The organism is Bariatricus sp. HCP28S3_F11, from assembly GCF_052065395.1.
GTDB lineage: Bacteria > Bacillota > Clostridia > Lachnospirales > Lachnospiraceae > Allocoprococcus.
Window position 1 is genome coordinate 1 of record NZ_JBQHUC010000016.1, and the last position, 57,671, is coordinate 57,671.

Consider the following 57,671-nt stretch of genomic DNA (forward strand, 5'->3'; position numbering starts at 1 on the left):
GCAATTTCACTTCCTGACATGGAAAGCGCATAACGTTTGATAATGATGTTTTTGTAGTCCAGCATACATCATCCTCCTAAGAAATATATTTTCATCTGATAGATGAATGAATATATTATCCTAGAGATTTCTGTATCAATCAAAGCCTAACGGCTGTTCAGCTTCGCATTTCGGCCGTTTTGCTCCGCAAAACCGGCCGTTGGGACGCGCCATATGCATCAACTACGCATGCATAAAACGAACTTTTTTGTAATATATTGATTATTATTTGAACTACTTGAAACAATGCAACAAATATATTTGCTACCATGATACTTTTCATATAATCCTCATATTTACTATTTTCTAGAGCCCAAACTATTACACATATAATTGCTTCTATAATAATTACTATTTTACAAATATATTTTTTTTCATTTGTATCTATCCTTTTATTCGGTGAATCAAGAGGACTAGACATTAAAATAATTAATACAGAAATAAAGAAAGCAATTCTCAAACCTAATCCTGGCACTATCATTCTTACAGATTCAACCCCCGCAAAAATCGATAAAAGGGAAAAGAAAGTACACCGTAATTCTGTTTTAGCATGATAACCTCCACTGAATTTTCGTACTATAGCAAATATAAAAACGAAAGAGGCTGTAATCCTCCATTCCTGTAGTATCCATCCCATAAATACTGCGTAGAAAACTGGCATGATTAGTAGCTTCAAGCTTTGAATTGCATATTCATAAAGTTCCCTTTCTTTTTCGTCTATGCTCCCACTATCAATCATCCAAGTCACGATTCTTTTTCTCATTTTTATATCTTCTCTGTCCTTTAAATTTCTTCAATTGTTCCGGTTCTTTAGGTTGAAAAATATATGCACATGACGAGGTATTTGCCTCAATTTGTAACACTTGATCCAAACACTCTTTTATCCTCTGTGAAATTCTCTCATTCAAATTATTTTGTCTCATAATTACCAACTCCTCGTTTTGAATTCTGACTTTATCCTATCAGATTTTATTCTTAAAATGTTGACTTTTGACTCTAAAGCAAGTTTTTCTATTTTTTTGGTCAAAATATAACAAACAGTCTAAAAAAATAATATTCAACAGAATTTTATATGCTATTTAGTAATTTTATATTTCATTTATTTATGTATTGCAGATTTATTCTGTAATACATTCTTCGATTTCGTCTTTAAAATTGTTAGAATAAATCAAGGATGTGATATTATGGATGTGCAATATAAATCTATCGGGAAAAGAATTAAACTAAGAAGGAAAGAACTAAATATTAAGCAAAATGAACTTGCAGAAAAACTAAATATTTCCAATAATCATTTGTCATCTGTCGAGAATGGAAGAGAAAAACCCAGTCTGGAGCTTCTCTTAAATATATGCGAATTATTAAATGTAACCCCTGATTATCTATTATTAGGAAATATGCATACAAATGATATTTCCCAGGACATTCTTGCAAGTTTAAGACTCTGCACCGAGGAAGATGTCCTCTTAGCTCGTAATATTATAGAACTTTTGATCAAAAGGAATCGCAAAAACTGGAATAACCGACATGTATTATAAAACTAAGCGTAGATAAAATGACTCTTCATTGGTCTACGCTTTTTGATTGCTATTTTGAAAAAATTTATGTAAAATAAATCTATATGATACAGAAAGGTTTGGATATTATGAATATTTTTATATGCGACGATGACGAAAATATCATCAGCCAGCTTTCTACCTATATTCAGGAATATTTCAAAAAAAACAAATTAAAATGTCCTACCCTTATTCCCTGCTGCTCAGGTGAAACTCTTCTGTCAAGTCAGCAGCATCCTGACATTGTGTTTCTCGATATTGAAATGCCGGGGATGAGTGGAATTACCACCGCTGCCAAATTAAAAGAATTAAATCCGCATGTTATTATTTTTATCGTTACTTCTTTTATGGAATATCTCGACAGTGCAATGGAAATTCATGTGTTCCGGTACTTAAATAAACCCATAGACAAGTTACGTCTTTTTCGCAACTTAAAAGATGCTCTTCGCATTTATAATGCTCAAACTCTCCAGATAGCAATTGAAACAAAATCTGAAGTTTATACTGTTTATACCCATGATATTATTTTTGTTGAAGCTCGTGACCGCAAGATAACTGTTTATACAACTAATGGCTCTTACAGGTCTATTCATTCTATGAATTACTGGGTGAATAAATTAGATGGATTATCTTTTTTCCAAACACATAAAAGTTATCTCATCAATCTTAAATATGTGTGTCACTTTACTCACGACACAGTTTATTTATACGATAACCGCTTTCAAGCTTACTTAACCCGAAGAAAATATACATTATTTAAAAACACTTATTTATTATATCTAGATAGCACTAAATAAAGGACCTAAACTACTATGTTGATTTCTCTATTCTATTTTCTCATTTACTGTATAGAAGCTTGCATTTTGAAGCAATATTGTAACTCATTATTTGTGCCAAGGCGCTCGGCAGCAAAGCAATGGAGTGTTCTTTTCTTGCTTTATATGATTTTATTTCTACTCTCCTTTGCAAGAAATGTTCTCCTTAATGTTTTTGCCTTTTGCTTAATTAATTGGATTTATATTTTATTTTCTTATAATCTACGATGGTACTATACCCTTTTTCATGCAGTTATGGTAACTACCATTATGGGATTAAGTGAATTCATGGTCTCAAATGCTTTTCATCAGCTTGCACTGCACCTCTATACTTCCAATGACAGCCTGCAAAATGTCATACTTTTAGGTGTTGTAAGTAAACAATTATATTTCTTGGTATTATATGGCCTGTCCCGTATATATAAACCGAAGCCTTCTAATATCCCGCCTAATATTTCTATCGCATTTATTTTAATTTCTTTTTTATGCTTTGGAATTACTTCTACATTATTAGTTATCGGATATTATGTTGAATTACCTTCTCATTTTGGATACTTAATGGCATTTAGCAGCCTTTTGCTTTTGATAGTCAATATCTTCATCTACTTCCTCTTCTCCTACACCCAGCGAAAAAATGAGGAGTTTACACAAATGCATCTACAAATACAAAAGGAATCCGATCTGGTCCATTTTTATCAGATGCTGGCTGAACAAACAGATGCCCAGAAGCTTGTGATTCACGATATCAAGAAGCACCTTTATGCAATTTCTTTATTAAATAATGAACATGAAAATCAAAAAATCAGCGACTACATAGAAAAACTTACTCATTCTTCTCAACTCAAGGTTTCTATGCGTGTTTGCGAGAATGACTTCCTGAACGCTGTTTTCAACCGTTATTTGCAAAAATGTGATCATCTTCATATTACATTGGATATCGATATCCGAAAGCAGGCCTTGTCGTTTATGGATGAATACGACATGATTTCCCTTTTCTGTAACCTGCTTGATAATGCAGTAGAAGCCGCTACTGGCTGTCCGGACTCTTTTATCGAAGTATATGCTGGTTTTTCAAAGTCTCATAATCTACTTCTGCTGTCTGTGAAAAACTCGTGTATGCAGAAACCAGCCATAGATACAAAAGGCCGTTTAAAAACGCAAAAATCTCCAAATGGCATTCACGGTACTGGACTAAAAAGTGTTCTCCGTGTAGTGAAAAAATATGAAGGAAACTACGAATTTTCCTACGATGAGCAAAATCATATTTTTTCTACCGTTATTACACTGACAAATTCAAAGGAAGAAAAGTAAAAAATCCCGGAGAGTTTCACACCCTCCGGGTCTTTTTCCGATCCATCATCTTACAGAATATAATCGCCGTTACTGTGCTGATCGTCGTCGCCACAATCCCTGCTCCCACGATTGCCGTGGGCTCCACACTTCCGTACTGGCTGCGGAAGGCGATCACATTGACCGGGATCAGTTGAAGGGACGAGATATTCAGAATGAGGAAGTTACACATAGCGTTGCTGGCCGATGTACTTCCATGATTCAGTTTTCCAAGCTCCTCCATAGCTTTCAGGCCTGCGGGGGTCGCGGCCCATCCGAGGCCGAGGACATTGGCAATGATGTTACTTGTTATATGTTCTTCCGCGGGATGTCCTTCGGGTAATTCTGGGAACAGAAACCGTATGAGTGGTCTCATTTTCTTCGCTGCAGCTTCCATGATCCCACCTTTTTTCGCGATTTCCATGATGCCTACCCAGAACGACATCACTCCCATCATCGTGATACACAGGGTGACTGCCTCTTTAGAGGAATCCAGTGCGGCATTTGTGACATCTGCCATTTTCCCGGTAAATGCGGCAAATATGATTCCCATAATAATCATGCCCGCCCATAAATAGTTCAGCATTTATTTCACCTGAAAAAGCTTCTCTCTAATAGATATGCGGAACCTTTTCAATATTTCACTTATAGTTCTTCTTCAAATACCCAGATTGTTTCTTCTTAATCTTCCGCATGCTCCGCTTCAAAGATCTCCTGCATTTTCTGAACTTCTTCCTCCGAATATTCCTCCACAGTCTGCGCCGTCACATTTTTGATCTTCTGTTTCTTAAGCTTGAGATACACAATTTCCCGGAATAATGTATAGATAACCGAAACAATCGGGATAAAGATCAACATTCCGACAACCCCCATCAGATTTCCACCGATGCTGACTGCTGCCAGCACCCAAATCGACGGAAGTCCCACAGAATTTCCAACAACGTGCGGGTAGATCAGATTTCCTTCTATCTGCTGAAGCACCAGGAACATAATAACAAAAACAACCGCTTGCCTTGGATTTACCATAAAAATCATAAAAGCTCCCAGGGCACATCCGATAAATGCACCAAAAATCGGGATCAGTGCGGTGAAGGCAATAATAATTCCGATCAGAAGTGCATACGGCATTCTAAGAATCGTCATCGTCACCACAAACATGCATCCCAGAATGATCGCTTCCAGACATTGCCCTGTCAGAAAATTGGAAAAGATCTTATAGGTCAGTGAGCATATCTCCAGTGCCGCCTCCGCTTTCCTTTTGGGAATAAATGCAAAAAATACCTTTCTGACCTGTACATGCAGTTTTTCCTTCTGAAAGAGAACATAACAGGCAAATGAAAACGCAATAAAGAATTTGGCCACGCCACCGACAAGATTACTCACCGCATTAAATGTCGTATTCATCACATTTCCGGCTCCGTTTCCAAGCATTCCCATTAGCCAGCTGATCATCTTATCCGGATTAAATTCAATCTGATCCACCCATTTCATCACATCCGGATTGTTATTCGTAAAATTCCCGACCCATTCCTGCAGTTTCGGAATGAACGCTGCAATGCTGCTTCCCAGGCTGGAAAATGTATCCCCCAACTGCGGTACAAGAACAAACATCACAAGTACGATCAGACCGACAACAATCGCAATTGTTAATACGAGACTGACCGGCCTTGCCAGCTTCTTCGCCGCTTTTCCTCTGTCTTCCTTATTTTTTCCGAACATTTTCGCTTCGATGAAGCTCATCGGGACATTGATGATAAATGCAATTGCACCTCCAAGTACAAACGGAAACACAAGTCCCCATATCACTCCCACAATCTCTAAAACTTTATCGAAATTCCAGAGTCCAACCATAATCAAAATCGTAAATACAATCAATCCTCTTATTTTTCGAAGTGTTTCCTGACTCCAATCCATTTACGCCACGCTCCTCCTGCATTTCTTTCTGTAATTCTTCCTATTATTTCTGCTTTCTCCAACCTTTTCTCACTGCCCTCAGCACCTGAATCACCGGAAGATTCAGGATCGCCAGTCCACAGACGGTCAGGAACTGCCCGCCATCCAGCGTCACCACCTTGAACACATTGTGAAGTCCCGGTATCATCAGGACTGCTGTAATGAAAACAAAACCGATTCCGAATGCACCAATCAGATATTTATTATTAAACAGCTTTTTGCTGAACAAAATCATATCATCTGATTTACAGTTGAATCCGTGAACGAGCCTTGACAGGCACAATGTTCCAAATGCGAACGTGCTTCCGAGTGCAGCTCCGCCCTGACGGTATCCCAACAGAAAACCGATGGTTGTCATCACTCCGATCACCAGGCCTTCCAGACCTATCTTGCCCAAAAATGCTTTTGTCAGAATGGATTCATTCATCGGGCGAGGCTTTTCTTCCATCACATCTCTGCTGTGCGGTTCCAGTCCCAATGCGATTGCCGGAAGGCTGTCAGTCAGCAGGTTGATAAAGAGAAGATGAACCGGTTCAAACGGCACCGGAAGTGCTGCCAGCGAAGCAAAAAGTACGGTAAGAATCGCGCCAAAATTGCCGGACAGGAGGAACTGAATCGAATTCTTAATGTTTCGATAGACATTCCGTCCGTTTTCCACCGCTTTTACAATGGTTGCAAAATTATCATCTGTCAGCACCATCGCCGCCGCATCTTTGGCCACTTCGGTTCCGGTTATTCCCATCGCAACACCGATATCCGCCTGTTTCAGAGCCGGTGCGTCATTGACTCCGTCACCGGTCATGGCAACAATATTGCCTCGCTCCTGCCATGCGCGGACAATCCTTATCTTGTGCTCCGGTGAAACGCGGGCGTAAACCGAAATCTGCGGAACAAATTCTCTCAGTTCTTCATCCGTCATTCCATCAATCACTGCACCCTCACATGCCTCTGAAAAATCCTTTAAAATGCCGATGCGTTTTGCGATTGCCGCTGCAGTAATCTTATGATCCCCAGTAATCATGACTGGTCGGATCCCTGCTTTGATACATTCTGCGACTGCTTCCATGGATTCTTCTCTCGGCGGATCCATCATCGCGATCATTCCCTGAAATACCAGATCCTGCTCATCTTCCATTTGTAATACCGGAGCCTGTTTATTCGCAAGGCTTTCGCCCAACTTGCCGCCATCTTCTAACGGAATGTCCCGGTATGCAAATCCCAGAACACGGAGTCCCTCTCCGGAGAAATCCCGATTCTGTTTTTCAATCTTTTCTATGTCCTTGGCATTAATTTCCCGGACACCGTCTGCCGTCTGGATCCGGCTGGCACGGTCAAGGATCACGTCCACCGCACCTTTCACAGCCATGCGGTACACTTGCTCTCCCTGCTGATTTTCCATCAAATGCAACGTAGACATCAATTTTCTGTCACTGTCAAACGGAATTTCAGAAAGTCTCGGATACTGTGCCCTCTCTTTGGCTGCCTCGATTCCCAGTGCACTTCCTATATTAATGAGCGCTGTCTCTGTGGGATCGCCAATCTCAATTCCGTCTTCATTCGTTGAATCATTACAAAGGATACTATACCGCAAAAGCTGTCTCTGCAGTGTATCATTCAGATCCACCTCTGCAGCGCGGATTCTTCTGGCATCCACATAATAATCTTCCACGGTCATTTTATTCTGTGTCAAGGTTCCTGTTTTATCAGAACAGATCACGGACACACTGCCCAATCCTTCAACTGCCTGAAGTTTACGGATGATTGCATGCTCTTTAGCCATTTTCTGTGTTCCAAAGGAAAGCACAATCGTTACAATAGAACTGAGCGCTTCGGGAATAGCGGCAACCGCGAGTGCAACGGCAAAGAGAAATGCATTTCCGATATTCTCTCCCCGCAAAACACTGATTCCGAATAAAATGGCACAGAACACTAAAATAATAATGGATAGCTTCTGCCCAAACTGATCCAGATTCACTTGAAGCGGTGTCTTTTTCTCGGAAGCATTTTTCAGCAAACCGGCGATTTTCCCGACCTCGGTCTGCATTCCCACATCCGTCACGACAAAGCTTCCACGCCCGTATGTGACATAGCTTCCCGAAAACACCATGTTGGTCCGATCTCCCAGAGGAACTTCGTTTTCAATGACATCTTCCTGCTTCTCCACTCCAAGGCTCTCCCCTGTGAGCGCACTTTCATCGATCTTGAGGCTTGCATTTTCCAGAATTCTTCCGTCCGCCGGGACATAGTCCCCTGCCTCCAGCATCACGAGATCTCCCACGACAAGTTCCCGGACCGGGATCGGGGCGACCGCGCCGTCACGCATGACTTTCGCCTCCGGACCCGAAAGTTTCTTCAAGCTTTGCAGGGACTGTTCCGCTTTCAGCGTCTGTACCGTTCCGAGGATCGCATTGATCGTAATGACCACCAGAATTACAATCGCACTCTCCATATCTCCTAAAATTCCGGATATAATCGCAGATATGATCAATATAAATACAAGGAAATCTTTGTATTGCTCCAGAAAAATCTGCAGTACACTCTTCCTCTTCCCTTCCGTCAGTTCGTTCCATCCTGATCTCTCACGACTTTGTTCTACTTCCGTTTTGGATAGTCCGTCCGGATGGCTGTTCACTCTCTCCTGCACCTCAGCAGCTGTTAGCTGGTAAATTTCTTTCATCGTGTTTTCCTCCTACTTCCAAGTATTTACAATTCAGAAGACACTATGCAAAAAGATAAAAAGAAAAGACTTTCATTGCATACTTCTTCCTGCAATAAAAGTCTCACCGTTTTCTCACGATACCGGATGGGTTCCATCGTATTGACGATATCGTAAACGCATTCATGACAAACGTAGGTTACTCCCTTTTACTTATTAGTTATAATAATCAGATTCTATTATTTTGTCAATCATTTTCGGAAATTTGAAAGATTAAAAAAATTCCACCGGATCTGTTTGGCGTACACATGGCAAAAAACAAGAGACATATCTAAAATGGGATATGTCTCTTGCGGATTACACATTCTTAGTTTGTGATTGTCTTTTCTGTTTCTTTATCGAATACATGAATCTTGTCTGCATCCAAAGCAAATTTAACAGTATCGCCTGTTCTTGCTGTTGTTCTAGGATCAACTCTTGCAGTCATGCTTGCTCCTTCGTAATCGAAGTGTAAGTAAACTTCTGCACCAAGCATTTCGTATACACGGATTGTAGCTTCAATCAGAGTACCCTGAGATTTTGCGATAAATTCTGGTTCGTCATGTACATCTTCCGGACGGATTCCGAGAACAACTGTCTTTCCATCATATCCGCCATCGATAAGCTTTTTAGCTTTTGCAGCCGGAAGTTCGATATCAGAAGGACCAGCCTGAAGGTATACTTTGTCGCCTTTTACTTTACATACAGCATCTACGAAGTTCATCTGCGGAGATCCGATGAATCCTGCTACGAACAGGTTGCACGGGGTATCGTATAATACCTGTGGAGTATCTACCTGCTGAACAACACCTGCGTTCATAACTACGATTCTGGTTCCCAGTGTCATAGCTTCTGTCTGGTCATGTGTTACGTAGATGATGGTTGTACCTAATCTCTGATGTAATTTAGAGATCTCAATACGCATCTGTCCACGAAGCTTAGCATCCAGGTTTGAAAGAGGCTCATCCATAAGGAATACTTTCGGGTTACGAACGATAGCACGTCCCATAGCAACACGCTGTCTCTGTCCACCTGATAATGCTTTCGGTTTACGATCAAGCAGGCTTTCCAGGTCAAGGATTCTTGCCGCTTCACGAACCATTTTATCAATTTCCGGTTTCGGAACTTTTCTTAATTTAAGACCAAATGCCATGTTATCATATACAGTCATATGTGGATACAGAGCGTAGTTCTGGAATACCATTGCGATATCTCTGTCTTTTGGTTCTACATCGTTCACTACTTTATCACCAATCTTTAATTCACCGCTTGAGATGTCTTCCAGACCTGCGATCATACGAAGTGTTGTGGATTTTCCACATCCTGACGGTCCTACAAAGATGATAAATTCTTTATCTTCGATTTCAAGGTTGAAATCTTTAACTGCCTCAAATCCGTTTGGATAAGTTTTGTTGATATGTTTTAATGATAAACTTGCCATTGGTTCTTTCCTCCTAAAATGTTTTGATTACTTTTTATTACGGCTCAGCCGTTTTCTCTATCTGTCATTTAGTATAGTAAAAAAATCGTTTCTGGTCTATGTTCGGGTTGAACAAAGTTTTATAAACAAGGTGTACAAATTGACGAAACTACAAAAGTGCCTTATATACGTCACGTTTGCCGATCCCTCTGTCCTTTGCGACGCATTTCATAGCCTCTTTCTTCTCCATTCCCTGGTTCAGATAATACTCCATATGCTCCGGAATGCTCATCTGCTCCCATTTCCCTTGTTCTTCACGTCGTATCATTTCACGGCTTTTTCCCTCTGCAACCAGCACGCATTCTCCCTTTGGCTCATTTTCTTCATAATAAGAGACTGCTTCGGCAAATGTTGTGGTAAATGCTGTTTCGTGCTTCTTCGTAAGTTCTCTGCATACAGTCAGCCGGCGGTCTTCTCCCAGAACCTGCCCCAGTTCCTTCAAGGTCTTCACCAGGCGGTGCGGTGCCTCGTAAATGATCATGGTTCTGGTTTCTTCTGCCAGTTCCGCCAGAACTTCCTGACGCTCTTTTTTATCGGATGGCAGAAATGCCTCAAAAGCAAATCTTCTGGTTGACAATCCGGATATCGTGAGCGCAGTAATACATGCGGCCGCACCCGGAAGTGAAGTCACTGTAATCCCGGCTTCATAGCACATCTTCACCAGTTCTTCTCCCGGATCCGAGATTCCCGGCGTACCTGCATCTGTAATCAATGCTATGTTCTGTCCTTCCAGCAGTTTATCCACCAGCTTTTGTCCCTTTTCGATTTTATTGTATTCATGGTAACTGGTCATCGGTGTCTTAATCTCAAAATGATTCAGCAGCTTGATGCTGTTCCTCGTATCTTCTGCTGCGATCAGATCTACTTCCTTCAATGTCCGGATCACCCGGAACGTCATATCTTCCAGATTGCCGATGGGTGTCGCACACAAATATAATGTTCCCGCCATACGCTCTCCTTTCCGTTACCTGCCGTTATTTCCCAAGCCGTCCATTCCATAGTGTTCCAGTACTTCCTGTGTATATGTTCCATCTTTTTTGTAAACGATCAGCGGCGGTTCGATCGTCATTCTGGGCTTCGCACCCCGGATTCCTTCAATCAAAACCATATTTGGTTCCTTATCTATGTATGGATATACCAGGCGCATCCTTTTGGGCTCCAATCCCGTTTCTGTCATTTTGGACAGAATCTCAGCAAGCCGAAACGGCCTGTGAACCATGTAAAATCGTCCGCCCGGTTTCAATACTTTTGTACTTTCCCGGATAATGTCATCCAGTGTACACAGTACCTCGTGGCGTGCGATCGCTTTCTCGCTTTTCGGATTTGCCAGTCCGTGTCCGCCGATCATATACGGTGGATTTGTACTCACCACATCCATCGATGACGGCCCGAAGATCATCGATGCTTCCTTAATATCACCGGTTACGATTTCCACCCGTTCTTCCAGGTGATTGTGCTGTACGCTTCTTCTCGCCATATCCGCACTCTCCTCCTGGATCTCCAGCCCGGTAAAATGCCTGCCTTCTGTCTTTGCAGCGAAAAGAATCGGGAGAATTCCCGTTCCTGTCCCAAGATCAAGAACACATTCTCCCGCTTTTATCTTTGCAAATGCACTGAGAAGAACCGCATCCATCCCAAAGCAGAACCTTCCCGGATGCTGTATGATCTCATATCCTTTTATCTGTAAATCGTCGAGCCGTTCCCCCTGTTTCAGATTAGTTGTCATCTAATTTTGACGCTCCTTCACCCTTTTCCAGAGCCGCAAGCTCTTTCATCTCCTGTTTCGTCAGCTTCACATCATTCTTACGCTTTCTCGGCCGGAACTTCAGTTCGCTGACCTTATAATCCCGGATCTCCTTCTCGTCGTTATCCAGGTTTACAATCACCTTTACCTGCTGTCTTAAGACACTCAATGAGTGTACCTCTCCCCGCAGTCCGTCACTGGTCGTCACGGTATCTCCCACTGCCGGGAGGCGGCTGTTCAGTTCTTCGTAGGTCTCTTCCTCGTTCGTCAGACAGCACATCAGCCTGCCGCATACGCCTGAGATCTTTGATGGATTCAGCGACAGATTCTGTTCCTTCGCCATCTTAATCGATACCGGTGCAAATTCAGACAGGTAAGTGTGGCAGCAAAGCTCACGCCCGCAGATTCCGATTCCTCCGCGGATCTTCGTCTCGTCACGTACCCCGATCTGTCTTAATTCGATCCTCGTACGGAACACCGCCGCCAGATCCTTGACCAGTTCACGGAAGTCGATTCTTCCGTCAGCTGTAAAATAAAACAGAACTTTATTATTGTCAAATGTGTATTCCGCATCGATCAGCTTCATTTCCAGTCCATGCTTCTGAATCTTCTCAAGACAGATGTTGAATGCTTCTTTTTCTTTTTTCCGGTTCTTCTCTTCGGTTCTCCGGTCTTCGTCTGTTGCAACGCGGATCACCGTCTTGAGCGGCTGGGTGATCTCCTCATCGGGGATTTCCTTCGGTCCCATCACGACATTTCCAAATTCCACTCCCCGTGCCGTCTCCACGATTACCTGATCCCCGCGCTGAATCTGCAGCTTGCCCGGAGCAAAAAAATAAATTTTCCCTGCAGCCCTGAAACGGACTCCTATTACTTTTGTCATCGGCTAATTCTCCTTTATCGTCAATAACAGAAGCTCCATTACCAGGTCAAAGTTCACATTCGCTTTCAGACGTGTTTTCGCCTTCTCCAGCGCATTCAAAATCGTTTCTATCCCTTCATAGGAGCTTTTCTTCGCGCGTTCCTTGATATAATCAAGCTGTTCGCTAAAAATCACTCTGTCAATATTCTTCGTTGCTTTGTAGATCAATACATCCCGATACCAGATCATCAGGATATCCAGATAGTCATTGATCTCGATCTTATACGCGGTAATCCGCTTAACCGCCTCGACCAGGTCGCTGACTTCCATCGTATCAATGTTCTTCAAAAGCTGGATTGCTTCTTCCTTGATCTCATTAAAATGCTCTGAGTTTGCCAGCATAATGGCCCTTCCCACATTGCCCTGTGCAAATGCCGTGCAGACATCCGCTTTGTAATCCGGAATCTCCAGCGTCTCCATCAGATACTTTTTCACCAGTTTATCCTTGATATTGCGAAGCTTCAGCATAACACATCTGGAACAGATCGTCGGGAGCAGGCTGTCTGCATTCTCCGTAAGCAGGAAGATCACCGCATAAGACGGCGGTTCCTCGATCGTCTTTAACAATGCATTCTGTGCCTGTACCGTCATCAGATCTGCATCCGGTACGATATAAATCTTATATTTCCCGTTGTACGGCTTCACCTGAATATCTTCATTGATCTGTACACGGATCTCATCTACACTGATGGAATTCGGTTTTTCATGGGTCACACGGATAATATCCGGATGATTGCCACTCATGGCCTGACGACAGGAATGACATTTATTACACGGCTCATCCCCATTGTTCTCACACTGAAGTTCCTGGGCAAAAAGCTTCGCCAGCAGCTTCTTTCCTGACCCTTTCGGTCCATTTAAAATATAAGCGTGAGACACTTTATCCTGCTTCACTGCATTTTTCATATATTCAATAATCTCAGTATGTCCAACGACATCTTTAAAACCTGACATAGCTTCACCTTCTTTAATGTATAAATTCCCGTAACTACCTGTTATTGTATCATAATTTCAGCGGAATACCTAGCCTAATTCGCCTGTTTTCTGCTGAATTCTTTCTGAAATTTTTCTTACCGTTTCCTCAAGTTCCCGATTTTCAAACCGTTCGGTAATTCCCACCGCTTTCAGATTCTCTTCCGAGAAATCCTCGGTATCTGCAAGGAAGCGTCTGCACATTTCCGCATATTTCGGCTCTTTCTGCATTCTCTCTCTGGTAAGTGCACGCATCAGACGTTCCCCGTCCTCCACTTCGATATAGAGTGGCACTATTCTTTCTTCGCCAAAATATTCTCTCATCTTCTGATAGGATTCCAGTGTCCCGATCATAAGATAATCTGCCGTATCCTGATCAAACTGTCCGTCATCCACAGTAAAATAGTTCCAGGGACCATGAACGGTGTCATAGGTGCGCAGCTCAATCACTTTCCCATCATCCAGTAACTGCTGCAATTTCTCTTCATTTACGAAATAGTATTCTTTCCCGTTCTTCTCCCCCTCACGGATCGGGCGGGTCGTGTAAATCGTGACCGTTTTCAGTTCCGGATGCAATTCTTTGATTCTTTTGTAAATGGTATCCTTTCCGGATGAACTTTTTCCCATCAGATAATATATATTACTCATTTTTCAGCACCCTGATTCTTCCTTTTTCCTGAATTCCTTCTATCTGAAATTTCTGTTCTTCATAAAATGCAAGAAGCTCCACCGCCTCTCTGCTGATTCGCTCGCCCGGCACAATGACCGGACTTCCCGGCGGATAGAGATACGCATATTCCATAGAGACTCTTCCTTCACTCTGTCTCCAGGAAATACTTTCTCCCAGTCCCTGTTCGTTCTTTTCGGCAATTTCAAACGGTGTAAACACCTGCTCCTGCCGCGGAAGCTCACCGGAAATCTCTGCACAACACTTCGGCTCTTCCAATTCCCCGTCAATCTCTAATAGTGCCTTCACCAGACGGTCCAGGCCTTCCTTCGTATCGGCGACCGATGTCATGGCAATCAAATACGTCCCTGCCACCATTTCCATTTGCAAATGATAGTCACGCAAAAGTTTCTCATATAACTCATGGCTCGTCAGATTCGCTTTTGAAACCGAAATTACGATTTTGGACGGATCATAATGATCGGATTCCAGAAGTCTCAGAAAGCGCAAAGAGGCAAGTTTATTTCTGGTTTCCGCAAGGCGTTCGGCATAAATATGAAATGCCCTCGCACCTTCCTCCCCTGCCACAAAATCAATGCATGCATCCATACTCGCCATGAAGACATAAGAGGGGCTGCTGCTCTGCAGCATATCCAGATAACGCCGTATCCGTTCTCTGTTTGCAATCGGTCCGTTCATATGAAGAAGTGCCGTCTGGGTCAAGGATGGCAGCGTCTTATGAAGACTCTGGATCACCACATCGGCTCCCAGTCCATTTGACCGCTCCGGGAAATACGGGTGAAAGCCAAAATGTGCTCCGTGCGCCTCGTCCACAATCAGAGAAATTCCCTTTTCGTGCACGATCCGTGCAATCTCCCTGATGTCTGAAACCACCCCATCATAATTCGGAGAGACCACAACGACCGCCCGTATGTCCGGCTCTTCTTCGAGTGCTTTTCTGACATCTTCCGCGCGGATTTCTCCATTCCAGTGTTTTTCACCGTCAAAATCCGGATAGAGGTACCTCGGTCTCAATTCATTTAAATAGATAGCATGATGAACCGACTTGTGACAATGACGTGCCACCAGGATCTTATCGCCCTTCTTTGTACTTCCCAGAATTCCACTCAGAATTCCCACTGTACTTCCATTTACCAGAAAATGTGTCTCATCCGCCCCAAATACGGATGCCGCTCTTTCCTGCGCTTCCTTCAGAATCCCATCGGCATGATGCAGATCGTCGAACCCGTCTATCTCGGTAATGTCAATCGCATACGGCAGATCCACTCCCAGAATTTCTGTATTTCTTTTATGCCCGGGCATATGAAAGCCATAATAATCCTGCCGGGAGTATTCTTCTAATCTGTCATATAATCGTTTCATGCGTCCTCCATATTTCCTGCAGAACCACTTTTTTGTGTGTTCCGCCAACCTCTCATATCATAGCGCAACAAACCGCTATACCAAGTCCAGTTCTTAGTATAGCGGTTTTAAAATGGAATTACAACAAACGATATAAATTTCTATTCCGGGAGAATGGTCTTAATGCTATCGGAAAGAACCCGGTTTACCCGGATGGAACCGTCAAGCTGAACATAATAATATGAGCCGTCCTCATCTTCTTTCCCCACATAGAAGATCACCGTCTTCTCTTTTTCTCCGTCCTGCGAGTCTTTGTAAGTCACTTCCACCTTCGTTCTGGACGCCTCATCCAGACCATACCCGGCTTTTGTCTCATCTGTCACATGATAATCGACACAATCGGTAAAATACATTCCGGCAATTCCATTTGCAACTTTCTCAACCGGATTATTTTCTTCTGCATCATCCGACTGTTCTGTCTCATCTTCCGAATCTTCTGTTTCTTCCACTGCTTCATACACCGTTTGTGTTCCATCCGGTGCCGTAATCACCTCTTTGACAAAATGATCTGCAATAATCTGAATAAAACTGTCTTTCTCGGCAATATCAGCCAGGTTCCACAACATCTGGGAAGTCAGTTCTGAAGAAACTGTGTAGACATTTTCTCCGTTCTCCTCCATAAAATAAATCTGCTCCCCTGTTGTATTTCCAAACAGATACTCATGTTCCGTTCCATCTTCCTCTGTGACGGAAAGGCGGTATGTCACCGCATCGAACCCATAATCTGATAATTCATCGGGCGAGCTGATCTCTTTGATCGCCTGAATGTCCGAAAAAGCATTTTCCATATCCAGCATCACATCCTCCTGGAGCTCGATCACCGGATCTTCACTGAACTTCCAGACCCCTTCTTCCTTCTCGAATGCCATACTGTTTCCTTCTGCATCTGCATATGTCATCGCATTCAGACTGTCTGCCTTCAGAACCTGGATTTTTTCCTCCTCTTTTTTCTGCTCTTCCTTCTCTTCATTCGCATGATTTACATACTTCATTCCAAAGAATGCCAGTAACAGAATCACAATCACTCCTGTAAGAATTGCAAATGTTTTCTGCTTTTTCTTCATATACAGTCCTCCCTATGATTTTCTCCTGCGCATCCATGTCACAAATCCAATCACAAGAATCGCAATCGGAATCACAAATATGATGATCAGACTGATCATTCCTGCATGAACCGGTGTGTTCTGCTCCACACTCAGACTCTTCGCTTCAATTGCAACATTTTCCACATCATCAAAATTGTTCATGACAGAATTCACAAACAGTGTCAGGTTATCCAGTGTTGTGAGCTGATCGGTAATATCCGAACTGATCAGAGAATCCGAAGCGACGACTGTTAACCGGGAAACCTCCGATTCTTCTGTATCCCCGGAACCGGCATCCTCCTCATCTTCATTCGTATCTTCATCTCCGGTATCGCAGGTCTTCTTTGCAACTGCTCCCAGAATGTACTGTCCTTCCGTCTCTCCGTCTTCCCGCACCGCATAGCTTTGCGTTGATGTTTCCATAAATGTTGACACCGTCAGTGCGTCGTCTTCTGTATCCAGTTTTTCCAGTCCATGCGAATTCAAGAGCAGAACCATCTCATTTTTAATTCCCTGCCCCAGGTCACCGGTCAATGTAAGCTGCGGGAAGATCGCATAATAATTATTCTGATAGCATCTCTGCATATCCGCAATATAACCATCCGCACGTCCCAGCCCATAATCTGCCATAATCGCTTCCAGGTTCGGCAGATCCACTTCATCCGTACCCAGAATCAGATACACGTTGCCTCCATCCGCGAGATAATCCTCTATCAGCGTCTTTTCATCATCCGTAATATCAGAAGATGGCGCATAGAGGAACAAAAGATCACAGTCCTCCGGAATCTGCGCATTCATACTCAGATTGATCTCGGATGTCTCCAGATTATTCTTGGAAAACAATTCATTTACCGATGTAGAAAACGTCGCCTCACCGTGTCCGCTGGTGCGATAGATTTTCTTAGTCTCGGTACTGGTCACATATCCGATTGCGCTTGTAAGTTGTCCTTCTCCATCGAATTCCGTCTCACTAAGCTGTCCGGACATATAATATGTGTATTCATCATATTTGATAATATCGTCAAAGGCAATCTGCGTGCTCTTTCCTGTTTCTTCACACTCTACGTTGATGATGTCGCCCTCTGTATTATACTTCTGCAAAGCGGAAGGATGCTGTACACTATCGATCCATTCCAGGTCGATCTTCTTCGATAAAGCCGCATATTTCTTTACAAATGTCTCAATTCTTTGATCGACAGAATCCAGATCCGCCACGACCGTCAGCTTCACCTCTTTATCCAGTTCGTCCAGAATTTCTTCCGAGACCTCACTGATCTCGTAGATTCCGTTGTCACTGATGTCAATATTTCTCATACTTTCCGGAAGCTGACCGGCCACAAGATTGACCAGCACCGCAATCACCAGAACCAGTACGGTAAGGCCTACACTATACGCACCATTTTTGGAGGATACACTTTTGAACATTTTCTTAATCTTTTCCATGTCTCACCTCTCCTAACTCCAACGTCTTTTCTGAATGGACTGCATCGTAAAAAAAACAAACACTGCAATCACGGTCAGATACATCACAAGTCCACTTACATCAAACAGACGATTTACCGCTATATTCTCAAACACTTCCGTAATATATAATTTCTCCATCAGATTGACCAGAAGATTCTCAAACAGTTCCGCCTTTACAAAACTGAGAGCCACGACTATGGCTACGCCGATAACTTCTACAATACCGGAAATCATCCAGTTTTTCGTCATCTGATAAATAACTGCTGCCACGATCGTCAGAAGAATCACCATCCCGATCATACCACTGGTCTTGGATGTTGGAAGGAACTGAGTCAGTCCTCCCCAAAGATAAACCAGAAGCAGCGCGCCAAAGGTTGTGACAGCCGCGATAATCTGGCTCTCTGTGAGGGATGAAAGGAACATTCCGATTGATATGTATACACATCCCATCAGGAAAAACATTAAAATTGATAAATAATCCACTTTCAGATAGGCCGTCCCAAAGCTTTTGATAATCAACGGAAATGTGCAGAATATTACGCATGGTACTGCAAATACAGTAATCATCGCCAGATATTTCCCCAGTACTACTTCTGTCAGACTCACCGGTGCAGACAAAAGCATCTGATCTGTCCTGCTCTTTCTTTCCTCCGCAAAGGAACGCATAGTCAAAAGCGGTACGATAATAATCAATATATAATTAATACTCAGCAAAACATACGAAAAATACGGATACCCCGAATTCAGATTATACGCCATAAAATAAATCCCGGTAAACACGACCATGAATGCGGTAAGTACATATCCTGTCATGGATTGGAAATAGGATTTTAGTTCTCTTTTATAAATCGCCGTCATCGCCCGATTCCTCCTCTCCTTCATACAGTTCTTCTTCATCCCATAGTTCTTCTACATCGCTCTTTGTCCTGGCTTGTTCCACGGCGGCACTCTCTTTTTGAGTCAATTCAAGGAATACATCTTCCAGTGTTGTCCTGCTGTGATATAGCATCAGGAGCGGGCAATCCGCACCGGCAAATGCACGGAACACATTCTCACGGATATCCTGATTTTCTGTAGGAATCACACTTGCCTTTGTCGTTCCGCCTTCTTCCCCCGGTTTTACGTCTGCGCTTTTCACCTCAGGAATCGACTTCAGAATCATCCTTACCTTATCTTCCGTTCCTTTTGCAAGAATTTCAACCGACCGCTGTCCTTCAAGGAGTTTCTCCAGATTTTCCGGTGTATCACTCGCCACAAGCTTTCCTCCGGAGATGATCATGATATAATCACAGACCTCCTGAATCTCCGCCAGAATATGGGAACTTAATATAACGGTATGCTTCTTTGCCAACTCACGGATCAGTTCGCGAATTTCAATGATCTGCTTCGGATCCAGTCCGACCGTCGGTTCGTCCAGAATGATGATTTCCGGGAATCCCAGAATTGCCTGTGCCAGTCCGACTCTCTGCTTATATCCTTTTGACAGGTTCTTGATCAGACGATTCTCTACATCTGTAAGTTTCACCATCTTCATCGCCTGTTCCACTGCACTTTTCCGCTCTTTCTTCGGTATCTTCTTCAACTCCGCCGCAAAATCCATATACTCGCGGACCCGCATCTCCAGATAAAGAGGCGGCATTTCCGGCAAGTATCCGATGCATTTCTTCGCCTCTTCCGGTTCTTCCAGAATATTATGCCCGTTAATCAGGACTTCCCCTTCGGTTGCCCCCAGATATCCTGTCATAATGTTCATCGTGGTCGATTTCCCGGCGCCATTCGGTCCCAGAAATCCGTATATCTGCCCCTTCTCTACTGTAAAACTCAAATGGTCCACGGCCAGATGTGTCCCATATCTCTTTACAAGATTCCTTACTTCAATCAACACGTTCCCTCCTAGCTTTTTTCTATCTTTCTCAGCTTATGCTTCAAACTGCCCGGATACCACCGGATTTTTCTGATTGCATAAGAGCCAGTATAAGGAATAACTGTGAAAGTTTTGCATGAGAATTGTGATTTTTGTGTGTCTTCACATACCAGACGCTTTCGCCTATAATGATAGAAAATAAAATGCAAAGGAGATATGGCAATGGGAGATCAAAAGCAGCGCATTTATGATATGTTAAAAAAATTGAATATTAAGTATGAAGTTGTCGAACATGAACCCGTTTATACAATGGAAGATATGGACCGCCTTGGTCTTCCTGCAAAAGGGATCCTGTGCAAGAACCTGTTCCTCAGGGATTCCAAGGGCAAGCGGCATTCATCCTCTTGAAAATACGGCAACTGTTTTCCTGTCCTATAAAGATCTGGATAAGTTTTTATGGGAACTTGAAGTTGATGTTATGCAGATTCGGCTATAGTGCCGAATCTTTACGATACCTGAAATATCTTTGAGTTTACGCAAAGAGAGCTGATCGTTTTTTATGAACAATCAGCTCTTTTTCAATCTATTATTAAGCGAGGAATTCTTCCAGGATTTCCCGGATTCTCGCCTCCTTCTCCAACTCTCCTGTTTCATTTGTCACCGGTGCTTTCGCATACCCACGCTCCTGCTCCGGCATATATTCTCTCCTCATACTCTGCATTCCATACTGTTCGTAATCATACCTTGTATTTTGCGATTCCGGCTGTGGGTAGTTCTCCGCCGCGTACGCATTTCCTGAAGCCGCCACCGTCTCTGCTTTTTCCTTTTTCTTCTTTAATCCGTGCCCGAACGGTGCTTTCCCTTTCTTCCCCTTTTCTGCATTTTCTTCTGATGCATTCGGTGACTGCTGCCCGGTCATGGTATATGCCTGCGGCTCCGTCACCGGAACCTGCTGAGGCTGTGGCGTGACGTATGGAGCAGGCTGCGGATCAACTACGGGCACAGGCTGCGGACGCGGTTCACCTCCGGGTATCGGCTGCCGCGGCATCTGTCCGGGCATATTTCCCGGATCTGAAATCGGTTCTCTCTGCGGCGGAACATTTTCCCGTTCCTCCATTGCACGCTGTACGGTAACCTGAAATTCTTTCCGGGGACCTTTTGTATAACGATGAGCATATGTATTTTCCAGGAAATCTACCATATAAGTTTTTGCCACCTCGAGCTGATAGCGTTCATCTGAAGTGATATGGAGCAAGAATAACGCCAGCATACCGACAGAGCCAAGAATCATGTACTGATACATGATCGTATCAGGTCCTTTCACATAATATACCATACCTGCACCGGCAAGACTCAAAAGACCACAGAGCCAGATTGCTGTTCTCTCAAGCTGACGCCATGAATGCAGTCTGAGTCCTAGCACTTTGTACTCATATACATACTTGTCCACAAATGCCCGCACATTCTGCACTTTATCACTGATCATACATGCATGCTCAAATTTTGCTCTCACAAGCTTCATCAGTGCATGATTACTCTTTCCCATGTTACTTGCCGCCTTAACCAGACGTTTTAACGAAATGCCGGCGATAATCTTTGCAAGAACTCCAATAGCAATCACAGCGCCGACGAAGTAGAAAAACACTTGCTGTGTTACGATCCTCTCTAACATAAAAAGAGTCCTCCTTCTTTGATTTGCCACCATTATAGCGTAAATCTCAGGAATTGGACTCTATAATCGTTCTTCATATTCCGACATTCCTAAATGCCGAGATGTCAGAATCTGCCTCTTCATCTGTTAAACTTTACCCATCAAATTCCGCACAAGCCTTACCGTATGGGTGATCGCCTGCTTTTCAAATGCAGCATAATCCATCGTCGAACTGTTGTCAGCTTTGTCCGAAATAGCCCGAATAATGACACACGAAATTTTGTTGAGGTAAGCCGCCTGCGCAATCGCAGCTCCTTCCATCTCCGTACATTTTGCCTGAAACTGTGTCACAAGCCGTTCTTTAACAGCCCCGTCCGATACAAACTGATCTCCGCTCACTACTCTTCCGGTAAATGTATGAATATCCGGATTCGCCTCCTCATTCGCCTGAACAGCAAGCTGTACCAGTCTCTCATCGGCAGGGAATGCAAATGTATCCATACGCGGGATCTGTCCTACCGGATCTCCCAGTGCACTGACATCCATATCGTGCTGTACAGCATCTGTTGAAATTACAATATCTCCGATATCGATCGCCGCATCCAGAGATCCCGCAACTCCTGTATTGATGAGCGTATCTACTTCAAAAAGATCGGCCAGAATCTGCGCGCAGATTCCCGCATTTACTTTCCCGATTCCGCTGCGCACCACCACAACATCCTTTCCGTCCAGCTTTCCCTTAACAAAGGTCATTGCTGCACGCTCTACTGTTTTCTCCACCTGCATTGCCTCTTTTAAATGGGCAACTTCTTCTTCCATTGCACCGATAATGCCTATCATGTTCTATTTCCTCCAAATTCTGTTGTTATACCTTCTGATTTTATGACATGGTTGTATTATAGCAAATTTCCGAATATAAACCTAGCTTTTTTTTCTTCCTTCTGCTATAATCCACTCAGAGAAAGATTATCAGGAGGTCTATGACATGGATTACAAACCGCATGGCGTATGTTCGCAGCTAATTCACATCGAAGTAGATGATGAGAAACGAATTCACAATGTTGCATTTACAAAGGGATGTTCAGGAAATCTACAAGGCATTGCACGCCTTGTAGAGGGCATGACGGTAGATGAAGCCATTTCCCGTCTGGATGGAATCCGCTGTGGAATGAAATCAACATCCTGCCCGGATCAGCTTGCACAGGCTTTAAAAACGCTTCGTTAATAATGAACCTTAATTCCGGTTATTAAAAAATCCAGGTCTTTGTTCTGAAGGCCTGGATTTTTACACTCAATATAGTTTTAAATTAATCCCCCGATTCTCAGGAACAATGGTGCAAATACCAGTGACACGATCGTCATCAATTTAATCAGGATATTAATGGAAGGTCCTGAAGTATCCTTAAACGGATCCCCTACCGTATCTCCGACTACTGCCGCCTTATGGGCTTCACTTCCTTTGCCGCCATGATGATCATTTTCAATATATTTCTTTGCATTATCCCATGCGCCGCCCGCATTAGACATAAAGATCGCCATCAGCACACCCGTTACCAGTGCCCCTGTCAGCAAACCTCCCAGAGCTTCCGGCCCAAGTAAAATTCCCACCGCAAGCGGCGACAAAACTGCCATAATCCCCGGAACCAGCATTTCTTTCAAAGCTGCCGTCGTGGAGATTGCAACACAGGACTTATAGTCAGGCTTTGCCGTCCCTTCCATGATTCCCGGAATACTCCTGAACTGCCGCCGCACTTCTTCGATCATCTGATATGCCGCTTTTGAAACGGATTCCATCGTCATCGCCGAAAAGAGAAACGGAAGCATTCCTCCGATGAAAAGTCCTATGATCACCCTGTAATTCAGGATATCAATGCTTTTCAGTTGTACCGCCTCTGCATAGGAAATAAAAAGCGCCAGTGCGGTCAAAGCCGCAGAACCGATTGCAAATCCTTTTCCGATCGCCGCTGTTGTATTTCCGACCGCATCCAGTTTGTCCGTAATGTTGCGGACGGATTTATCCAATCCGGACATCTCTGCAATACCACCTGCATTATCTGCAATCGGGCCGTACGCATCTACCGCCACGGTAATCGCTGTAGTTGAGAGCATTCCAACTGCCGCAAGTGCAATTCCATAAAGCCCACATACCTGATACGCCGCAAAAATACCTGCACAGATCAGCAGAATCGGAGCCGCTGTAGATTTCATTCCCACAGCCAGACCGCTGATTACCGTTGTGGCCGCTCCTGTTTCTGACTGTTCTCCGATCACTTTTACCGACTTATAGTCCTCTGACGTATAAATCTCTGTAATGGCGCCTATCAGAAGTCCTACGATCAATCCGGAAACCACGGCAACAGCCGCCTTAAAATTTCCAAACAGCATTTTACTGAAAGTAACGGACACAAGAACCACTACAATACTCGCTACATATGTACCCATTTTCAGCGCCTTGTGCGGATTTGATTTTTCATCTCCCTTTACAAAAAAGGTACCAAGCACGGATGCAAGCAGTCCAAAACCGCAGATCATAAGCGGATACATTGCCCCTTCCGCCTGAAAATACACAATTCCCAATGTCAGTGCCGAAATCAGAGCCCCCACATAAGATTCAAACAGATCTGCTCCCATGCCGGCTATATCACCGACATTATCACCGACATTGTCGGCAATGACCGCCGGATTTCTGGGATCATCCTCAGGAATTCCTGCCTCTACCTTACCCACAAGATCCGCTCCCACATCTGCAGCTTTTGTATAGATACCTCCTCCGACACGAGCAAACAAGGCGATCGAAGACGCCCCCAGGCTGAATCCCGACAGCACATCTACATTTTTGGTGAGCAGATAGATCGCACTCACTCCCAGGACACCAAAACCTGCCACGCACATTCCCATTACCGCGCCGCCGGAAAACGCTACCGACAGCGCTTTATTCATTCCACTTACTCGAGCCGCATTTGCCGTTCTGACATTGGCCTTCGTCGCCACACTCATTCCACAATACCCCGCCATGGTAGAAAAGAGCGCTCCTACGACAAAGCAGATCGCAGTCACCCAGTTACCGATCCCGACGCCAATTAAGACAAACAGCACGACAACAAAGAAAATGAGAATGCGGTATTCGGCCATCAGAAATGCTCTGGCCCCTTCACTGATCGCTCCTGCTATCTCTTTCATACGCCCTGTTCCTTCTTCCTGACGGGCAACCTTTCTTGCAAGATACGTTGCAAACAGCAACGCCAGTATTCCAAACACCGAAATCATTTTTACAATTGCTTCCATTTTACCCCTTCTTTCTGAAATTTATTGTATTTCATCCCATATTATCTGTTAATTACATTTTATCAGACATACCCGGAACTGTGAAGTAAAATATATTATTTTCAGTGATAATCCATAGTTGTCTCTATTGTTCTCCTATTGCAAATGCCGCTTTTCAGTGCTAAGATTACCTTATTCAGAAGATAAAAGGAGGTACTGAAAAATGGAATTTCAATTTTCAGATATGGTGAATCAGTTCCAGACCGGCATTTTTGCCATGTTAAATGAGAAGAAGGAGGAACTGATCCGACGCGGCCGAAAGATTTACAACCTCTCAATAGGTACCCCCGATTTTTCACCGGCGCCGCATATTATGAAAGCTATGCAGGATGCCTGTGGGAATCCCGAAAACTACAAATACTCTCTGCGTGATATTCCGGAACTTATAGAAGCCGTACAGTATCGCTATAAACATCGCTTCCAGGTAGATCTTGAACCGGATGAGATCATGTCCGTCTACGGTTCTCAAGAAGGAATGGCACATATTGGAATGGCGCTGTGCAACCCGGGCGATACCATCCTTGTACCGAATCCCGGATATCCATTATTTGAAATGAACGGGATTATGGCAGGTGCCCATATTGAGTATTACAAAATCGAAGAGAAGAACGGATACCTTCCGGATCTTGAACATATACCGGAAGAAATCCTGAAACAGGCTAAATATATGATCGTATCATATCCTCTGAATCCGGTATGCGTCTGTGCCCCGGATGAATTCTATGAGCGATTGATTGCCTTTGCAAAGAAAAATAATATTATCATCATTCACGATAATGCTTATTCCGATATTATATTTACCCGTAAGCAGGGACGTTCTTTCTTGTCCTTCGAAGGCGCGAAGGATGTAGGTGTAGAGTTCTACTCCCTTTCCAAATCCTACAATCTGACCGGTGCCAGAATTTCTTTCGTGATCGGTAATAAAAAAATCGTTGAAAAATTCAAAATACTGCGCAGTCAGATCGACTACGGCATCTTCCTGCCGGTACAATATGCCGCAATCGCAGCACTTACCGGTCCTGATGATTTTGTCGAAGAGCAGCGTCTGAAATACGAAGAAAGAAACCGTGCCCTCTGCGGCGGTCTCCGTGAGATCGGATGGGACATACCCGACAGCCAGGGAACTATGTTCGTATGGGGACGCATCCCGGAAGGCTATGCTTCTTCATTGGATTTCTGCATGGAACTGATGGAACGCACCGGACTGATCGTTACTCCGGGCAGCGCATTCGGCAGCGAAGGTGAAGGCTACGTTCGAATGGCTCTCGTCATCGATCCCGATGAAATCAAAGAATTGCTGGAAGTTCTGAAGGCTTCCAATATGTTTCAAAAATAAGGAGATAGATTAATGTTTGAAAATACCAGTACTTATCCGGAAGACAAATCACATCTGTATCCACTTATAAAAACCAGGCTGCTGGGGCTGATTGATGGGAATCCCCACTGGCTTCCTGCCCTGGCTAATGCATCTGCGCTGTTAAATCTTGCCTTAACAGATATTAACTGGGCCGGATTCTACCTTATGAACAGTTTTCTGAATCCTGCTGCAGATTCTTCAGAAGATTTTCTGATACTCGGTCCCTTCCATGGAAAGCCTGCCTGCGTGAAAATCCAGGTAGGAAACGGAGTCTGCGGCACCGCTGTTGCCCGCGATGAAATCATGCTCGTAAAAAATGTACATGAATTTCCGGGGCACATTGCCTGTGACTGCGCTTCCAATTCGGAAATCGTGATTCCACTTCATTCCAACGGGAAGGTGATTGGAGTCCTTGATATCGACAGTCCCGTCATCGGACGGTTTGATGAATATGACCGCAAAGGTCTTGCTGAATATGCAAAAATATTAGAGCAGCTATTTTAATGCTGCTCTGCTATTTTATGGAAACAGGCTTTCTTTCCTTCATACCAGCTCCCAACCAGTCCCAGTACAGAAAGGGCCACTCCCACCGGCCAGTAGATCAGGAGCGCTGCTCCCCATATAAAAATAAACAAATCGCTGTTTAAAAATCTTTTCATCTCAAACTCCTCCGTTTCATAAACCAACCTTTATGTTTCTCATATGTTCTGAATTTATGATATCGAAAGAGGTGAGTCATAAAAAGTACACCTTACATCGGCTTGCTATTTACATAAACAAACTTTACTCTTATCTCTTTCATTAAGATACTCCTGATATAAATCGAGTGTCATCTGCGATTCTTCCACCGTTTTCCCTTTAAACTTTGGCATCGTCTCCGTTTCATACCATTTTTCTTCAATGCATCTTCGCATCCATCCGATCAGATTATGCACAAAGCTCTGCTCCTGTGCCATCTGAAATGCCTTCTTTATCACATCCGGCCTGTTTTCCGATACCTGGAGCAGCATGCGGATCTCCTGAATGGTGACCGGCTCTTCGCCAAATATTTCAGCCACTTCAAGAATCATACTTTCATTCACAACTACTTTCTTAGGTGCAAGAACATCCGGTGCTATTTCTTCCATTTCCGCTTCCACCGCCTGCATACGCTTCAGATCGGAATGATGTGTACAATTCGGGTTCTTCTTTACCAAAAAGCGGATCCCTGTCACTTTTCCGCCTTTTCCGCTCTTGACCGGTTCATAATCAAAACAGATCTCCGAATACTCGGATTCTTCCAGTTCTTTCTTCGCGACCTCCATAACTTTTCTCCGGAAATTTCTCCAGTCATCAAATGGCGCATCTTTGATTTCTCCCAGAGCTTCTTCAAATCTTCCCTGCTCTACCAGGCGTTTCACTGCTTTGGAAGCATTGGCATCCACCACATTCAATGTAAATTTCAGTTCTGCAACAGAATACGGTTTCTTAGGCGGCCGCGGCACCACCAGCACATCCCCCGGTTCACGCTCAAACCGGTAATACTGTGTTCTCAGGATTTCGTAGATTCGTGTCGTAAACAATGACTTAAACGAGCAAAGTACATCCAGACTCATCCGGGTATAATCTTTTTTAAGATTATAAATATGAGGCTTCATTTCTTTTGTAAAACGCGTTGTGAACACGCCATCCTGGTATTCACATTTATTCACAACATTAAACATGATAAAATTCTCTTTTTCATCATCCTCAATACTTACAACATGTCCCAAAGTCTCCTTTGACACCTCTTTCAGCCTTGAATAGATTGAATTTCCGCTAATATGCAGATAATTCTTAATCTCCTTCGTCGACACTTTTGCAATCAGCTCCCCGTCTTCAATATATGCCTTCGAAATTGCAATATTCAAAAGCTTCCGTTCAAAAAGAGATGTACTGGACTTACTCTCAATCAGCACATTCGAGCGCGACACCATGTCCCGTTCCATCAATTGTTTATCTTTCGTCTTTTTCCCTGTCTCCACCATTCCTTTAACCCCTTATTATCTTGCATCGTCATCGTGTACCTTTTGGGTGTATAAATTGTTTTGTGTACCTTTCAGGTGCCATATTCCCTCACAGCACTCTTCTCTGCACCCTTTTCCTTACAACTTGTGTACCAATCGGGTTATTGTGTACCTTTTGGGTAACACGTTCAAAAATATATCACTCTTTTCGTGTACCAAAAAGGGTATTCCTACACTAAAAAACAGGATCCGCCATCCCCTCAGGAATCCTCTTTCTTATCGTGTACTTTTCAGGGTACCCCTTTCCTTTTTGTGTACCAAAAGGGTGCGTCGCATTCTAAATTATGTGTACCAAACAGGTACACTGCATAAAGCAATTATATACAAGATATAGGATTTTGTAAAGAAAAAAATCCGATTTTGTATCATTGTGTACTTTTCCGGTCATTCATATTCCCTTTAAGGTACACAACATGCCCCTTATTCCTACACAAGTCCCCCCTGAATTGTACACGTCTTTACCCTGAAAGGTAAACAAGCTACCCCTTTCCGGTACACAAAATCCCCCTAAGAATCCCTCAACCACGCGGTTTTCAAGGCTTTCTAATATAAACAAAATTTAATTAAAATATGTTGTTGTTATCTTCAATATATATAAGAATGTCCTCATTTTTGCTATTCCCCCAAAAGCCCCCCTCTTCTTTATATTGTGTACCTTTTTGGGAGAGCGGGATACATGAATGATCTTCAAAATGGATGGACACCTTTCTCTTAATATCATTTTTTATACAACAAAAAAGCACCGCCCCCGATGTCTCTCATACAATCATCGAAAACAGTGCTTATAAATGCGCCTTCAGGGACTCGAACCCTGGACAAATAGATTAAGAGTCTACTGCTCTACCAACTGAGCTAAAGGCGCTTGCTTTATGTCACTTCCGTAACGCAAGATTTATTATATAACCCCTTTCGCAAAAATGCAAGTGTTTTTTTATATTTTTTTTAAATTTTTTCAACCCATTATACGCAAAACTATTACAATTATCAATTCCTACCAAAATTAATCGAAATCTTTTGACAAACTGTACATTTTATATCATAATAAATGTGTGAGACCTTACTTGAGTTAGCGAAAGGAAGTGGCATTATGGACTCACTGGATTACCAAATTTTATCTATACTGAAAAAAAATGCAAGAATCAAAGCATCTGATATAAGCAAAGAGATTCATCTTTCCGTATCAACTGTCATCGAACGTATACGCAAACTTGAAAACAGCGGCATCATAGAATCATACACCATTATTACGGATGAACACAAAATGGGTAACGACTTAACGGCCTTGATGGAAATCAGTCTCACTCATCCGCGCTTTAACGATTCATTTATCGAAAAAATAATGGAACACCCTAACATCATTTCCTGCTACTATTTAACAGGTGATTTTGATTATCTGGTAAAGATTTGCTGCCGTTCTTCGGAACATCTTGAGCAGATACATAAATGGGTCAAAGATCAGAGGGGTGTTCGTTCTACACGAACTCAATTTGTTTTACGAAATGTTAAAAATATTTATACCTCTCTTCCCGAACCCTCTCCTGAAGATAATGCTTGATTTTCGTTCAGAAATCCACAAACTGATGGAATTACGCAAAAATGCTCTGACGAAGCATTTTTGCGCTTTTCCTATGAATCCATTTCACACAATTTCTCTATTGCGCATTCCTTAATCAGACATTTTTCATGTTCATTGAGAAACAATTCCGATATCGCGTTCTGCTCTACAAGCCCTCCGAACTCCTCTGCCACAATGATGGATCGTGCCGCGTCTCTTCCTTCTTCGGTATTATTAAAATCCATCATCAAGTAATACATCCTATCATTCTCATAAAGTCTGCTCTCTGCCGCCTTTCCGGCTCCGAATGCCCCACAGAACTGTATCATGTGATCCAACTCGGGAAATACGATTTGATAAGACAAACATTCTGCAGCATCCTCGCTGGTAAGCTCTTCCTTCACGCGTTGCAGCTGATTCGCCTTCTGCTTTTCCTCTTCACAGGCAATAGAAAGAAGAAGACTTCGATCCGGCAATAACGCGCCATAGAAACTTGTTACATCCCCGCTCACCTGCATATTGAGAACCTCACATCCCTTTTCAAGCAGCAAATTCAGGAACTCTTTTGTCCGTTCATGATTCTGCATCAGTTCTTCCATGCTGTAACCCAATATTTCTATCTCTTCCTGCGTGATCAGGCAATTCATTTTTGTCTCTGTTATTTTCCAGAATGTCATATGTCCACTCCTCTCTTCTTCTAATCAATCCACGCCTTGTTCTATATGTTGTATAACATTATTTCTGTTTTGTCAATCTTTTCATGCGAATTTATACTTTTTTCAGTTTTTACCCTCTATGTACGAACGTTTATTTTTCTTTAATTTCCTATTTCAAATTCTACACAGATAGTGTAAAATAAATTAGGTTATACTATATAAGGAGAGAATAAATTATGAGATTACGAAACGTACCGGGTGCCGATGCCTATTTAACAGCACATCCTCTGGTAATCAAAAATGAGACACGGTATCGCGGAACCTGGAAGGAAACCTTCGAACACCCCGAAAATCCGATTCATATAGAGATTGGCATGGGAAAGGGACAGTTTCTTCTTACCCTGGCAAAAGAAAACCCGAAAATTAATTATATCGGCATCGAACGCTATTCCAGCGTCCTGGTACGTGCTCTGGAACGTTACGATCATGATGAAGCATATCAGGATGTTTCCAATATCCGTTTTATCTGTATGGATGCGCAGAACCTTCCTGAAGTCTTTGCCGTGGGAGAAGTGGATAAGATCTACCTGAATTTCTCCGATCCTTGGCCAAAGGCCAGACATGCCAAACGCCGCCTGACATCTCGTCAGTACTTTGAGCGTTACGATAAGATTCTTGCTTATGACGGGGTTGTTGAGTTTAAGACAGATAATAAAGAGTTATTTGATTTTTCATTGGAACAGGTCGATCTGGCAGGGTGGGTTCTTCTCGCAAAAACCTATGATCTCCACAACGATCCAACTCTCAGCCGTGGCAATGTTATGACAGAATACGAGGAGAAATTTGCCGGACAGGGACATCCAATCCACAAACTGATTGCCATGCGGCAATAGGTATTTTTTGAACGCAAAACGCATAATATAAAGTAACACAGATCACAAAAAGGCGTACACAAATGAAACAAAAATGTAAAATAAAGCATTTTATGTGCTGCTTCTTTTATGACAATCCATGTATAAACCGAAAATTGAGATGTCTTCGGAAGTCTTTTCGGGAAATACATGATATTCTGAATCCCAAATGCATACCATAATCAAAAGAATCCGGCTTAGCGCTTTATAAAAGTACCAAGTCGGATTCTTTCGTTCCATTTTACTACTATATTTAGAACTCAAATACAGCTACGCCATATGGCGGCAGTTTATACGGTATAGAATATGGTCTTCCGTCACATTCTTGCTTCTCAGGTTTATATACCTTCGGGCGTTCTTCTCCCTTTCCTCCATACTGAGGTTCATCACTGTTCAAGATCAGTTTATACTGCTTTCTACGCGATACCCCAACTCTGTAATCTTCCCATTCCATCGGAGTAAAATTGCATACAAAAAGCAGATTCTTTTTATTATCTTTCGAATGACGTATAAAACTATAAACACTTCTGTATCCGTCATCCGCATTCACCCATTCAAATCCTTCCGGTGAACAGTCTTCTTCATATAACGCCTTATTCTTTCTGTAAAGATGCAGAAGATCTTTATAGAAATTCTGAATTGCCTGATGCTCTTCTTCTTTCAGAAGATACCAGTCTAGCTCGCGCGCCTCACTCCATTCACGTAACTGCGCAAATTCTTGTCCCATGAAAAGCAGCTTCTTTCCGGGATGTCCCATCATGAAAGCATAGCCCACTTTCAGATTTGCAAACTTATCAAATCCAAGTCCCGGCATCTTATTCAGCATAGAGCACTTCAAATGCACCACTTCATCATGCGATAATACCAGAATGTAGTTCTCACTGTACGCATAGCTGCTGGCAAATGTCATGAGATTGTGAGCGCCTTTTCTAAAATACGGGTCCAGTTTCATGTACTCTGTAAAATCATGCATCCATCCCATATTCCACTTCATACTGAATCCCAGACCACCATCTTTCGGTTTTCCGGTTACCATCGGCCAGGCTGTAGATTCCTCTGCAATCGTCACAACACCAGGATTTCTTCTAAGTACAACGGAATTCATATGACGGAAGAACTCAATCGCTTCCAGATTCTGGTTGCCGCCATACTTGTTCGCCACCCATTGCCCATCCTGACGTCCATAATCAAGGTAAAGCATGGATGCGACTGCGTCTACCCGAAGCCCATCAATATGAAAATGTTCCACCCAGAACAGAGCATTGGAAATCAGGAAATTCTTCACTTCATTCTTACCATAGTCGAACACTTTGGTTCCCCAGTCCGGATGCTCCCCCTTACGTGGATCCGCGTATTCATATACCGGTGTTCCGTCAAAATCAGCAAGACCGTGGGCATCTCTCGGGAAATGAGCCGGTACCCAGTCCAGAATAACACCAATCTTATTCTTGTGGAAATAATTGATCATATACGCAAAGTCTTCCGGCGTTCCATAACGGGCAGTCGGTGCGAAATAACCGGTAACCTGATATCCCCATGAACCGTCAAATGGATACTCTGCAATTCCCATCAACTCAATATGTGTATACCCCATCTCTTTCAGATAACTGACCGCCTCATGGGCGAATTCTCTGTATGTATAAAATCCTTTATAGTCTTCTCCCGGGTGGCGCTTCCATGAACCGATATGCGCCTCATAAATTGCCATGGGTTCTTTATGGTGATCCCATGTCTTTCTGTGCTCCATCCACTTTCCATCCGACCATTTTAAATTTGAAATATCTGTGATTCTGGATGCAGTTCCCGGGCGCATCTCTGCACTGTTAGCAAACGGGTCTGCCTTGTCAATGAAGGAACCACTGAATGTCTCAATGCAGAACTTATATAGATCCCCCTTCTTTGCTTCCGGGACAAATGCGGTATAAATGCCAAGTGGGTCATTGCGCTCCATCGGACACGCTTTAGAATCCCAGTTGTTAAACTCTCCTATAACAGATACGGATTTTGCATGCGGCGCCCAAACGGCGAAATAAGTACCGTCATTCTTTCCATCATTTACCAAATGAGCTCCTAATTTCTTATAAATCTCATAATGGGTTCCCTGCCCAAATAAATACTGATCCAGTTCGCCTATTTCATATTCTTTTAATGTTTTCTCTTTCACAGCCATCCTCCCGCCTTCTTGTTCAAATGATTATGAATATTATACTAGAAATCGTTGAAAAAAGAAAGAGTTTTGGTTGATTTACACATGCCAAAACTCTTTTTTCTTCCTTTGTATTTTGCAAAAGCACTTATTTAAAGCTTAAAGTCCTCTTCTTTCAAAATTACGCGGTCCGAATCGTCCTTATTCTTGCCGAATACACGTTTCATCAGATGCTTCACATTGGCTTTCTGAGAATGCTCAATCGCTTCATCCATGATCTCTTTCACTTCCGCCACAGTCACTGCATGATCTTCTCTCTGCATCATATCAATACGGCTGTAAAGTGCAAGGATACCCATTTCATCGATCCGGTAACCATTTTCCTTTGCATAAGTCTGTCCAAATGTTACCAGTTCATCATTAATAAACACCGGAAGTTCCAATCTGGACGTAAACTTCTTTTTGAAATTAGGATTTGCTGCAAACAGCTTCTCCAAAGGTTTTTTCTGCTCTTCCAAAACAAACAGCAATTCACCGGTCTGCTCATCCATCAGATCATTCAGTTCATTGACGGTTCTGGCATTCATTTTTGCTGCTTTTTCAATAATCAATGCCCCACCATTCAGTTTTCTGATGATTCCGCCAAGTTCTTTTTTATTCAGAGAATCACCGGTAATAATCGCTACTTTACCCTGTTTCAACTTACGCTGCTTCTGAATTGCTTTTACAATGTCTACTGCAAGCACGGTTTTTCCGGTGCCCTTTTTACCTACAACAACAATATTACCTGTGCGGGATGTTCCATATCTGTTCTTACATCTCTTGTCATTGTCCAGAACTTCTACCAACTGTTCGCTCACCCCTCGAATCGGGACAAAGTAAGAAAACAGTTTCTTCTGTTCCTCAGTAAGACCGGCTTTCAGACCAATTTCACTCGTTGCACTTAGATCATAACGTCCCTGCACAATAAATCCTGTATCAAATTTATTCATACGGGAAGTAATCTCTTCCTCTGAAGGTTCTTCAATTTCCAGAACTTCTTGTTTCTGCTCCGGGCGCTTTGAACGAGGTTTTTTCTTCGAAGCCGGCTCTGAATCTGTCTCTGATTCCAGTTCAATATCAAAATCAGGATTAATCGCAAATTCTGGATCTTCTGCAGAATCTGATTTTTTCTGTGCTTCGAGTATCGCATCTATATCCAGTTCATAGACATCCTTTTCATCCAGATATTCATCCTCGAGCTCATCGTATTCTTCTTCATACTCGTCGTCTTCGTATTCCTCTTCCGCATACTCTTCCGCATCTTCATACTCGTCTTCCTCGTATTCTTCCGCGTCTTCGTACTCCTCTTCCTCATACTCTTCTGCGTCTTCGTACTCCTCTTCCTCGTACTCTTCTGCGTCCTCGTACTCCTCTTCCGCGTATTCTTCCGCATCCTCGTACTTGTCGTCCTCGTACTCTACTTCATCCTCATACTCTTCCGCGTCTTCATACTCCTCTTCCGCGTCTTCTTCCGCATCCTCGTACTTGTCGTCCTCGTACTCTACTTCATCCTCATACTCTTCCGCGTCTTCATACTCCTCTTCCTCGTATTCTTCCGCGTCCTCGTACTTGTCTTCCTCTTCTACTTCTTCCTCGTACTCTTCCGCGTCTTCATACTTCTCTTCTTCGTATTCTTCCGCGTCCTCGTACTCGTCTTCCCCTTCTACTTCTTCCTCGTACTCTTCCGCGTCCTCATACTCCTCTTCTTCGTATTCTTCTGCATCTTCGTACTCGTCTTCCTCTTCTACTTCTTCTTCGTATTCTTCCGCGTCTTCATACTCCTCTTCTTCGTATTCTTCCGCGTCCTCGTACTCGTCTTCCTCTTCTACTTCTTCCTCGTACTCTTCTGCGTCCTCATACTCCTCTTCTTCGTATTCTTCCGCGTCCTCGTATTTGTCTTCCTCTTCTACTTCTTCCTCGTACTCTTCCGCGTCTTCATACTCCTCTTCTTCGTATTCTTCTGCATCTTCGTACTCGTCATCATCATCGTCCAATTGTAAGGATTCTACAACATTTCCCATATTCTCAACGTCATCATCCTCATATTCTTCGGTGACGCCATCTTTCTCTTCATCTTCCAGCGTTTCTGAAGGTTCTGTTCCATTTTCCAACTCCTCCATCAATCTCCGGATATCATCCGCCAGGATTGTCTTGGTATCTCCCAGCGACTCTTCCTCCTGTTTTCTGGCTGCCTTCCTGCGCTTTTTCTCTTCTTCATTTTTTTCAATGATTTTTGCATTTTCGCGCTGGGTTACTTCCCAGTTTGCCAGAATCTCTTCAATCTTCATCTGACCTGTCACCTGAGGATCATCTTGCTTCTGCTGCTGTGCAGCAACATCCACACCACTTGCCACAGCCACACCGGCCTTCAGGACATCGGCCAAATTAGAGCCGGAGATCGTAGTCACAATCTCAGAAGTATTCTCGATCTTGGTTCTCGGCCTTGGCGGTACCGGACGCTCATCCGGAAGACTTTCCAGATCTGGTGATACAATTTCTGCCATCGGCTCAGGAAGATCAGGAAGGTCAATGCTTCCCGTCACATGTACATTTTCCCGAATCTTCTGAGCAATCCTTGGATCCGGTGCCGGACGTTCCTTCGGTTTCTTGAACATCGGTTTCTTTTTTACAGGTTCTTTCTTCTCCCCCGCAAAACGGCTATCATATTTTTCCTGCTGTAAAGGTGTGAGCGGTTTATACTTCATTTTCAGTTCCATTGCCTGATAAACGTACGTGCCTTCACTGAACCATAAAATCAGATCATCACATTCCTCCAGACACTCCGCAGTCATGCCAGCTTCATGATATAACTTAGCAAGTTCATAAGCCCATTTTTCTACATACTCAGCATGTTTAAAATCTTCAAGTGCTTCAATCTGCTGTGTAATCGGTGCATTCTGGGCTCTAAGAATCTTATATTTCAAAATATGCTGATTCGGATCCTTTGGAGCCATCTTGACAAATTCCTCATAGCAGTCCATTGCCTCATCTAACTCATTTGACTTCAATGACAAAAGTCCAAGACGATATACAATCTTGCGGCTTGTCGGTGCTTTATCATATGCAATAAACAAAATTTCTTTTGCTTTTTGCAGTTCCCCCATATTTTCGTATATCTCACTCACAGTAGAAAGCATGGATGAATTCTTAACTTTACGCCAGTCAATTGTATCCGCAATTTCCATTGCTTTTCTATAGGATTTTTCTTCGGCATATTTGAGCATCTGCTCTGTTTTTATGCGATATTCATATTTATCCACTGTTTCTCACCTCTTACAATTATTTTTACTTTTCCTCGGTAAGTTTATATATTTTTACCAGTTAAGTGTAACATACAGCGTAGTCAATGTCAAAAAATATCTAATAATCAAATTTACCATCATTTTTTTCTTCCAACGCTCTAATCAAATAATATGTATATTCACAATACGGCACATCTATTCCATATTCTTTGCCCATTCGTATCATTTCTCCGGCAAACATTTCAATTTCTGTATGACGCCCCGCATCCAGATCCTGCAGTGTAGAAAATCTTGCATCTGCTTTCACTCCCCGGAAAAGCACAACTCTCTCTGTAAGAGGAATTCCTTTGGCATGAGCTACATTTGCCACTTCTTTCCAAAGCCGTTCTGCAATCGCATATACATTTTTACTGTCTTTATACGCATTGAATCCCACTCCAAGAATAGCCTGCGGAAGATTCTGTGAAATGTTGCTTGCATATTTTATCCACATATCCAGCACAATATCTTCCATAACATGGCAGCCAAGTCCTGCACTTTTCAGCAATTGTTCCACAGCCAATACTCTTTCTGTCGGCTCTCTGGTCCCTTTCTCTCCAATATAAACCCCAGCTGTATGCTCCTCGGAAAATGTGATCCGGTTTCCTTCCCTCACCGATGCAATCCGCATAACCGCATACAGCATATGCTCCATACCTATCACTTTTCCAATTATTTCTTCAGAGCTCACCCCATTAAGCAAGCTGATGACGATGGTATGTTCATCAACAATGTTCCGAATATCTTCCAGGATCCCCTGCAACGCATCTTGTTTACATGATACCAGCAGCAGATCCACTCCTTTTGCTGCTTCCGGCTCCTTTACATGCAGTGAATACTTCTTTCCGTTTATGACAATTCCGTCTCTTTCCAATCGTTCTTTCCGTTCGTCACTGGCTATAACACAGAAATGATCCCCCATCTTTTCTGAAAGTCCCCATATAAAATATGCTCCTACCGCGCCAGCTCCCAGAAGCGCTACTCTTTGTATTTCCATATTTCTATGTTCTTTACCTCCATCTTTATCCCGAAACTATCTGCTCTTTACTTCAAACACTGTAATTATACTACATTCTATAAAATAGAGTAAACCTAAGGAATCTTAAACATTTATAAAAAAACAGCCATTACCTTTTTGTAATGGCTGTTTTTTTATATTAAGTTGTTATAATCTTCTTTTATCGGAGGAATCAATCTTTCATTCCTGTTCCTATGTTTATATATTTTATATAATTTAAAGCTCCGGACTATCGTCTTTCATACCTGATTTATAACTTCCAACTACTTTTTTATAAATATCCCTTTGTTATTCTTATCTATAATTTCATCTATGATTATTGGTGCCTTTTTCAATCATTCATATTTGATAATTATTCCGTCTATAACTGATATCTACTTTCATTTTCTATTTATAAATCATCGATTTCTGCTATCTGATGTTTCTTTACACATCTTATAGCTCTTTAAATTATTGTGGTATTTTTCTCAATATGTCTGCAAATTCTGAATCTTTTAATCTTTATTCCAGCTTCTATATCTCTCCGATATATTTTATCATTTCTTTTTATCTCTGCCGGTTAAAATCTATGGTAAAGGCTCATCTCACAGGAACTTTCATTTGCCATACCACTAACATATTGAGTTGTAAATTCTGAATTGTCCAACGGTCAAAGCCTCCTTCCTTTCCAACTCTTTGTCCAAAATTTTTATAAGATATCTGATACTTTCAAAATAAATTTCTTTTACTCATCGAATACTGTAAGTTTTTTATTAAATATAAGTTTTATCAGAAGCTAAATTAAAATTTTCTCTTAATATTTATGAATCATCAATTTTAAAAATTAGATTTTATACACCCCACCTACAAAACTCTCATAAATAAAATGTATACTCGCTTTCTTAAAACTTTCAAATCTTCAAATACTAATTATTCTTTTAATCCTTTTCCGATCTCATCTCTTATATTTTCTTTTATACTCTTGGCGAGTATAATAAATTCGTAAAAGAAAAAATATTTATTAGTAAAAAATTCTTTTTTGAAATTCCCTTTCTCGTCAGGAACTTCTTTTCTTTTGGATTGATTAAATAATACCACCTCAATGCATATTTGTCAATACTATTTTGAAATTATTTTTAAGTTAATTTATAATTTGTTATTTGTGTACCATTTTTCATGCAATTTATACTTTTTATTAAATTTAACAGTTTTCCAATTCGCAGAGCTTATCAACATCATAGAATGTTTTTTCCCAATTATTGTATTTTTTATAGTTATCACCTATTTTTTATTTTTCATTTTGTAAAATTCATGTTAAACTGTTTTCGTAGGATTTTCGACATACTCCTACGTGTCTTTTTGAAACAGGAAAGGAGAACTTAATTATGGGAGGTTTTTTTGGTGTTGCCTCAAAGTCTGAATGTGCTCTGGATTTGTTTTATGGAATAGATTATCATTCTCACCTGGGGACAAGACGTGGAGGAATGGCTACTCACGGGGAAGAAGGCTTCAACCGTGCAATTCATAATATTGAGAATTCGCCATTCAGAACAAAATTTGACAAAGATGTAGACGATATGAAGGGGAATATCGGAATCGGATGTATTTCCGATTTTGAGCCACAGCCGCTTTTGATCCAGTCTCATATCGGCAGTTTTGCAATTACGACTGTCGGCAAAATCAACAACGCTGATCAGCTTATGAAACTGGTATACGAAAAAGGGCATGCGCATTTTCAGGAAATGACGAACGGGCAGGTAAATGCTACTGAACTGATTGCAGCCTTAATCAGTATGCGTGATTCTTATGTAGAAGGTATCCGTTATGTCCAGTCTCTGGTCGACGGCTCTATGACCCTGCTTCTCATGACACCGGAAGGCATCTATGCCGCCCGTGATCTTCACGGACGTACTCCGGTTGTAATCGGGAAAAAAGACGACGGATATTGTGTTTCTTTCGAAAGTTTTGCTTATATCAATCTTGGTTATACCGATTACAAGGAACTAGGCCCCGGTGAAATCGTTTATATTACCCCGGAGAGTGTGGAAACTGTAAGCCCGGCATGTGATAAGATGCGTATCTGCTCTTTCCTCTGGGTTTACTATGGATATCCGACCTCTTCTTATGAAGGTGTAAATGTAGAACAGATGCGTTATAAATGCGGAAGTCTTCTTGCCAAACGTGATGCCGGAACAGTAGAACCCGATATCGTTGCCGGTGTTCCGGATTCCGGTATTGCACATGCGATCGGCTATGCAAATGAATCCGGCATTCCATATGCAAGACCGTTTATTAAGTATACCCCAACTTGGCCGCGTTCTTTTATGCCTACCAATCAAAAACAGCGTGATCTGATCGCGCGTATGAAACTGATTCCGGTTCACGATCTGATCGAAGATCGTAAGTTACTTCTGATCGATGACTCGATCGTCCGTGGAACGCAGCTCAGGGAAACAACGGAATTCCTTTATCAGAGCGGTGCAAAAGAAGTACATGTCCGTCCGGCGTGTCCGCCGCTTTTGTATGGATGTAAATATTTGAATTTCTCACGTTCTAAATCAGAGCTTGATCTGATCACACGCCGTATTATCCGCGAGTGGGAAGGCGACAATGATGTCAATGTACTGAGTGAATATGCGGATCCGAACAGTGACCGCTATGCAAAGATGCTGGATGAGATTTGTAGGATTCAGAATTTTACTTCGCTGAGATATCATAGACTGGATGACCTGATCGAATCGATTGGGTTGGATGCTTGTAAGGTTTGTACGTATTGTTTTGATGGTCGGGAATAAGGTTGTGGTCGCGGGGGGCGCAGGAGGGGATGCATTGCTCCAACGCTCTGGTCCCTGCGACTCGGGACTTCAGAATGTAACAAAAAGGCAGGATGTTCGCCAAATGTGGCTCGCATCCTGTCTTTTTTAACATTCTGATAGTCTCGATTCTCCGGGCCCGCCGCTTAACTTCCGCAATGCATCCCCTCCTGCGCTCCCGCTTTTCAACTTTAGTCCCTGGGGGGTAGGGGTTGTGTGGGGAAGGCTGAGGTTTGACGCGGCGGTGGTGTGGTGTGACGACTCTGCGAGCGTCACACCGGGGGAGGTTTTGTTTTTTGGTGGCGGCTCTTCGAGCGCACTTTGAGGTTGTGATTTTTGGGGGGCGGCTCTGGTGAGCGACTTATGAGTGTTTGTGATCGGGGGCGGCTCTGATGAGCGCCTCCCGGATGATTTTATATCAGCAGGTCATCGATTTTGGTATAGTCTCCGATCTGGTAGCTTTCTATGGCGTTTCCTTTGACAATGTAGAGGCGGTCGTTTATGTAGATGCCTCGGGCGGTCATCCAGGAGTTGCCGTTGACCTCTTCTTGCATTTCGAGGTTGAAGCCGTTGGTTTTGTCGTATTGGAAAATGTAGTACATTTCCTGGTTGCCGTATGCGGAGAAGCCGATCATGTTTTTGTTGTAGTCGATGAGGACTGCGCGGTAATCGTAGAAGACGTCGGAATAGTAGGACTCTTTCATTGTGTATTTGTGTATTTCTTTGACGTCTTTCGGATCGGAGATGTCGAACATGGATATTTTCATGCCGTTTGTCGTTCCGGATTCTTCGTCGGCGTCCATTCCGATTCCGAGGAGGAGGTTGTCACCGTAAAAGTGCAGGTATTCTGAAAATCCCGGGATTTTGAGGGTTCCTATGATTTCCGGATTTTCGGGATCGGAGAGGTCTACGCTGAAGAGGGGATCGGTCTGGCGGAAGGTCACGAAGTATCCGGTATCTCCCATGAATCTTGCGGAGTAAATGGTTTCTCCTTCGGCAAGATCTGTAATTTGTCCTATGATTTCCAATTTATTGTTTAAAACATAGACGGCATTCGTTGTCTCTGTTGCACCGTCAATCGTCGCAACAATACGTAGATTACCGTTATATTCGTCGATGCTGAAGGAATCATTCAAGTAACCGTTGATTTTGCCCTGAGCCTCGCCGGTGAGTACACCGTCTTTGTATGAAATTCTTCGGATCATAGTCTGATTTACATTTTCAAAAACAGTCCTTGCAAGTACGCTTGAACGTGTATTCTCATAAACATAGATGTTGTTTCCGCTCACATAGCATTCGCTGAATTCGGACAATACCGCTTTCTGATCCACGATTTTTCTCGGGTCATCTGCTTTGACGGAGCAAACGACCAGATACTGGGTTGCCGCTTTTGCCGGAGGAAGATAAATATCTTGGTCGGCAATAAAGCTTCCATTCACCTGAGGCACGTAAGCAACTTTATCATTTTTTCCTCCATCCGTGTAAGCGTAGAAATTACTGAAGATATACAGATAGCCATCTACATACCTGGAACTATGATACCTTCCGCTCTGTTCCAGGCTCGCTTTCAGCTTGGGATTGCTTACATCAGAAATATCATACGTATCCAGATAGGCCTTTTCTGTATCGTAAAACGTCTCATCTGTGTCGATTATCACATCGTAAGTATTACCGAGTACAAAAAGCTGATTCCCGTCAACGTAGAACTCACTGATCTGCGTATTTTCTCTCGCTTTTATCGTTCCGGCAATTTTCATCTGTTCGTTCCGGGTATCAACGATCGCTATTTCCATGGCGTTGTCCTTCAGAGCGTAGAGATAGGTTCCGTCTGTCTTGACAATATCTGCTTCTCCGACTCCTTCTGTCCGCACATTCGTATCGGAGTATCCTTCTCCCGGCATCGTCCTGTCGGATTCCATACTGGCTGCACTGTCCGTACTGCTCGATTTCTCGACCGCACCATACCATGCGGCACCGTCACCGAAACCAGCATCATACCTTCCATTTTCTTCTCTTAAAGCTGTGTTATAACTCTCCAGATATTCATACACTTGATCGTAATCTTCCGCCGATGCGATCTCAGTATTGATCCGGAATTCTCCTTTACTGTTTTTTCTCGCACTTTCTCCTGATGTAACGATTCCCAAACCATTTTCAGATCCACTCAGGGAATGAACCACTGCTCCTGCCAGCAGAACCAGTGCCACGCTCGCTGCGGCAAGTCCATAAGTATAAGATCGTTTCCACCTCTTTACCTTCTTTTTCTCCAAAAGTTTTTGTATATTCTCCGGCTGCAGGCTTTCCGGAACTTCTATATCCTTCGTCGCATCGTTGATTTTATCAAGAATTTCTTTTTCCTGTCTTGTCATAATGCCTTCTCCCTTCGATTATTATTCTTATGCCTTCACGCAGTCTTTGTTGTCGGGCGGGCCGCATAATACGATTCTCATCTTTTCCAGCGCTCTCTTCCTCTTGGATCGCACCGTACTGGAATTCAGTTTATACATTTTTCCGATTTCTGCACTGTTATATCCGGCAAAAACGGAAAGTGCCACAATAAACTGCTCTTCTTCCGAGAGTATAAAAAAAGCTTTTCTCACGTCTTCTGTTATCTGATCGGTAAAATCTTCCGATGCATGTTCTTCCTCAATCGGCACTTCGGTACGTTCTTTTGCCTTTAATTTCTTTTTACATACATTGGCAAGAATTTGGAAAATCCACGAGCGAAATGCCTCTTCTTTCCGCAGCTTATGTACGTTTTCATATGCCAGAAGTACAGATTCGCTGACTGCATCTTCTGCATCATGTGAATTCTTCATCATACACAATGCAAAACGATACATATCTTTGTAAACTAATTTATATAATTCAGTGAATTGCTTCGCATCAATCACCGCTGCTCCCTCCTCCCTTGAAAGTCGACTTCTATTTATTAGAGTAAATAAAAGGGGCAAGTGTTGCAAGAAAAATAAATTTTTTCAAAAAAAGAAGCACCCCGATAAATGGAATGCTTCTCTCACTTTATATTTTAGTTGTATTACCCTCTATAGTAATTGATCAGACATCCTTTCAGGATGATCTCTCTTTCTACATCCGTCAGATCTCCTAACTTCAGTTCGATTTCTTTCAACTCATCACCGACAACATACGCCTTGATCACTGCTGCTTTCTCTTCGACAGCTTTTCTGACATCTGGTACGAAGATGTAATCGCCATTCTTGAAGGAAAGTGCGGTATGATCTTCTTCTGTGATAAACGGAAGCATACCCCAGTTGATCAGATTTGAGCGGTATCTCTTGGTAGCATATTCGTTGGCGATATTTGCCCAGCCACCAAGCACTTTCTGACAGGATGCCGCCTGTTCACGCGCGGAACCGTCTCCAGGTTTTACAGCAAAAATCGTACTTCCTACACCCAGATTTCCTCTGCCTGCCTCCGGGAATTTTACATTTACCTTCTCCATAACAGACTTCATTTCCGGAAGTACATCCAGCGGGCAGGTTCCTGCTTCAATCGCTTTCTGTGCCTTCTGAACTTCTTTTGCCCTTCCCACATAAGCCGGATCCTTTCTGGAAAGTGCAAATTCTGCAAGTCCAAGCGGATTAGAACGGTAAGAAGATGTCTCTCCGGATGGAATCAGTTCGTCTGTTGTCGTTACCGGATCGTGAATTTCAGAAACCACTTTGAGAAGCAGATTTTCCGGAAGAGCACTCATCGCCGGCCAGTCCTTGATATTCGGGCCGAATTTGATTTCCACAGACGGATCTGCAACGCCGTGACTGTCAAATACACGGTTTGCATAAATGTTTTTATCAAAATGATAGGTCGGATTCTTATATTCTACATCCATCGCGGTAGCCGGTGTCAGGAATCCTTTATTTGCTGCGGTTGCCGCAATGGAACGTGCATCCATCAGCGCTACGGATGCGATCTGTCCGCTCTGCAGCTTGCTTCCTTCACGGTTCGGGAAGTTTCTGGTAGAGTGTCGGATGGAGAATGCATTATTGGCAGGTGTATCTCCTGCGCCGAAACATGGTCCACAGAATGCGGTCTTCACGATCGTTCCTGCTTCCATCAGTGTCGCAACTGCTCCATTTTTCACAAGTTCCATGTAAATTGGTGTACTTGCAGGGTAAACACTGAATGTAAATTCATCAGAACCAATATATTTTCCTTTGATGATATCTGCTGCAGCGCAGATATTTTCAAAACCGCCGCCCGCGCATCCTGCAATAATACCCTGATCTACATAGAGCTTTCCGTCTACCACTTTGCTCTGCAGTGAATAATCCACTGCACCATCAAGACTTACAAGGGCTCTCTGTTCTACATCATGAAGCACGTCTGCAAGATTTGCATTGACCTCATCAATGGTATATACATTGGATGGATGGAACGGCATCGCGATCATCGGACGGATTTCGCTCAGATTCACATAAACCAGTCCGTCATAGTAGGTCACTGCTCCCGGGTTCAGTTCTTTGTATTCTCCGACTCTTCCATGAATATCGTAGAATTCTTTGATCTTCTCGTCGGTTCTCCAGATTGAGGACAGACAAGTGGTCTCTGTAGTCATGACATCGATTCCGATACGGAAATCTGCACTCAGTTTGCTAACTCCGGGTCCCACAAATTCCATCACTTTATTATTAACATAGCCATTTCCGAATGTCGCGCCGATGATTGCAAGTGCAACATCCTGCGGTCCTACGCCTTTGATCGGTTCCCCGTCAAGATAAATCGCCACAACACCCGGCATTTTGATATCATAGGTCTTATTCAGCAGCTGTTTTACCAGCTCCGGTCCGCCTTCGCCCATCGCCATCGTACCAAGCGCTCCGTAGCGGGTATGACTGTCTGAACCAAGAATCATCTTACCGCCGCCTGCAAGCATTTCCCTTGCATACTGATGGATGACGGCCTGATGAGGCGGAACGTAGACACCGCCGTATTTCTTTGCGCAGGTAAGGCCAAACATATGGTCATCTTCATTAATCGTTCCTCCAACCGCACACAGGCTGTTATGGCAGTTCGTCAGAACATACGGAATCGGGAATTTCTCAAGGCCGGAAGCACGCGCCGTCTGAATGATTCCGACAAATGTAATATCGTGGGAAGTCAGCTTGTCAAACTTAATCTGAAGCCGTTCCATATTTCCGGAAGTATTGTGTGCCTTCAGTATTCCATACGCCATGGTCTGCTGTGCAGCTTCCTGCTTCGTGATCTGAGTTCCTGTCTTACTTTTTACTGCCTCCAAAGCATCCGGTGCGTCCGGAATAATTTCCATACCATTTACAAGATACGCACCACCATCATACAATTTCACCATTGTCAACACTCCTTTTCTTTTATGCTGTATTTATCTGAACCTGTTATTCCTTTGAGCGGACAAATTTCACATGGTCAGCAACCATTAATGCAATTTTAAATGTAAGTGCATCTTCAAATACTCTGACATCCAGCCCTGTCTGTTTTTGAATCTTCTCCAGACGGTACACCAATGTATTGCGGTGTACGAAGAGCTGCCTTGCCGTCTCCGAAATATTCAGGTTATTTTCAAAAAATTTGTCTACGGTAGACAAGGTTTCTTCTTCAAACTGATCCACTGCTTTTCCAGCAAATACTTCCTCCAGAAACATGTCACAAAGTGACAGCGGAAGCTGATGGATCAGACGACCGATTCCCAGTTCCTTGTATGCGAGGATATTTTTTTCCGGATAGAAAATCCTTCCGACATCCAATGCCATCTGCGCCTCTTTATAAGACTGGGAAACATCCTTCAGTTCCTCCACAATGGTACCGTAAGCCACTCGGACATTTACCATTGCTTCTGTATTGATCATATCGACCAGCATCTTCGCATTGTGCTGGATCTCTCTTGTGCTGTCTGTTTCATCCAGCGCCTTGATCAGGATTACATGTCCTTCATCGACCGCCGTTACATAATCACCGGTTCCCGAAGTATAGATGCCTTTCACCATCTCGAGGACGATGGTATCCTCCGGATTCTTTGGTTCGATCAGAATGACTACTCTGCGCTTTTCCACCGGAATGGACAATTTCTTTGCCTGATTGTAAATATCGACCAGAAGAAGATTATCCAGAATCAGATTCTGCATGAAACGGTTCTTATCCATCCGCTCCTTGTTCATGCGGATCAGGCCTTCCAGCTGACTCACACAGAGTTTTCCACTGACCCTTCCGTTCAGTTTGTCTTCATGCTCGATCACAAAAATATAGATCGGCTCCAGTTCATCACAAACCGGGAAGACCGCAATCTCATCTGTCACAAGTTCTGCCGTACAGCCCACCTCCTGAACCTCCGAGATAAACGCTTCTACTGCGTGCTGGATCCAGCCCTTCTTCGCTCCGACTGCGGCCAGCATGGCCGCTTCCATATTCCAAATGGAACAACTACATTCCACAATATCCCCGATTTCATGAATCGTTCTCTGTAAAATCTGATTCGATAACACTTTATTTTCCTCCTAATACTCTCCGACAATCGCCGCTTTAATCAAATTCGTTTTTCCTGGGCGCCCTACCGGAACACCGGCAGTCAGGATCGCCACATCTCCTTCCTGTACAAATCCCTCTCGTTCAGCTGCTTCTGTCGCATGAAGGAATAAAATCTCCATGCTGTACTCTTCTTTGATCAAAATCGGTGAAATTCCCCAAGACAGATTTAATTTCCGGCAGGTACGCATATCGGAAGTACATCCCACGATCGGACATCCCGGTCGAAATCTGGACACCATTCTCGCAGTATGGCCGGACTTGGTCACGGTAATGATGGCCTTGGCGTCCATATCAATGGCCGTCATACAGGTTGCATGGGAAATCGCCGTCGTCATATCTTTCTTTTCTTCTTTTTTCCGGACACTGAACAGTTCATTATATGGGATGTCACTTTCGGTTCGCACAGCGATACGAACCATTGTTTTCAGTGCCTCCACCGGATATTTTCCCGCTGCAGTTTCTCCGGACAGCATGATTGCGCTGGTTCCCTGGTAAATCGCATTTGCCACGTCCGTCGTCTCCGCACGAGTTGGACGTGGATTTTTTATCATGGAATCCAGCATCTGGGTTGCCGTGATAACCTGTTTCCCCGCATTGTAAACTTTGGCAATGATTTCCTTCTGGATGACAGGAACGTCTTCCAGCGGGATTTCTACACCCATGTCACCTCTGGCAATCATGATTCCATCGGCAGCTTCGATGATTCGATCGATATTATTCACGCCCTGCTGGTTCTCGATCTTTGCAATGATTCCGATATCAGCTCCACCGTTCTCATATAAAATCTTACGAATCTCCGCCACATCTTCTGCTGTACGTGTAAAAGAAGCTGCAATGAAATCAAATCCTTCTCGAATTCCAAAAAGAATATCTTCTTTATCCTTCGGGCTGATAAACGGCATATTCACATCCACTCCCGGAAGGTTCACGCCTTTACGGTCTGAAACCATTCCCCCGTTTTTTACAACACAGTGGATTTCTTTTCCTTCAATACTTACGACTTCCAGACCGATCAGACCATCGTCGATCAGCACACTGTCTCCCGGCTTTAAGTCTTTATATAAATCTTCGTAGGTTACGGATACCTTTTCGTTTGTTCCTTCAATGTCTTCCGATGTCAGTGTAAATTCCTGTCCTTCGACCAGTTCAACCTTTCCTTCTTTAAAAGTACGGATCCGGATCTCCGGTCCCTTCGTATCCAGAAGAGCGGCAACCGGTCTTCCGAGCCGTTCCCGGATCTCCTGAAGTTTGATCAGACGCTCCTTCTGTTCCCGATGACTTCCGTGAGAAAAGTTAAATCTGGCAACATCCATCCCTTCCTGAATCAGTGTTTCCAGTACCCCTTCTTTATCGGTTGATGGTCCTAAAGTACAAATGATTTTCGTTTTGCGCATCCTGTTCCTCCTACTGTTATTCTTCTCTTGTCCTGCTTTTCCATATGCTATGTGGACGTGGCATAGCCTTTAAGTCACATATTATCTATTACACCACTTATCGTAACATGATTTTAATTCACACACAACTGCGTCTTTTGCACAAAAATCTATGCATTCTATAAGTCTTCTTTGAGATACGGCGCCGTTACAGATTTTTCACTTGTTACAAGTTCTTCCGGCGTACCTGCAAACAACAGATTTCCTCCTTCATTTCCTCCGCCCGGCCCCAGCTCGATCAGATAATCACATCCTTTTATGACTTCCAGATTATGTTCGATCAGGAAAAGGGAGTTCCCGGCATCCACCATTTCATCAAACAATTCCAGAATGTTACAAATGTCTTCCATGTGCAGTCCGTCGGTAGGCTCGTCCAGAATAAAAATCTTTCCACTGCTGTTCAGATACGATGCTAGCTTCAGCCGCTGAAGTTCTCCACCGGATAATGTGGACAGGGACTGATTCAGATGAAGATAGGAGAGTCCCACCCTCGTCAGCGGATGAAGCATTTTTGCCACCTCTGTTCCGGCAAACCATTCTTCTGCTTTACTTACAGTAAAATCCATGACTTGGGCAATGTTATATCCGTCTACCTCATATTCCAGCACCTCTTTGGAATATCGGAGACCACCGCATGCTTCACATACTGTTTCGATGGAATCCATAAAAGCCATATCCGAGACGACCACTCCTTTTCCTTTGCATACCGGACATTTCCCTTTTCCATTAAACGAGAAAAGTCCGGCACTGACGCCACATTTTCCGGCAAAAATCTTCCGGATTTCATCTGCCGCTCCAAGGTATGTTGCAGGAGTGGACCGCAGACTGATTCCAATGTTTTTCTGACTGATATAAATCGGTTTTTCAGGGCATGTCTCTGCAAAATGTTCCATCAGTGAGCTCTTTCCTGATCCGGCAACTCCTGCGATCACAGTCATCACGCCCAACGGTATTTTTACGGAAATATCCTTTAGATTATGGTATGTCACATTTTGAAGTTCATACCAGGTCTTTGGTATTCTGACACATGTTTTCAAACCACTTTTCCTGCGAAGCATTTCCCCTGTCCGGGTATTGCTTTTCACAAGTTCCACATAGCTTCCCTGAAACAGGATATTTCCTCCGGACGCACCTGCCCCGGGGCCAATGTCAACGATATGATCCGCTGCCCGGATCATTTCCTTATGGTGCTCCACCATCAGAACGGTATTGCCTGCATCCCGTAACTTTTCCACCGCCCGCAGAAGCCGGTCGATATCATGACTGTGGAGGCCTACGCTCGGTTCATCCAGAATATACAGCAGATCCGTAAGAGATGAATTCATGTATTTGGCAATCTTGCATCGCTGTGCTTCTCCACCTGACAGGGTTCCGAGTCCCCTCGCCAGTGTCAGATAATCAAGTCCAATATCAATTAGCGCCTGGATTCTGGCAGAGAGTGTTCGCTTAATATCCTCCGCCAACGGTGACTCTATTTCATTCAACCATACGCTCAGTTCTTTAAGCGGCATCGCAGTCACTTCGGCAATATTTTTCCCGTTTATCCGGCATGAAAGCACCTTCGGATTCAGGCGGGTACCTCCGCAATCCGGACATACTCCGCGGTGCGTCATGGGACCCAGGATCTGTTTGTGCAGTTTTCCTTCCTCTGAATTCAGAACACTGCGGTACATTCTGTGAACCAGGCCTTCATACTTTGCCGTCTTCGGCCATCCTTCCGGTGGGTTTTTCAAACGAATCTGCGGCGAATACAGAAACAGTTCCAATTCTTCTTCCGAATAATCTTTTATCTTTTTATTCAGGTCAAACAGCCCACTGTTGGCATATCGGATCCATCGCCACTGTCCCGGCTCAAATGCGACATAATTAATCACTCCGGGATCATTCAGACATTTATCAAAATCGACCAGCTTGTGTACATCCAGTTCCGTAATCTCACCGATTCCATCGCAGCGCGGACAGCTTCCCTGCGGATGATTGAATGAAAATGTATCCGAATAGCCGACAAACGGTTCCCCCACTCTTGAAAAAAGAAGTCTCAAAAGTGTATAAGTGTCTGTATACGTTCCGACTGTAGAGCGCATATTAGGTGCCGGTTTTTTCTGATCGATCACGATCGCGACCGGAAGATTATCGATTCGTTCCACATGCGGCCGCCCGTATTTGGGCAGATAATTCTGGACAAATCCCGGGAATGTATCATTCAACTCCCGTCTGGACTGGGCTGCGATCGTATCCAATACCAAAGAAGATTTCCCTGAACCTGAAACACCGGTGAACACCGTCATCTTATATTTCGGGATATCTATCGAAATATGTTTCAAATTATTTTCATAGGCATTCAATACTTGAATAAATTCTCTGTTCATTTGCAAATTTCAGCTTAACCTTTCCTTTTTTGATCTTTGACAATATATTATCTCAAACTATATTCACAATATCATTCATGTTTTGTATGGTCAATGTTCTTTCCAACATTTTTCTTCTGCCGACAAAACCAGTCTAGCGTCCGATCAATACATGCACATTCGCGCGAAGAAACATTTACGCACAAAAAGAGGAACGGCCTTGTTCCTCAATGTCATCTGCTTGACAGCGTGGTGTGAAAGCCGTTCCTTTTTTCTGTTGTATTTTCGTTTCTTTTTAGGTTAAAGACTACTTATTATTCTTCAGCCACTCAGTTGCACAGTGAGCCAGGCAGGCTGATCCGATCGGAAGCACGTCTTCATTAAACAACACCTTCGGATTGTGAGCGGAAACTGCTCCTCTTTCATCCAGAAATCCTGCGGATATATACATAAATACGCTCGGGATCTGCTCTGCAACTACAGCGAAATCCTCTGAAGCGCTGGCGGTAATTCCCGGATAACCCATAAGTCCGGGGATTGGCAGCTCATTCATGTAGCCTACCATTTCCTTTGTTAGCGCAGCATCGCTGATCAGCGGGCCGACTCCGCCGGTCATAACTACTTCTGCTGTACCGCCGTAAACTTCTGCCGTACGTTCGCTCACTTCTTTCATACGTTTCAGCAGCAGATTACGGGCATCCGGACTATTGGTACGGATCGTACCGCTCAGTACCGCACTCTCCGGAATAATGTTCGGAGCGGAACCAGCCTGAAACTGTCCAATCGTCAGGACACAAGCATCATTCGGATTGCTCTCTCGTGCAATCAGTTCCTGCAGTGCAAGGTGCACATGCACACCGATGTTGATCGGGTCAATAGACATATGTGGATATGCTCCGTGTGAACCGCGTCCCTTGATATGAATCTCAAATCCGTCCATGGAGAACATAATAGCCTTACCACTGTCATTATACATATAAGTTCCCATCGGAATCTTTCCAGGACCGACATGATAAGCCATCGCGATATCCGGTTTCGGATTCTCCAGAATTCCGTTCTCAACCATGTTGTTTGCTCCCGTGAAATTCTCCTCTCCCGGCTGGAACATGAATTTAACAGTTCCTTCCAGAGCGTCCTCATTCTCTTTTAACAATCTTGCTGCAGTAAGAAGCATTGCCGCATGAAGATCGTGTCCACAACAATGTCCTTCTGTTCCCGTAGGACAGGCAAATGGGAGCCCGCTGTCTTCCGGCATCGGAAGAGCATCCATATCAGCTCGAAGCAAAATCACTTTACCGCCTTTTCCAAGCGTAGCGGTAACACCTTCTCCGCATTCTTTCGGATCAAGACCATATTCCTTCAGTTTCTCCAAAATATACGCTTTTGCCTTCGGCATATGCAGCCCCACTTCTGCATTGGTATGAATATAACGGCGATCCGCTATAGTCTCCTCCTTCAATTCCAGTGCACGTTCATAATAATTCATAAACATTCCTCCTTTGTGTCAGCGTTTTGATTTTGCTCCCCCGGCAAAACTTTTGCTAAAAAGAACTATAGCACGAATATGTAAAAACTACAAGAGTCACCCGCCCCAGTCACCCTTGAATTTCCCCTTAAAAGCTGTTATGATATGGCATATAGCTCATTTTCACACAGCCAAACAGGAGGGATATCTTTGTCCGAATATACACCAACTTCCAAAACGGAAACGGAAGAAACGATTATGAATCCAGACCCGGTAGCGGAAGCACCAGATCCTGAGATCAGAGCGGAAAAAGAAATGGAACCAGTCTCAGAGGAAGAACCGCCGAAACGGCTTTTTTCTCCATTCCGCTCGAAGAAATCTGATTTTTCACGAGATGAGTGGATTCTTTCTCATATTGATAATTCTCAGCTTATGGAATATCTCAAGTTAGAGCAAAAACGGTTTGAACAGCTTCAGGAAGCAAAAGAACGAAAAGAGAAGCGGTTATTTACAGCCTTTAAGCTTTCCGTCTCTCTGGCTGCAATCGTTGCGGTCATTTATTTATTGAAGGATGTGCCTACCATCCTTGTCAATATTTTATACATAGCCGGTATTCTTGCAGCGTTCTGGTTCTGGAAGAATCCGAAAGATAAGAATGAGAAATAGCACTATTTTATATTAGAAAAGGCTGTATGCAAACCACGGATAGACCATCTGTTTTACATACAGCTTTTTATCATTTTTCATCTTAAGATAAGATTAACGTAACTGTTCAGAGCCAACCTCGAAAACACTTCGTGTTTCCTCAGTGTGGCGTATCCGCCAAATAGATTTGTACAAAAAAGTGCTCACGAATGCAAGCATTCAACACCCTTTTTTGACAAATCTGCTTGGCTCTGAACAGTTACAGATTAACAATTCTCCCCAATCATAATCCGGATGATTTCTTCATTTGTTTCTTTCATGCCTTGTTTTCCAAGTCTTCCGACGTTCTGAAGGGTCGCTTCAACACCATTTGTAACGATTCCGTCTCCTCCGACAAATTCCTGTCCGTGTACATACATTTGATATCCGAAAATTCCTGCTTCTACAGCGGATGCAATCTTCGCAGCACAGGATGCCTTTGCTCCGTCGCAGACGATCCCGGAAACAATTGCCAATGCGTTTACTACTGTATGAATAATTTCTTCGTATCCACCGCCGCACAAATATGCGATACCTGCACCTGCTCCGGCTCCTGCACTGACTGCTCCACAGTATGCGGAAAGCCGCCCGATCGGTGTCTTCTGGTGAATTGCCGTCAGATTAGAGAGCACCAACGCACGGTACATTTTCTCCTTTCCTGACTGTGTTCCTTCTGCATATACAATAACCGGTACAGATGCCGTGATTCCCTGATTGCCGCTTCCGGAATTGATAATAACCGGAAGTTCACATCCATTCATACGGGCATCGGAACCTGCCGCTGCCATTGCCTTCGCTTTTACCATAAGATTGTCTTGCCCAATATCCAGCAGGACAGAACCAATATTTGCTCCGTAATTTCCCCGGATTCCTTCTTTTGCAATTGCCATGTTATATTCAATCTGGCGGTCAAGGATCCCTTTCACATCTTCAATTTCCACTGTTTCGGCAAAATCAAAAATATCTTTCATATTCAACAAGCTTCTGTCTGTAAGTCCCTCTTCGCTTTCGTCATCCACTGGTACTTCTTTTAAAACCTCACCATTTTTCTCAATAAGAACAATATTCGTATGATAGTTTGCAATTCTTACTTTTGCATATTCTTTCCCTTTATACAGCGTCACAATAATTTCAAATGTAAGTCCGTTGTCGATATGCTCGATTTTGATTTCTACATTTTCCAGATATTCTTTCATCCGGGCTATTTCTTCCGCTGTTACTTCTGCAATTACCTCAAGTTCTTTTTCCGGCTTTCCCGCAATAATTCCCGCCACAGCAGCTGCCGGAATTCCTTTGAGGTGATCCGTATTCGGTACGATTACAGATTTGACATTTTTAATAATACTGCCACTTGCTCCGATTACTACTCTGTCCGGTAATTCTCCCAGAACTTTGCGAGCAGTCGCTGCTGCATAAGCCAGTGCAATAGGTTCCGTACATCCCATCGCCGGAACAAGTTCTTCTCTCAGAATATTCACATAGGCTCCGTATTTCTCATCGTTTTTGTACATTTCTTTTTCTCCTTTTCTTCTTGCCTCCAGGTATCGCTATCCCTATTTTTCCTCTCGCATTTTTGTCCACTCTTTCTCCCCAGAAAGAGCTTGCTGTTCTCGTAATCTCAGTGTATCATGGAATTATCACAAATGTAAAATTTAATGTTTTTATAATATCGTTAAATACTTTTTATATTATAATCAGGAGGAACCGGTATGGAATTCCGCGAAATATCAACGTTTTTGCAAGTAGCAAAGTTTAAAAGCTTTTCCCGCGCCGCCGAGCAGCTTGGCTATACTCAGGCTGCCGTCACAATTCAGATTAAAAATCTGGAAAATGAACTCGGAGTTCATCTTTTTGATCGAATCGGAAAACAGACGCTTCTTACACATCAGGGACGTATTTTTTATAATTACGCCTCTAATATCACAAGGGAAATCTCTCAGGCTAAAGATGCTCTATCGAATCCGGATGAGCTGACAGGAAAGCTCTGCCTGGGGACCATAGAATCGGTCTGCGCGTCTGTTTTCCCCGTCCTTTTGCGTGAATATCATCGTCGTTATCCCAAAGTAAATATAAAAATTGTCACAGATTCTCCCGAAATCCTTCTTCATATGATGGATAAGAATACATTGGATATCGTCTATTTTCTGGATAAACCTGTGTATAACACAAAATGGGTAAAAGTACTGGAAAAACCGGAAGAGGTTTTTTTCGTATCTTCTTCTGAGAATCCGCTTTCGAAGCGCAGAGAACTGAATCTGGACGAGGTGATCTGTCAACCATTTATTTCCACAGAAAAGGATGCCAGTTATCGTCTTCTGCTTGAAGAATCACTTGCTGAAAAAGGGTATGAACTTCACCCATTTCTCGAAACAGGAAATACAGAATTTATCATCAATCAGCTTCGCCACAATCTGGGAGTATCATTTCTGCCCGGATTTATCGTAAAAAAAGATCTGGATGAAGGTCGTCTGAGCAGGCTGGATGTCCGTGATTTTCATCTGCAAGTCTGCCGCCAGATCGTCTATCATAAAGACAAATGGGTAACCCGTGAAATGAAGGCCTTTTTAGAACTGGCGCAGGATTTTTTATGAATTGTGCACAAATCATTCATTACAAGAAGTGCTTTCATTGCCATTATTCCCCATCTATGATAAAATGAATATCAATACAATTCGCAAAAACAGGTAAAGAAAATTTACTGTTTTCGCAACTAAAGGAGGAGAAAATATGAGTAAAGAAACAAAAGAGAGAAAAAGTCATTTCAAAAGAAAACCCACGTTTACAGAATCTATCATTCCTATTATTGCGATGTTGATCATCCTGACCATCGGCAAAGGAATCTATGGATTCAATACTGAACCACTTCTTATCATGGTTGCCTGCGTCGCTGCATTCATCGCATTCCGTGTAGGTGTTACCTGGGATGAAATGCTGGATGAAATTTGTAACAAAATTGCCAAAGGTATGCCTGCCATATTAATTTTGGTCTGCGTAGGCGCGTTAGTCGGTACCTGGATGGCTGCCGGAACTATTCCGCTTATGATTTATTATGGTGTTCAGATTGTAAGTCCAAAATTCTTGTTGGTAACTGCATTCTTAATCACAGCAGTAGTTTCTATCGTTACAGGTACATCCTGGGGATCTGTTGCAACAATGGGTGTCGCTCTGATGGGTATCGCAAGTACACTTGGTGTTTCACTTCCGGCAACAGCAGGTGCAGTTATTGCCGGTTCCTATTTCGGAGATAAGATGTCACCGCTTTCTGACACAACGAATCTGGCTCCTATCGCAGCCGGAAGCGAATTATATGAACATATCGGACATATGTTTTACACCACCATTCCTGCTACGATCGTATCTCTGATCGTATATGCTATTGCCGGAATGAATGCAAATGTTTCTGCCGGGGCGAATTCAGAGGCAGTAACAACGATGTTGGCACAGTTGGATCAGATGTATAACTGGAATCTCCTGCTTCTTCTGCCGGTAGTACTTATCCTTGCCGGTTCTCTTTTGAAAAAGCCAACCCTTCCGGTCATGCTCCTTTCTACTGTTGTTGCCGGAATTGAAGCATTTATCTTCCAGGGACAGCCTCTGAAGAATATTTTTGCTTCGACTGTAAATGGATTCAATGTAACGATGATAACCAAATCCGGATTCGACTCTGCAACCGCTTCTGCCGAAATCACAAAGCTGCTTAACCGTGGCGGTATGAATGGTATTATGAGTACGACACTTCTGGTATTCTGCGCATTCTGCTTCGCAGGTATTATGAGCCGGGCAGGATGTCTGGATGTTGTTCTTCAGAAAATCCTGAGCGTCGCAAAGAGTACCGGTGCACTGATCGCAGCCACCGTAGGTTCTTGTATTGTTATGGCACTTACAACCGGTAATTCCTACTTGTCCATTTTAATCCCTGGTGAAATGTTCCGTGATGCATACAAAGAACGTGGTCTTGCAGCAAAGAATCTTTCCCGAACACTGGAAGATGCCGGAACCGTATTTGTACCACTGGTTCCATGGTCTGCAGCAGGCGCATATATGGCGGGAACACTGGGAGTTGAAACATTATCCTACCTGCCATGGGCAATTCTCTGTTATACAGGATTCATTTTTGCACTGATTTGGGGATTCACCGGATTCGGTATTGCTAAACTTGATAACACAAAGGCTGGGAAGTAATAAAGGAGTAAAACAAACATGATCAAATTATTTAAGAATGCTCAGGTGTACGCACCAGCTCCACTTGGTAAGAAAGATTTATTAATCGTAGATGAGAAAATTTGTCGAATTGCCGAAAAAATCACGGGATACGAAGGACTTCCTGATGTAGAGACATTTGATCTGGAAGGAAAAATTCTGACACCGGGATACATTGATCTTCATGTTCATATTACAGGCGGAGGTGGAGAACAGGGCCCGGCTTCACGTGTTCCAGAA

47 protein-coding genes and 1 tRNA gene (1 of these 48 running past the window's edge) are annotated in these 57,671 nt (G+C 43.2%); 14 read left to right on the forward strand and 34 right to left on the reverse strand.

The window, feature by feature from the left end; all coding sequences use genetic code 11:
* Positions 1–157: 157 nt before the first annotated feature.
* Entirely contained in the window at positions 158–802 is a 645-nt protein-coding gene (locus tag ACTNBR_RS08910; RefSeq protein WP_441017827.1) for an accessory gene regulator B family protein, read from the reverse strand.
* Positions 771–962 (reverse strand): cyclic lactone autoinducer peptide, encoded by a 192-nt coding sequence (locus ACTNBR_RS08915; RefSeq protein WP_441017825.1) that lies wholly within the window; start codon positions 960–962, stop codon positions 771–773. The genes ACTNBR_RS08910 and ACTNBR_RS08915 overlap by 32 nt, the downstream gene beginning before the upstream one ends.
* Before the next feature lie 261 nt (positions 963–1,223).
* On the opposite strand from ACTNBR_RS08915, the gene ACTNBR_RS08920 reads away from it, so the two are divergent.
* From ACTNBR_RS08920 to ACTNBR_RS08930, 3 genes are all read left to right on the forward strand, one after another.
* On the forward strand, positions 1,224–1,574 hold the full coding sequence (locus tag ACTNBR_RS08920) for a helix-turn-helix domain-containing protein (protein WP_441017823.1): 351 nt from the start codon (positions 1,224–1,226) through the stop codon (positions 1,572–1,574).
* 107 nt (positions 1,575–1,681) lie between these two features.
* Complete coding sequence (locus ACTNBR_RS08925) at positions 1,682–2,389, forward strand: LytR/AlgR family response regulator transcription factor (RefSeq protein WP_441042698.1); 708 nt, start codon at positions 1,682–1,684, stop codon at positions 2,387–2,389.
* Between the two features lie 288 nt (positions 2,390–2,677).
* Entirely contained in the window at positions 2,678–3,718 is a 1,041-nt protein-coding gene (locus ACTNBR_RS08930; protein ID WP_441017819.1) for a sensor histidine kinase, read from the forward strand.
* A gap of 16 nt (positions 3,719–3,734) precedes the next feature.
* On the opposite strand, the gene ACTNBR_RS08935 is transcribed toward ACTNBR_RS08930, so the two are convergent.
* The 14 genes from ACTNBR_RS08935 to ACTNBR_RS09000 form a co-directional block, all read right to left on the reverse strand.
* Positions 3,735–4,322, reverse strand: coding sequence for a nucleoside recognition protein (locus ACTNBR_RS08935; protein ID WP_441017817.1), 588 nt, complete (start codon positions 4,320–4,322; stop codon positions 3,735–3,737).
* Positions 4,323–4,417: 95 nt separating this feature from the next.
* Entirely contained in the window at positions 4,418–5,650 is a 1,233-nt protein-coding gene (locus tag ACTNBR_RS08940) for an AI-2E family transporter (RefSeq protein ID WP_320812949.1), read from the reverse strand.
* 43 nt (positions 5,651–5,693) lie between these two features.
* The gene (locus tag ACTNBR_RS08945; RefSeq protein ID WP_441017815.1) at positions 5,694–8,366 is read right to left on the reverse strand and encodes a cation-translocating P-type ATPase; all 2,673 of its coding nucleotides are present in this window, start codon (positions 8,364–8,366) and stop codon (positions 5,694–5,696) included.
* A gap of 346 nt (positions 8,367–8,712) precedes the next feature.
* Complete coding sequence (locus ACTNBR_RS08950) at positions 8,713–9,825, reverse strand: ABC transporter ATP-binding protein (RefSeq protein WP_427820652.1); 1,113 nt, start codon at positions 9,823–9,825, stop codon at positions 8,713–8,715.
* Positions 9,826–9,973: 148 nt separating this feature from the next.
* Positions 9,974–10,813, reverse strand: a complete 840-nt coding sequence (rsmI, locus tag ACTNBR_RS08955; protein ID WP_427805942.1) for a 16S rRNA (cytidine(1402)-2'-O)-methyltransferase — start codon at positions 10,811–10,813, stop codon at positions 9,974–9,976.
* 15 nt (positions 10,814–10,828) lie between these two features.
* Positions 10,829–11,590 carry a tRNA1(Val) (adenine(37)-N6)-methyltransferase gene (locus ACTNBR_RS08960; protein WP_427805943.1) on the reverse strand — a complete coding sequence of 254 codons (762 nt, stop codon included), beginning with the start codon at positions 11,588–11,590 and terminating at the stop codon, positions 10,829–10,831.
* Positions 11,580–12,491 (reverse strand): PSP1 domain-containing protein, encoded by a 912-nt coding sequence (locus ACTNBR_RS08965; RefSeq protein WP_427820651.1) that lies wholly within the window; start codon positions 12,489–12,491, stop codon positions 11,580–11,582. The genes ACTNBR_RS08960 and ACTNBR_RS08965 overlap by 11 nt, the downstream gene beginning before the upstream one ends.
* A gap of 3 nt (positions 12,492–12,494) precedes the next feature.
* Positions 12,495–13,484 carry a DNA polymerase III subunit delta' gene (holB, locus tag ACTNBR_RS08970; protein WP_427805945.1) on the reverse strand — a complete coding sequence of 330 codons (990 nt, stop codon included), beginning with the start codon at positions 13,482–13,484 and terminating at the stop codon, positions 12,495–12,497.
* 69 nt (positions 13,485–13,553) lie between these two features.
* Positions 13,554–14,150, reverse strand: coding sequence for a guanylate kinase (locus ACTNBR_RS08975; RefSeq protein ID WP_427805946.1), 597 nt, complete (start codon positions 14,148–14,150; stop codon positions 13,554–13,556).
* Entirely contained in the window at positions 14,143–15,552 is a 1,410-nt protein-coding gene (locus ACTNBR_RS08980; RefSeq protein WP_441017813.1) for an aminotransferase class I/II-fold pyridoxal phosphate-dependent enzyme, read from the reverse strand. Before ACTNBR_RS08980 ends, ACTNBR_RS08975 begins: the two co-directional genes overlap by 8 nt.
* Positions 15,553–15,692: 140 nt before the next feature.
* Positions 15,693–16,655 (reverse strand): DUF4340 domain-containing protein, encoded by a 963-nt coding sequence (locus ACTNBR_RS08985; RefSeq protein WP_427805948.1) that lies wholly within the window; start codon positions 16,653–16,655, stop codon positions 15,693–15,695.
* 12 nt (positions 16,656–16,667) lie between these two features.
* Positions 16,668–18,119, reverse strand: coding sequence for a Gldg family protein (locus ACTNBR_RS08990; protein ID WP_441017811.1), 1,452 nt, complete (start codon positions 18,117–18,119; stop codon positions 16,668–16,670).
* A 12-nt stretch (positions 18,120–18,131) separates the two neighbouring features.
* Positions 18,132–18,998 carry an ABC transporter permease gene (locus ACTNBR_RS08995; RefSeq protein ID WP_427820646.1) on the reverse strand — a complete coding sequence of 289 codons (867 nt, stop codon included), beginning with the start codon at positions 18,996–18,998 and terminating at the stop codon, positions 18,132–18,134.
* Positions 18,982–20,022 (reverse strand): ABC transporter ATP-binding protein, encoded by a 1,041-nt coding sequence (locus ACTNBR_RS09000; protein ID WP_441017809.1) that lies wholly within the window; start codon positions 20,020–20,022, stop codon positions 18,982–18,984. The genes ACTNBR_RS08995 and ACTNBR_RS09000 overlap by 17 nt, the downstream gene beginning before the upstream one ends.
* Before the next feature lie 204 nt (positions 20,023–20,226).
* Here ACTNBR_RS09000 and ACTNBR_RS09005 point away from each other — a divergent pair, with 204 nt between their 5' ends.
* The gene (locus ACTNBR_RS09005; protein WP_427805952.1) at positions 20,227–20,412 is read left to right on the forward strand and encodes a hypothetical protein; all 186 of its coding nucleotides are present in this window, start codon (positions 20,227–20,229) and stop codon (positions 20,410–20,412) included.
* Positions 20,413–20,593: 181 nt separating this feature from the next.
* On the opposite strand, the gene ACTNBR_RS09010 is transcribed toward ACTNBR_RS09005, so the two are convergent.
* Positions 20,594–21,676 carry a hypothetical protein gene (locus ACTNBR_RS09010; protein WP_441017807.1) on the reverse strand — a complete coding sequence of 361 codons (1,083 nt, stop codon included), beginning with the start codon at positions 21,674–21,676 and terminating at the stop codon, positions 20,594–20,596.
* A 126-nt stretch (positions 21,677–21,802) separates the two neighbouring features.
* Positions 21,803–22,495, reverse strand: coding sequence for a 5'-methylthioadenosine/adenosylhomocysteine nucleosidase (locus tag ACTNBR_RS09015; RefSeq protein WP_427820580.1), 693 nt, complete (start codon positions 22,493–22,495; stop codon positions 21,803–21,805).
* 145 nt (positions 22,496–22,640) lie between these two features.
* Between ACTNBR_RS09015 and ACTNBR_RS09020 the strand changes: the two genes are divergently transcribed.
* Positions 22,641–22,880, forward strand: coding sequence for a TIGR03905 family TSCPD domain-containing protein (locus ACTNBR_RS09020; protein ID WP_427820581.1), 240 nt, complete (start codon positions 22,641–22,643; stop codon positions 22,878–22,880).
* A 77-nt stretch (positions 22,881–22,957) separates the two neighbouring features.
* Here ACTNBR_RS09020 and ACTNBR_RS09025 read toward each other — a convergent pair whose 3' ends face one another.
* Positions 22,958–24,940, reverse strand: a complete 1,983-nt coding sequence (locus tag ACTNBR_RS09025; RefSeq protein WP_441017805.1) for a sodium-translocating pyrophosphatase — start codon at positions 24,938–24,940, stop codon at positions 22,958–22,960.
* Between the two features lie 202 nt (positions 24,941–25,142).
* On the opposite strand from ACTNBR_RS09025, the gene ACTNBR_RS09030 reads away from it, so the two are divergent.
* A complete protein-coding gene (locus tag ACTNBR_RS09030; protein ID WP_441017803.1) occupies positions 25,143–26,315 on the forward strand; it encodes an aminotransferase class I/II-fold pyridoxal phosphate-dependent enzyme in 1,173 nt (390 codons plus the stop codon).
* 12 nt (positions 26,316–26,327) lie between these two features.
* Entirely contained in the window at positions 26,328–26,840 is a 513-nt protein-coding gene (locus ACTNBR_RS09035; protein ID WP_441017801.1) for a GAF domain-containing protein, read from the forward strand.
* Here ACTNBR_RS09035 and ACTNBR_RS09040 read toward each other — a convergent pair.
* From ACTNBR_RS09040 to ACTNBR_RS09050, 3 genes are all read right to left on the reverse strand, one after another.
* A complete protein-coding gene (locus ACTNBR_RS09040) occupies positions 26,837–26,995 on the reverse strand; it encodes a hypothetical protein (RefSeq protein WP_427805959.1) in 159 nt (52 codons plus the stop codon). The genes ACTNBR_RS09035 and ACTNBR_RS09040 overlap by 4 nt on opposite strands.
* A gap of 105 nt (positions 26,996–27,100) precedes the next feature.
* Entirely contained in the window at positions 27,101–28,342 is a 1,242-nt protein-coding gene (locus ACTNBR_RS09045; protein ID WP_427805960.1) for a replication initiation protein, read from the reverse strand.
* An 828-nt stretch (positions 28,343–29,170) separates the two neighbouring features.
* Positions 29,171–29,243: transfer RNA gene (locus ACTNBR_RS09050), tRNA-Lys, on the reverse strand.
* Between the two features lie 225 nt (positions 29,244–29,468).
* Between ACTNBR_RS09050 and ACTNBR_RS09055 the strand changes: the two genes are divergently transcribed.
* Positions 29,469–29,936, forward strand: a complete 468-nt coding sequence (locus tag ACTNBR_RS09055; protein WP_427805961.1) for an Lrp/AsnC family transcriptional regulator — start codon at positions 29,469–29,471, stop codon at positions 29,934–29,936.
* A gap of 71 nt (positions 29,937–30,007) precedes the next feature.
* Here the strand turns inward: ACTNBR_RS09055 and ACTNBR_RS09060 are convergent, their stop codons facing one another.
* Positions 30,008–30,613, reverse strand: a complete 606-nt coding sequence (locus ACTNBR_RS09060) for an adaptor protein MecA (RefSeq protein WP_427805962.1) — start codon at positions 30,611–30,613, stop codon at positions 30,008–30,010.
* Between the two features lie 215 nt (positions 30,614–30,828).
* Between ACTNBR_RS09060 and trmB the strand changes: the two genes are divergently transcribed.
* A complete protein-coding gene (trmB, locus tag ACTNBR_RS09065) occupies positions 30,829–31,485 on the forward strand; it encodes a tRNA (guanosine(46)-N7)-methyltransferase TrmB (RefSeq protein WP_427805963.1) in 657 nt (218 codons plus the stop codon).
* Between the two features lie 271 nt (positions 31,486–31,756).
* Here trmB and glgB read toward each other — a convergent pair whose 3' ends face one another.
* The 3 genes from glgB to ACTNBR_RS09080 form a co-directional block, all read right to left on the reverse strand.
* Positions 31,757–33,673: a 1,4-alpha-glucan branching protein GlgB gene (gene glgB / locus ACTNBR_RS09070; protein WP_427805964.1), complete on the reverse strand. Its 1,917-nt coding sequence runs from the start codon at positions 33,671–33,673 to the stop codon at positions 31,757–31,759.
* 128 nt (positions 33,674–33,801) lie between these two features.
* Entirely contained in the window at positions 33,802–36,951 is a 3,150-nt protein-coding gene (locus tag ACTNBR_RS09075; RefSeq protein ID WP_441017799.1) for a hypothetical protein, read from the reverse strand.
* A gap of 100 nt (positions 36,952–37,051) precedes the next feature.
* Entirely contained in the window at positions 37,052–37,969 is a 918-nt protein-coding gene (locus ACTNBR_RS09080; RefSeq protein ID WP_441017797.1) for a ketopantoate reductase family protein, read from the reverse strand.
* Between the two features lie 1,385 nt (positions 37,970–39,354).
* Between ACTNBR_RS09080 and ACTNBR_RS09085 the strand changes: the two genes are divergently transcribed.
* Positions 39,355–40,764: an amidophosphoribosyltransferase gene (locus ACTNBR_RS09085; RefSeq protein ID WP_427805967.1), complete on the forward strand. Its 1,410-nt coding sequence runs from the start codon at positions 39,355–39,357 to the stop codon at positions 40,762–40,764.
* Between the two features lie 431 nt (positions 40,765–41,195).
* On the opposite strand, the gene ACTNBR_RS09090 is transcribed toward ACTNBR_RS09085, so the two are convergent.
* The 7 genes from ACTNBR_RS09090 to ACTNBR_RS09120 form a co-directional block, all read right to left on the reverse strand.
* Positions 41,196–43,151 (reverse strand): beta-propeller domain-containing protein, encoded by a 1,956-nt coding sequence (locus tag ACTNBR_RS09090; RefSeq protein WP_441017795.1) that lies wholly within the window; start codon positions 43,149–43,151, stop codon positions 41,196–41,198.
* Positions 43,152–43,178: 27 nt separating this feature from the next.
* Positions 43,179–43,625, reverse strand: coding sequence for an RNA polymerase sigma factor (locus tag ACTNBR_RS09095; RefSeq protein WP_441017829.1), 447 nt, complete (start codon positions 43,623–43,625; stop codon positions 43,179–43,181).
* 194 nt (positions 43,626–43,819) lie between these two features.
* Entirely contained in the window at positions 43,820–46,111 is a 2,292-nt protein-coding gene (locus ACTNBR_RS09100) for a hydratase (RefSeq protein WP_427805969.1), read from the reverse strand.
* Positions 46,112–46,154: 43 nt separating this feature from the next.
* Positions 46,155–47,258, reverse strand: a complete 1,104-nt coding sequence (locus tag ACTNBR_RS09105) for a PucR family transcriptional regulator (RefSeq protein WP_427805970.1) — start codon at positions 47,256–47,258, stop codon at positions 46,155–46,157.
* Between the two features lie 12 nt (positions 47,259–47,270).
* Positions 47,271–48,695, reverse strand: coding sequence for a pyruvate kinase (gene pyk, locus ACTNBR_RS09110; RefSeq protein WP_427820589.1), 1,425 nt, complete (start codon positions 48,693–48,695; stop codon positions 47,271–47,273).
* A gap of 158 nt (positions 48,696–48,853) precedes the next feature.
* Positions 48,854–51,103 (reverse strand): ATP-binding cassette domain-containing protein, encoded by a 2,250-nt coding sequence (locus ACTNBR_RS09115; protein ID WP_441017793.1) that lies wholly within the window; start codon positions 51,101–51,103, stop codon positions 48,854–48,856.
* Between the two features lie 286 nt (positions 51,104–51,389).
* Positions 51,390–52,568: a M20 family metallopeptidase gene (locus ACTNBR_RS09120; RefSeq protein WP_441017791.1), complete on the reverse strand. Its 1,179-nt coding sequence runs from the start codon at positions 52,566–52,568 to the stop codon at positions 51,390–51,392.
* Between the two features lie 189 nt (positions 52,569–52,757).
* On the opposite strand from ACTNBR_RS09120, the gene ACTNBR_RS09125 reads away from it, so the two are divergent.
* Positions 52,758–53,213, forward strand: a complete 456-nt coding sequence (locus ACTNBR_RS09125) for a hypothetical protein (protein WP_427820577.1) — start codon at positions 52,758–52,760, stop codon at positions 53,211–53,213.
* Between the two features lie 245 nt (positions 53,214–53,458).
* On the opposite strand, the gene ACTNBR_RS09130 is transcribed toward ACTNBR_RS09125, so the two are convergent.
* Positions 53,459–54,742, reverse strand: coding sequence for a serine dehydratase subunit alpha family protein (locus tag ACTNBR_RS09130; protein WP_427820576.1), 1,284 nt, complete (start codon positions 54,740–54,742; stop codon positions 53,459–53,461).
* A 198-nt stretch (positions 54,743–54,940) separates the two neighbouring features.
* Here ACTNBR_RS09130 and ACTNBR_RS09135 point away from each other — a divergent pair, with 198 nt between their 5' ends.
* The 3 genes from ACTNBR_RS09135 to iadA all read left to right on the forward strand — a co-directional run.
* Complete coding sequence (locus ACTNBR_RS09135) at positions 54,941–55,822, forward strand: LysR family transcriptional regulator (RefSeq protein WP_427820575.1); 882 nt, start codon at positions 54,941–54,943, stop codon at positions 55,820–55,822.
* Positions 55,823–55,958: 136 nt separating this feature from the next.
* Positions 55,959–57,413, forward strand: coding sequence for a Na+/H+ antiporter NhaC (nhaC, locus tag ACTNBR_RS09140; RefSeq protein ID WP_441017789.1), 1,455 nt, complete (start codon positions 55,959–55,961; stop codon positions 57,411–57,413).
* Between the two features lie 18 nt (positions 57,414–57,431).
* Positions 57,432–57,671: the start of a beta-aspartyl-peptidase gene (gene iadA, locus ACTNBR_RS09145; protein ID WP_427820573.1), read on the forward strand. The gene runs 918 nt beyond the window's last position; 240 of the gene's 1,158 nt are visible here — the first part of the coding sequence; its start codon is at positions 57,432–57,434; its stop codon lies beyond the right edge, outside the window.

What these genes read in the sequence shown, in the direction of transcription:
- pyk (WP_427820589.1), bottom strand. Translation starts at nt 48,695, where the DNA reads ATGCGCAAAACGAAAATCATTTGTACTTTAGGACCATCAACCGATAAA.
- nhaC (WP_441017789.1), top strand. Translation starts at nt 55,959, where the DNA reads ATGAGTAAAGAAACAAAAGAGAGAAAAAGTCATTTCAAAAGAAAACCC.
- ACTNBR_RS08935 (WP_441017817.1), bottom strand. Translation starts at nt 4,322, where the DNA reads ATGCTGAACTATTTATGGGCGGGCATGATTATTATGGGAATCATATTT.
- ACTNBR_RS09135 (WP_427820575.1), top strand. Translation starts at nt 54,941, where the DNA reads ATGGAATTCCGCGAAATATCAACGTTTTTGCAAGTAGCAAAGTTTAAA.
- ACTNBR_RS08980 (WP_441017813.1), bottom strand. Translation starts at nt 15,552, where the DNA reads ATGAAACGATTATATGACAGATTAGAAGAATACTCCCGGCAGGATTAT.
- ACTNBR_RS08995 (WP_427820646.1), bottom strand. Translation starts at nt 18,998, where the DNA reads ATGACGGCGATTTATAAAAGAGAACTAAAATCCTATTTCCAATCCATG.
- ACTNBR_RS09015 (WP_427820580.1), bottom strand. Translation starts at nt 22,495, where the DNA reads ATGATAGGCATTATCGGTGCAATGGAAGAAGAAGTTGCCCATTTAAAA.
- rsmI (WP_427805942.1), bottom strand. Translation starts at nt 10,813, where the DNA reads ATGGCGGGAACATTATATTTGTGTGCGACACCCATCGGCAATCTGGAA.
- ACTNBR_RS08960 (WP_427805943.1), bottom strand. Translation starts at nt 11,590, where the DNA reads ATGACAACTAATCTGAAACAGGGGGAACGGCTCGACGATTTACAGATA.
- ACTNBR_RS08925 (WP_441042698.1), top strand. Translation starts at nt 1,682, where the DNA reads ATGAATATTTTTATATGCGACGATGACGAAAATATCATCAGCCAGCTT.
- ACTNBR_RS09100 (WP_427805969.1), bottom strand. Translation starts at nt 46,111, where the DNA reads ATGGTGAAATTGTATGATGGTGGTGCGTATCTTGTAAATGGTATGGAA.
- holB (WP_427805945.1), bottom strand. Translation starts at nt 13,484, where the DNA reads ATGTCAGGTTTTAAAGATGTCGTTGGACATACTGAGATTATTGAATAT.
- ACTNBR_RS09080 (WP_441017797.1), bottom strand. Translation starts at nt 37,969, where the DNA reads ATGGAAATACAAAGAGTAGCGCTTCTGGGAGCTGGCGCGGTAGGAGCA.
- ACTNBR_RS08985 (WP_427805948.1), bottom strand. Translation starts at nt 16,655, where the DNA reads ATGAAGAAAAAGCAGAAAACATTTGCAATTCTTACAGGAGTGATTGTG.
- ACTNBR_RS08965 (WP_427820651.1), bottom strand. Translation starts at nt 12,491, where the DNA reads ATGACAAAAGTAATAGGAGTCCGTTTCAGGGCTGCAGGGAAAATTTAT.
- ACTNBR_RS09035 (WP_441017801.1), top strand. Translation starts at nt 26,328, where the DNA reads ATGTTTGAAAATACCAGTACTTATCCGGAAGACAAATCACATCTGTAT.
- ACTNBR_RS09040 (WP_427805959.1), bottom strand. Translation starts at nt 26,995, where the DNA reads ATGAAAAGATTTTTAAACAGCGATTTGTTTATTTTTATATGGGGAGCA.
- ACTNBR_RS09005 (WP_427805952.1), top strand. Translation starts at nt 20,227, where the DNA reads ATGGGAGATCAAAAGCAGCGCATTTATGATATGTTAAAAAAATTGAAT.
- ACTNBR_RS08940 (WP_320812949.1), bottom strand. Translation starts at nt 5,650, where the DNA reads ATGGATTGGAGTCAGGAAACACTTCGAAAAATAAGAGGATTGATTGTA.
- ACTNBR_RS09095 (WP_441017829.1), bottom strand. Translation starts at nt 43,625, where the DNA reads ATGTATCGTTTTGCATTGTGTATGATGAAGAATTCACATGATGCAGAA.
- ACTNBR_RS09020 (WP_427820581.1), top strand. Translation starts at nt 22,641, where the DNA reads ATGGATTACAAACCGCATGGCGTATGTTCGCAGCTAATTCACATCGAA.
- ACTNBR_RS09115 (WP_441017793.1), bottom strand. Translation starts at nt 51,103, where the DNA reads ATGAACAGAGAATTTATTCAAGTATTGAATGCCTATGAAAATAATTTG.
- trmB (WP_427805963.1), top strand. Translation starts at nt 30,829, where the DNA reads ATGAGATTACGAAACGTACCGGGTGCCGATGCCTATTTAACAGCACAT.
- ACTNBR_RS09130 (WP_427820576.1), bottom strand. Translation starts at nt 54,742, where the DNA reads ATGTACAAAAACGATGAGAAATACGGAGCCTATGTGAATATTCTGAGA.
- ACTNBR_RS09010 (WP_441017807.1), bottom strand. Translation starts at nt 21,676, where the DNA reads ATGTTAGAGAGGATCGTAACACAGCAAGTGTTTTTCTACTTCGTCGGC.
- ACTNBR_RS08930 (WP_441017819.1), top strand. Translation starts at nt 2,678, where the DNA reads ATGGGATTAAGTGAATTCATGGTCTCAAATGCTTTTCATCAGCTTGCA.
- glgB (WP_427805964.1), bottom strand. Translation starts at nt 33,673, where the DNA reads ATGGCTGTGAAAGAGAAAACATTAAAAGAATATGAAATAGGCGAACTG.
- ACTNBR_RS09030 (WP_441017803.1), top strand. Translation starts at nt 25,143, where the DNA reads ATGGAATTTCAATTTTCAGATATGGTGAATCAGTTCCAGACCGGCATT.
- ACTNBR_RS09025 (WP_441017805.1), bottom strand. Translation starts at nt 24,940, where the DNA reads ATGGAAGCAATTGTAAAAATGATTTCGGTGTTTGGAATACTGGCGTTG.
- ACTNBR_RS08910 (WP_441017827.1), bottom strand. Translation starts at nt 802, where the DNA reads ATGAGAAAAAGAATCGTGACTTGGATGATTGATAGTGGGAGCATAGAC.
- ACTNBR_RS09060 (WP_427805962.1), bottom strand. Translation starts at nt 30,613, where the DNA reads ATGACATTCTGGAAAATAACAGAGACAAAAATGAATTGCCTGATCACG.
- ACTNBR_RS08990 (WP_441017811.1), bottom strand. Translation starts at nt 18,119, where the DNA reads ATGGAAAAGATTAAGAAAATGTTCAAAAGTGTATCCTCCAAAAATGGT.
- ACTNBR_RS09045 (WP_427805960.1), bottom strand. Translation starts at nt 28,342, where the DNA reads ATGGTGGAGACAGGGAAAAAGACGAAAGATAAACAATTGATGGAACGG.
- ACTNBR_RS09120 (WP_441017791.1), bottom strand. Translation starts at nt 52,568, where the DNA reads ATGAATTATTATGAACGTGCACTGGAATTGAAGGAGGAGACTATAGCG.
- ACTNBR_RS09085 (WP_427805967.1), top strand. Translation starts at nt 39,355, where the DNA reads ATGGGAGGTTTTTTTGGTGTTGCCTCAAAGTCTGAATGTGCTCTGGAT.
- ACTNBR_RS08950 (WP_427820652.1), bottom strand. Translation starts at nt 9,825, where the DNA reads ATGGCAAGTTTATCATTAAAACATATCAACAAAACTTATCCAAACGGA.
- ACTNBR_RS09090 (WP_441017795.1), bottom strand. Translation starts at nt 43,151, where the DNA reads ATGACAAGACAGGAAAAAGAAATTCTTGATAAAATCAACGATGCGACG.
- ACTNBR_RS08915 (WP_441017825.1), bottom strand. Translation starts at nt 962, where the DNA reads ATGAGACAAAATAATTTGAATGAGAGAATTTCACAGAGGATAAAAGAG.
- ACTNBR_RS08920 (WP_441017823.1), top strand. Translation starts at nt 1,224, where the DNA reads ATGGATGTGCAATATAAATCTATCGGGAAAAGAATTAAACTAAGAAGG.
- ACTNBR_RS09055 (WP_427805961.1), top strand. Translation starts at nt 29,469, where the DNA reads ATGGACTCACTGGATTACCAAATTTTATCTATACTGAAAAAAAATGCA.
- ACTNBR_RS08975 (WP_427805946.1), bottom strand. Translation starts at nt 14,150, where the DNA reads ATGAGTAATATATATTATCTGATGGGAAAAAGTTCATCCGGAAAGGAT.
- ACTNBR_RS08945 (WP_441017815.1), bottom strand. Translation starts at nt 8,366, where the DNA reads ATGAAAGAAATTTACCAGCTAACAGCTGCTGAGGTGCAGGAGAGAGTG.